Consider the following 57671-nt stretch of genomic DNA (forward strand, 5'->3'; position numbering starts at 1 on the left):
CCGTTCCCTACTGAGCTTCATGACGAAATTGGTCATCAAATTCGTGAAGTTGGTCGTGAGTATGGAACGACAACTGGTCGTCCACGCCGCGTAGGTTGGTTTGATAGCGTTGTTGTAAGACATGCGCGTCGTGTTAGTGGTTTAACAGATTTATCATTAAACTCTATCGACGTTCTAACTGGTATTCCAACTCTTAAAATTTGTGTTGCTTACAAATACAATGGCGAAGTTATCGATGAAGTTCCAGCAAACTTAAACATTTTAGCGAAATGTGAGCCTGTATACGAAGAGCTTCCAGGTTGGACAGAAGATATTACTGGTGTAAGATCATTAGACGAGCTTCCTGAGAATGCAAGAAAATACGTAGAACGTGTTTCTGAGTTAACAGGAATTCAATTATCTATGTTCTCAGTTGGACCAGATCGTAACCAAACGAATATCGTTCGTAACGTATACGAAGCTTAATTGATATTTTTAAGAAAAAACTCATGTCCGCATGAGTTTTTTCTTATTTTTTATAAAAAAATAAAAAAAGGTATTGCAAAAAATAAATAAAACATGTTATGATACATCTTGTCGTCACGAAAATATGACGTTGGTGAGTATGAGCCATTAGCTCAGTTGGTAGAGCATCTGACTTTTAATCAGAGGGTCGAAGGTTCGAGTCCTTCATGGCTCACCATTTTATTTTTCGTGGCCCGTTGGTCAAGTGGTTAAGACACCGCCCTTTCACGGCGGTAACACGGGTTCGAATCCCGTACGGGTCATGTTTTTTTATTTTCATTTTTGGTCCCGTGGTGTAGTGGTTAACATGCCTGCCTGTCACGCAGGAGATCGCCGGTTCGACCCCGGTCGGGACCGCCACTTTTGTTTATACCACCATTAGTGGTTTTATATATAGTTTTGGCTCGGTAGCTCAGTCGGTAGAGCAGAGGACTGAAAATCCTCGTGTCGGCGGTTCGATTCCGTCCCGAGCCACTCTCAGGATATTAAGTGGGCCCACTTAATATCCTTTTTATTTGTGTAATTTTACAAAATTGAGTAGTTATTTTAAAATAGAATGAGGAGCCTCTAGCAGTTGAAGCTAGAGGTTTTTCTATAGATCGTATAGGATTCCGTGTAAAAGTGGATCATACATGAGTCTGTGAGAATAGAGGAGAAAGTACTTAAGCAAAAGATGCGGTCATATAGGGACATACTATGTAGACATCAATGTGTTTAGGGATATTGACCATATTTTTACCCCGCTATTTAATGGGCAGTAAGGCCTCCACCTTAAAATTCAGCGAAAGCAAAGAAGTTAGGTGGAGGGAGGGCTGCCCGTAAAAGCCCAATTGGTGAGGGCTGATTAAAGTTTCACTTTATAAGGAGGAAATAAACGATGATGGGAAAGAAAATTTTAGTAGTTGATGATGAAAAGCCGATTGCAGATATTTTGAAGTTCAACCTAGAAAAAGAAGGTTTTGAAATTGTAATGGCGCATGATGGTGATGAAGCAATTGAAAAAGCAACTGAAGAACAACCAGATATGGTTTTATTAGATATTATGCTACCAGGTAAGGATGGCTTAGAGGTTTGCCGTGAAATACGTAAAAGCTCAGAAATGCCGATTATTATGCTTACAGCGAAGGACTCTGAAATCGATAAAGTATTAGGACTTGAGCTTGGGGCAGATGATTATGTAACGAAGCCATTTAGTACGAGGGAATTACTCGCTCGCGTGAAGGCGAATTTACGTCGCCATCAGCAAGGTGGTGCGGCAGAAAAAGAAGAAAATACGGAAATGGTTATTGGACCAATTGTTATCAATCCAAATGCGTATAGTGTAACGAAACGTGAGGAAAATATTGAGCTTACACACCGTGAATTTGAGCTATTACATTATTTAGCAAAACATTTAGGACAAGTTATGACACGTGAACATCTATTGCAAACAGTTTGGGGTTATGACTATTTTGGAGATGTACGTACAGTGGATGTAACAGTACGTCGTCTACGTGAAAAAATTGAAGATAATCCAAGTCATCCTACATTAATTGTCACTAGACGTGGAGTAGGGTATTACTTGCGTGACCCAGAGCAGGAATAGTATATGAAGAAAGTCGGTTTTTTTCAATCTATTCATTTAAAATTTGTACTCATATATATGCTATTAATATTGATAGCTATGCAAGTTATTGGGGTATATTTCGTAAGAGAGTTAGAAAAGAGTCTTGTACAAGGTTTTAGAGATTCTTTAACGCAACAAACGAACTTATTATCGTATAACTTGAAACAAGAGTTTAAAAAAAGTTATACAAAAGCAGAGACAGAATCAACAGGTGAAACGATTAAAACTTCCATTCGAAAATTTGCCTCTGATCGAAAGAAGGATATTCAAGAGGTAAGTGTATTTGATGCGAATAGAAAGCTGCTCGCTATTTCAGATGAGTCAAAGCAAAACAAGGTAAATAGAACGTCAACTGATATAGCTGTTCAGCGGGTATTGGTACAAAAAAAACCAGAAGTGAAAATTGAGAAGGATGGTCGTACAGGTCACCGTGTACAAGTTATGATTACTCCTATTATGGATGATAACAACAAAGATGCACTTGGTGCTATTTACGTTGTTGCATCCATGGAAGATGTTTATAAGCAGATGAAGGATATTAATCAAATCTTTGCGACCGGAACCGTTATTGCATTACTCGTAACAGCTGTACTTGGAATTTTATTAGCTCAAACGATTACGAGACCAATCTCTGATATGCGAAGACAAGCAATTGAAATGGCAAAGGGAAACTATTCAAGAAAAGTAAAAGTGCACAGCCATGATGAAATTGGACAATTAGCATTATCTTTCAATAATTTATCAAAAAAATTACAACAAGCTCGTTCTTCAACAGAAAGTGAAAGACGTAAATTGTCATCCGTATTATCACATATGACAGATGGAGTAATTGCTACTGACCGAAAAGGGGACATTATTTTATTAAATGATCCTGCGGAAAAGATGCTAAATGTTTCGCGTGAAACGGCGCTCGATCAATCTGTTTTAGAAGTATTGGGAATACAAGAAGAATTTACGCTCGATCATTTATACGAAGAGCCGGATTCTGTTTTATTAGATTTTAGTACGAGAAATGAGCCATATATTTTACGCGCTAGTTTCTCTGTTATTCAAAAAGAGACAGGGAAAGCAAATGGTTTAATTGCCGTATTATATGATGTGACTGAGCAGGAGCGTATAGAAAGAGAACGTCGCGAGTTTGTAGCAAACGTCTCTCATGAATTAAGAACGCCATTAACGACAATGCGCAGCTACTTAGAGGCACTTACAGACGGTGCGTGGCAAGATCCAAATATTGCACCACAATTTTTAACAGTTACACAAGAAGAAACCGAAAGAATGATTAGACTTGTAAATGCGTTATTGCAACTATCTAAACTCGATAGTACAGAACATCGTTTAATGAAAGAGTGGGTCGACTTTACTGACTTCTTTAATAACATTATTGATCGTTTTGAAATGTCTAAAGAGCAAAACGTAAGCTTCAAACGATCTTTCTCTAAAAAATCTCGATTTATTGATATGGATACGGATAAAATTACGCAAGTATTGTATAACATTATTTCGAATGCATTAAAGTATTCGCCAGAAGGTGGAACAGTAACATATCGTTTACGTGATCGCGGAGAATTATTAGAGATTAGTGTAAGTGACCAAGGAATGGGTATTCCGAAAGAAAACGTTGATAAAATCTTTGAACGTTTTTATCGCGTAGATAAAGCACGTTCAAGACAAATGGGCGGTACAGGACTTGGATTAGCGATTGCGAAAGAAATGATTGAGGCACATGGTGGCTCGATTTGGGCAAAGAGTGAGGAAGGAAAAGGGACAACGATTTATTTCACATTGCCTATGGCAGCAGATGAAGAGGACGAATGGGAATGAGTATGGAGAATGTTAAAACGATAGTTTTAATTAATTTAGTTGTAATTAGTCTATTTCTTACTTTTAACTTATGGACATATGTGCCAGATTCCACATCTATGCAAAACGCAAAATTTGTACAGGGGAATGAGGGAAATACTCAAACTAAAATCGCTGATGTTGTCCGCCCTACTTCTATCATTGTGCATAAAGATAAAAATCATTACGGGAGCAAAAGAGAGGGAGATATAGAATCAATCTATAGAACTTTGGAAGCAGGGGAATTACATGAGTTCAAAGAGATATCGATTGCTAAGGCTGACTTCCTTTCTTATGTTCATGGTGAAGGGAAAATTGAACTTATTTTCCCTACCAACATCCCATTTGATGCAGTTAAATCTATGTTTAGTATGAAAGAAAAAAGTATAGCTAAGCCTAAACACTTTAATCGAATTATTCTTGATCCTTCTAGAAGTAGGGATCAAGAAATTAAAATTAATTTTGTTTCTGATGGTGATAATTCTAGAATATATGAAGCAAAATTAAGTGGTGTGTATTTAAAAGATATTGTAAATGCACAAAATCAATTTATAGTATCAGCGAAACCTTATTTTGACTATCAAATTAATGATATGAAAAAGTTATTTTTACCAGATGGAACGACAGAATTAAGTAATATAACATATATTTCATCTAATTTAGCGGTTGATACATTTAAGAATGCTCTTTTTAGTGACCCACGTTATTTAAGCCCTATTATCGAGAGATCGAAAGAAATATTTACAGATGGTATTAGGTCTATGGAGATTGAAAACGATCAGCATATGCTAAAGTATAAAAATTCTTCTGTTTTAAGTGAGAAAAAGCCAGATAATTTAATGCTTTTACAAAAAAGTTTTGATTTTGTAAATGGTCACAGTGGGAGTTTGGATTCATATCGTTTGGACTATATGAATAAAGGACAGACAGTATTCCGCTTACAGGAAGATGGATATCCCGTATTCAATACAGATGGATTAGCTGAATTGAGACAAGTATGGGGATCAGAAGAAGTAATGGAATATGAAAGACCGTTGCTTTCTTTAAATACGAAAGGTATAGAACAGAAGGTTACTCTTCCGTCAGGTCATGTTGTAATAGCATCCTTAGAAAATAATGCCGCGGTAGATAAAAGATCTATTAAAGATATTGGGATTGGATACAAATTATCACTAGATGGGCAAGTAGCGCGACTACAGCCAATTTGGTATGTAAAGTTTGTTGAAGATGAAGCTGGCAAACAAAAAATATATGAGTGGAATGAGGGAGGACTAAATGGATTGGGATCGGATTAAAACCATATTTATTGTGACCTTTTTTGTTTTGGACCTCTTTCTCATTTTTCAATTCATTCAAAAGCAAGATAGTAATCAATTGGAGCTTATTGCAGAAACAAAGATAGATCAAGAATTAAAAGCAAACAAAATTACTATGGGTAATTTTCCTAAAGAACCGAAAAAAGAGTCATTTATTAGGGCTGAAAACAAGACATTTAAAGAAGAAGACGTACAGTCTTTAAAAAATCAAACGGCGCATATACAAAATATGTACAAGATAGAAAGTAAGCTAAAAGAGCCCTTTTTAAATACAAAATCTTTATCCAAAGATAAGTATAATGATTTTTTGAAGAACTATGTATTAGATGGACAAAAGTATGAGTTTGGGGCGATGAAAGACTCTAAAATTTACTTCTTCCAAAAATATAAAGATAAGCCTATTTTCTATAACGATCAGGCAATGATTGTTGTGGAATTAAATGAAAAAAATGAACTTGTGTCGTACACGCAGACGATGCTAACAGGTTTAAAAGAAATGGGCGAAAGTGAAAAAACGAAACAGCAAGAAATTATTACTGCCCAAACCGCTTTAGAAAATCTGTATTTAAAAAATAAAATTCATGGGAATACACATGTAAAAGAAGCGCAAATTGGTTATGCCAACCTTACCGCATCTACTTCTAATAACCAAGTACTTGCTCCAACGTGGAACTTAAAGACGGAGCAGAAGCAGGACTTCTTTGTAAATGCAATTGAAGGACAAGTTATGGAATTAGGGGAAAAGGAAAATCAAGTGGTTGATGAACATACTGGAGTGAGAAAGAATGGGATTGCATTTTAGCGTACTTGCAAGTGGAAGTACAGGGAATATGCTATATGTAGGAACAGATGAAAAGAAGTTACTTGTCGATGCAGGTTTAAGTGGTAAAGCAACTGAGGCTTTATTTAAACAGGCAGAATTAAATATAAACGATGTATCGGGTATTCTTGTAACACATGAACATAGTGATCATATTAAAGGATTAGGTGTATTGGCACGTAAATATGATTTACCTGTTTATGCAAATGAGAAAACATGGAATGCAATGGAACACTTAATAGGAAATATCCCAACTGAGCAAAAGTTTATTTTCTCAGTTGGGGATGTAAAAACATTCGGTGATATTGAGGTCGAGTCATTTGGAGTTTCACATGACGCGGCAGAGCCGATGTTCTATGCTTTTCATAACAATAATAGAAAGTTAGCTCTTATTACAGATACAGGATACGTGAGTGACCGTATGAAAGGTGTTATTAAGGGGGCTAATGCTTTCGTGTTTGAAAGCAATCATGACGTGGAAATGCTTCGTATGGGACGCTATCCATGGAGTATTAAGCGACGTATTTTAAGTGACGTAGGGCACGTTTGTAATGAAGATGCTGCATTGGCTATGGCGGATGTAATTACAGATGAGACAAAGCATATTTATTTAGCCCATTTAAGTTTAGATAATAACATGAAAGAACTGGCGCGAATGTCAGTATCGCAAGTATTAGAGGAAAAGGGATTTGGAGTGGGAGAAGCTTTTGAAATCCACGATACAGATCCAAAAATGCCTACAAAAATTCAATACGTATAATTCTCCATTTTAGTAAACAATAAAGGTGAATATAGTTGTTTTCAGGAAGATGGGTGAACAAATATGTCCTTTATTGATGGAGAAAATTATCGTATGAAACGTGCAAGGAAAAAGAAGCATAAAGGTATTGTTATTTCTAGCATAGCAGGAACAATTGTAGGAGCTTCGTTATTTGCATTTGGAGCTCCTTTATTTTCAAATGATACGGACGCGTTTCCGCAGGCTGAAGCAAGTGGAAGTAATATGGCGGAAGCTCAAGGCATTAAACAGATTAGTTTTGTGGATGCTGTTGATCGTGCGTCTGAAGCTGTTGTTGGAGTTATTAATATTCAACGAGATAATTTTTCAGAGGCAGATTCAGAAGCAGGTACGGGATCAGGTGTAATTTATAAGAAGACAGATGGTCAAGCTTATATTGTAACGAATAATCATGTTGTTGCTGGAGCAAATCGTATTGAAGTAAGTTTAAGTGACGGTAAGAAGGTTCCAGGAAAGGTATTAGGAACCGATGTAGTCACAGATTTGGCTGTACTAGAGATAGATGCAAAGCATGTGAAAAAAGTAATTGAGATTGGCGATTCTAATACTGTTCGTAGAGGAGAACCAGTCATTGCGATTGGAAACCCACTCGGGCTCCAATTTTCTGGAACTGTCACACAAGGTATTATTTCAGCTAATGAGCGTATTGTCCCTGTAGATTTAGATCAAGATGGACATTATGATTGGCAAGTAGAAGTGTTGCAAACAGACGCAGCAATTAATCCGGGTAATAGTGGTGGTGCGCTTGTAAATGCAGCGGGTCAATTAATTGGTATTAACTCAATGAAAATTGCGGCAAAAGAAGTAGAAGGAATTGGGCTAGCTATTCCTGTTACTAGAGCTGTTCCAATTATGAATGAATTAGAGAAGTACGGAAAAGTAAGAAGACCGTATGTTGGAATTGAACTGAGATCATTAAATGAAATTCCAAACTACTATTGGTCAAAAACATTGCATTTACCAGGCAATGTAACAGAGGGAGTTTGCATTTTAGATGTGAAAAGTCCTTCGCCAGGTACAGATGCTGGTTTGCGAGAACACGATGTGATTGTAGCAGTAGATGGGAAACCAGTTCGCGATATTATCGGATTCCGTACGGCCTTATATGATAAAAAAATTAATGATAAAATGACTCTTACGTTTTATCGTGGTACAAAACGAGCAACAACAACGGTTAAACTAGGCATTCAAAAGTATTAAAAACAGGAGGGCCTACCTCCTGTTTTCTATTGTAGAAAAGTGAGGTGAAGAATATGAACTTACCTTGTTGTTTAGAACATGTTGAATTAGCTTTAGATATTATTGTGGATGAGTGTGAAGTTCCGCCGGTTATTAACAATGTGGATAACTCAGAAAAAGAGAAAAAAACATGTGAATTTTGTCAAAATGAGGCGACATATGTTGTATCGAACACAGATTCTCACACAATATGTGGGTAACAATTGTGGATATGTGGATAAGTTATGTGGATAACATGTTTGTAAGGTGGGGAATACGTGTGAATATCTCGATTATTTCAATTGGGAAATTAAAAGAAAAATATTTAAAACAAGGTATAGCAGAATACTTAAAACGATTATCTGCATACGCAAAAGTAGAAGTAATTGAATTGCCAGATGAAAAGGCACCAGAAAATTTAAGTGAAGCAGAAATGTTAATTGTAAAAGAAAAAGAAGGAATACGTATACTGGATAAAATTTCTGATGATACGCATGTCATTGCGTTAGCGATAGAAGGAAAACAAAAATCATCAGAAGAATTTGCAGTAAGCTTAGATCGTCTTGCTACATATGGGAAGAGTAAAGTTGCATTCGTAATTGGTGGATCACTTGGATTAAGTTCAGAAGTAATGAAGCGTTCAAACGAATCACTTTCTTTTTCAAAGATGACATTACCGCACCAATTAATGCGATTAGTATTGCTTGAGCAAGTGTATAGGGCATTTCGTATTAATCGTGGTGAACCGTATCATAAATAGTAATAGTACATTCAAACGGCTACATATGTGGCCGTTTTCTATATTTCACAATATGTAATGGGGGAACTGTAGTATGAAGCCAAAACAACTACTAAGTTTATATATAGAAAATTTTTTAGTCGATGAACTACAAAGATTGGGCTTTCGTTATGCAAAGAGTGTACCTAAATTTTCTCGTAAACAAGGTGATTTTGAACTAACCTTTAGCTTTTCGCTCAGTACATGGAACTCGGAAAATTATTGTGAATTTTGGACTATGTGGGGTGTTACGTCAAAAAAGTATACAAAATGGTATAAGGAACAGTGGGGAGATAAACCAGTCAATGATGCAATAGCCGGAGATGCAGAGTGGAATATTCCGGGATGGGAAAGAAAGGTGCAGCACTGGAAGCTTACGAATTCAGAATGTGATAAGGCGGAATTTAGTGCATTCGTAGGGAATGTAATGAATATTGGGATTACCTATTATTCGCAAATTGATGATTGGAATACTGCAGCAGAGTATGATATAAGAAGTCCGATTATTTTTTATGAAAAAGTATGTGATTTTTATATGATGTCAGGGCAAGAAGAGAAAGCGAAAGAAATCCTTGAGAGAGGTATTCAAGAGATTGAAGATAGAAAACATGATAGTTATATGCAACTTCCGGAAATTAAAAAGAGGTTAAAGAAGTATTTTATGTAGTAAACTTTTATTTCCTAAAATAAGTATGTTTCTATTTCTAAAAAAGTATGCTGTAATATGAAGAGGAAAAAGTATAAGTAGTCATAGAAGTGAGGAGTTAAAGGTGAAGAAGTTTAAGAAATTTTACTTGGAGATTACGAGTGTATGTAATCTTGCGTGCAGCTTTTGTCCGCCGACGGAAAGACAGAAGCAATTCATTTCTGTGGAGGATTTTGCAAAAAGGTTAGACCAAATTAAACCACACACAGACTACATTTATTTGCACGTGAAGGGTGAGCCGTTGCTGCATCCAAAAATAGATCAATTGTTAGATTTAAGCCATGAAAAAGGGTTTAAAGTTAATATTACAACGAACGGAACGTTAATTAATAAGAGAAGGCATAGATTGTTAAATAAGCCTGCTTTAAGACAAATGAATTTTTCACTGCATAGTTTTGATGGGCACCCAGGTTCACAAGACAAAGAGGGGTATGTAAGAAGTATACTTTCCTTCATTAGAGAGGCGACAAGTCAATCAGATTTAATTGTTTCACTAAGATTATGGAATTTAACGCAGGATAATAAAACGAATGCTGAAATTCAGAAGAATAGAGAGTTATTATCCATCATTGAAAATGAGTTTAATCTATCTTATCAAATTGAAGAGAAGCTTACACCAGGAAAAGGTATAAAAATTGCGGAACGTGTCTTTATTAATCAAGACTATGAATTCCAGTGGCCAGCATTGCATGAAGAAGAGGATGATGGAAAAGGATTCTGTCACGGGCTTCGAAATCAAGCTGGTATTTTAGCGAACGGAACGGTTATTCCTTGTTGTTTAGATGGTGAGGGAATCATTAACCTTGGGAATATTAATAATGACTCATTTTCTAACATTATAGAAGGTGAAAGAGCGACAAACATTGTTGATGGATTTTCTAGAAGAGTTGCAGTTGAAGAGTTATGTAGAAAATGTGGATACCGTAAAAGATTTGGAAAGTAAATATGAAATAAGCCCTCATAAAGCGAGGGCTTATTTTTTATTCTTGATAAGAGCGCTCTAATTCATCAATTAGGGAACCAACGTAAGAAACAGCTCTGCGGATTGCATCTGGTTTTGACATATCAACTCCGGCATGTTTCATTAATTCAAGTGGTTTCATCGTACCACCAGCGCGAAGTACATCTAACCAGCGATCAACGGCAGGTTGTCCTTCTTCTTTAATCATTTGAGCTACTGCAGTAGATGCAGTGAGGCCTGCGGAATACGTGTAAGAATATAAGCCCATATAATAATGAGGTTGACGCATCCAAGTTAAGCCAGCACCTTCATCAATTTTTACGGAATCTCCCCAGAATGTTGAAAGTACATTTGTTTTTATTTCAGTTAAAGTTGTAGCTGTAAGTGCTCCACCTTCTTCTGCTAGGCTGTATACTCTTCTTTGATATTCTCCCTCAAGTAAGTGAGTAACAAAGTTGTGATAATATGTGCCAAGTAGTTGCAGGATTACCCATCTGCGCATTCTCTTATCGTCATTCGTCGCTAATAAATGCTGGGCTAATAGTAATTCATTCATTGTAGATGGTGCTTCAACGAAGTACATAGATGGACGTACATTCATAATACGCTGGTTTTTATTTGCTAAATAAAAATGACCAGCGTGCCCAAATTCATGAGCTAATGTGAAGCAGCCGCGCATCGTATTTTGCCATGTAATTAAAATGTATGGATGAGAACCGTATGGACTTGAACAAAATGCTCCAGTTGATTTGCCTACGTTATCTGCAAGGTCGACCCATCTTTCTTTGAATCCTTTTTCGATAATGGCACTATATTCATCGCCAAGTACTTGTAAAGATTCTTGAATGAGTTTTCCTGCTTCTTCGTAAGTAATTGCTGGATTAAATTCGGGATCTAAAGGTGCATGTAAGTCGCAGAACAGCATTTGATCGAGTCCTAATACTTTCTTTTTTAAATTTGCAAAACGGCGCATATGAGGCGCCAATTCTTTATAAATAATATCGAGTTGATTGTTATACATTTCAAGTGGAACTTTTTGAGGTTCTAAAAGCATATGAGTAACAGATTCAAATTTGCGTAAACAAGAGAGTGTTACTTGTTTTTTTACCTCGGTAGCATATGTTGTTGCCACGGTATTTTTATATCGCTTCAAAGTGGACACAAATGATGAGTATGCCTTTCTGCGTATGTCTACGCTTGGAGAAAACTCATATTTACTTTCAAATAATGCAAATGAGACAGGAAGTTCATTTCCTTGTTCGTCTTGTATGGAGTTAAAATCCATATCGGCTAATTTAGTCATACCGTAAATTTTGTATGGAGAACTATGTACTTCGCCGAGTGCAGCAAGTGCTTCTTCAGTTTCAGGAGAGAGCGTGTGCTGCCTTTTTTGTAATATGTCTAGTAATGATTTACGGAAAGGTTCAAGTTTTGTTTCTTGAGTTAAATATTTTTCAATTGTTCCTTCTTCTAATGAGAGAATTTCATTATGAATAAAGGATAGCGCCGTATGTACTTTCGTCCATAAAGCGGCAATTTTGGAAGAGTTCGCTTGAATAACTGGATTTGTACGGTCGGTAGATTCTTTTAAATTTGCGTAGGAGTATAATTTTGTTAACTTCATTAAAAGCTCTTCTTCTAAAAGTAGGCAATGTAATAAGGTCGTGGGACTAGTGTGTAATTGACCTTTAAACGCATCAAGTTTTTTTATATCATCTGTTAATACACGTAATGCAGTTTCCCACTCTTTATCAGATTCGTATAAATCAGAGAGGTCCCATGTTAATTCAGTAGGAACGTCTGCACGAATATGACGTTTCTCAATAGTTTTTTTCATTTGCTATATCCCCCTTATTATAAGTATTTAAAAACATGATACTAGAAAATTCAGTAAAATGAAAATATTTTACATTTCTATATATGAAAAAGAAGGACAAGCATAAAACTGCTTGTCCTTCGAGTTAAATTTAAAAATTAATATACTTTATCACCGTTGAAAATAGAGTTTTTCACGACTACATAATCCACAGTACGAATGGAGTCTAATTTTGTTCCACCAGCGTAAGAGATAGAAGATTGAAGATCTTGTTCCATTTCGATTAAAGTGTCTTCTAAAGAACCTTTATGCTCAACGAACATTTTCTTACCTTCAACGTTTTTCTTCTCACCTTTTTGGAATTCAGAAGCTGAACCGAAGTACTCTTTATAAAGTTTGCCGTCTTTTTCGATTGTTTCCCCTGGAGACTCTTCATGACCAGCGAATAGAGAACCGATCATAACCATAGTCGCCCCAAATCGAATAGATTTAGCTACGTCACCATGTGTACGAATACCACCGTCAGCGATAATTGGTTTACTTGCAGCTTTTGCACACCAGCGAAGTGCAGCTAGCTGCCAACCACCAGTTCCAAAGCCTGTTTTAATTTTAGTAATACAAACTTTACCAGGTCCAATACCAACTTTTGTTGCGTCAGCACCAGCGTTTTCTAATTCTCTTACCGCTTCTGGAGTTCCAACGTTTCCAGCGATAACGAAGCTTTCTGGTAAATGCTTTTTAATATGTTGAATCATGTTGATTACAGCATTAGAATGTCCATGCGCGATATCAATCGTGATGTATTCAGGTGTAAGGTGTTCAGCAGCTAACTGTTGTACGAATTCATACTCGTCCGCTTTTACACCAACGCTAATAGAAGCGATTAATCCACGTGATTGCATATCTCTAATGAATGAGATTCGTTTCTCTGGTTGGAAACGATGCATGATATAGAAGTAATTATTTTCAGCTAAATAAGTTGCAATTCTTTCATCAATAATCGTTTGCATATTTGCAGGTACGACAGGTAATTTAAATTTATGTTTACCTAAAGTGACAGTTGTATCACATTCAGAGCGGCTGTTCACAATACATTTTGCAGGAATTAATTGAATATCTTCATAGTCGAATACGTTTTCCATCATTTACACCCCTAAAATACGAATATTTTATTTTTATTAATCAAAAATGTTCGTCCATATGATAATTTACATTGTTTTCATTAAAAAGTCAAAGGATTTCTTAACGTTTTTTTTAAAAGTAGATTTTATATCTAAAAAACAACGTTAAAAACGAATTTAAAATGTTTTTTTGTTTGTATTGTTCGTTTATAAAAAAGGTTGAAAAATTAAGATAATTATATAAGGGCGTATGTATTCTTTTTATTTTTTTGGAGTGGATGTAGGATTCTATGAAAAGGTTAATGCTAACAATACGAGCAAAAGATGTTATCAAGTAGTTGAACAATATATGAAATGATAAGGTTTATTTCTATATAAAAAGATGAATCTGGCATAATCCATCTTTTTATGTGAGGTTTCAAGTATAATAAGTAGGGCGATAGTAACGTATACAAAAGATAAAAAAGAAAATAATACAGAATAAAATGAGGTTAATATATGAGTAAAAAAGGGTTTTTTGAGTATAAATTAAGTAAAGAAATTGTAAGGGCACTTACTGGGTTAGGGTATGATCATCCAACAGAAGTACAAGGTGAGGTTATTCCAGTCGCATTACAAAAGAAGGATCTTGTTGTGAAGTCCCAGACGGGAAGTGGAAAAACAGCTTCATTTGGTATTCCACTTTGTGAAATGGTGGAGTGGGAAGAGAATAAACCACAAGCATTAGTTTTAACACCAACGAGAGAGCTTGCGGTACAGGTGAAAGAAGATATTACAAATATAGGGCGATTCAAAAGAATTAAAGCCGCCGCAATTTATGGTAAATCCCCATTTGCACGTCAAAAATTAGAGTTAAAGCAAAAGACGCATATTGTAGTAGGGACTCCAGGGCGTGTATTGGATCATATTGAAAAAGGGACCCTTTCTTTAGAGCGATTAAAATATTTAGTGATTGATGAAGCGGATGAAATGCTAAACATGGGCTTTATCGATCAAGTAGAGGCAATTATTGATGAATTACCTACAAAAAGAATGACAATGTTATTTTCAGCAACTTTACCGGAAGATGTTGAAAGGTTATCACGTACATATATGAATGCACCAACTCATATTGAAATTAAAGCGGCTGGGATTACGACGGATAAAATTGAACATACTCTTTTTGAGGCGATAGAAGACGAGAAGCTTTCACTACTTAAAGATGTAACAACGATTGAGAATCCTGATAGCTGTATTATTTTCTGCCGTACACAAGAAAATGTAGATCATGTATATAGACAATTAAAACGAGCTAACTATCCTTGTGACAAAATACATGGTGGTATGGTACAAGAAGATCGTTTTGAAGTCATGGATGATTTTAGAAAAGGAAAATTCCGTTATTTAGTAGCAACAGACGTAGCTGCGAGAGGAATTGATATTGATAATATTACACATGTTATTAATTATGATATTCCACTTGAAAAAGAAAGCTATGTACATCGTACTGGAAGAACGGGACGAGCTGGAAATAGTGGAAAAGCTATTACATTTATAACACCATATGAAAATAGATTTTTAGAAGAGATTGAGGAGTATATTGGCTTTGAAATTCCAAAGGCAATTGGACCTTCAAAAGAAGAAGTTATGAAAGGGAAAGCTGCATTTGAAGAAAAGATACATGCTAAACCAATTATAAAGAAAGATAAAAATGCAGACATCAACAAAGGCATTATGAAGCTGTACTTTAATGGCGGGAAGAAAAAGAAAATTAGGGCGGTAGATTTCGTCGGTACAATTGCTAAAATTAAAGGTGTTACAGCAGAAGATATAGGCATTATTACGATACAAGATAATGTTTCTTACGTTGAAATATTAAATGGAAAAGGACCACTTGTCTTGAAAGTCATGAAGACTACAACGATTAAAGGGAAACAACTAAAAGTTCATGAAGCAATTAAGTAAATAAAAACTATCCACTTTAATAGGTGGATAGTTTTTTATTTATGATTCTTTTAAATCATCCACTAGTTGCTCTGCTAAACGCCTATACATATTACTCATGGTCACGAAGGATGTTAGTAGTAGAAATTTTTCTAGCTTTGTGTCTTCTAAGGAAGAAATCTCATTTACTTCTGTAACACGGTTATTTACGTCTTGTTTAAAGCTTTCGACATTGCTTTCAGTAAGAGCAAGATAATTTTTGTATAACGTATTTAATTCGAATGAATCATCATTTAATAAGGAGTCATTTATAGTTTCTAATGAACTTTTTATGTCGTTAATGGAAAGAGCACCTTTTAATTGATAAATTAGGCTAATTAAAATCATATGCTCTTTTGAATACTTTTTATTTTTGATAGGGATGAATAGTTTCCCTTTTGCGTAATTATTAATCATCGTTTTTGTTAATACTTTTTCATCATCAGTTCTCGTTGTATCTGCATAAGTATTCTCAAATAGTTGGACAACTTGATCTACATATAAGTCAACATTTGGAATATCCTCAAGTTTAATATTTTTTTCTAAATGCAATGTCTCAAGTAATTCATTTATATTTTCCACGTAGAATCCCTCACTTTTATAACTTAGTGGAACTTAATGTCTAATACATCCTTAAATATGGTATTACGAAACAAATAAATTGTAAATGTTGACCTTAAAAAGAAATGTGTATATAATTACATGTAGTTATCGAAACTACATGTAATTATATGAGGGGTGTTATTATGAATGCTTATGTAAGGGAACCAGTTAATGCATTTACTCACTTAGGTGGAGCGATATTATCATTTATTGCCTTATTAGCTATGCTTGTGAAAGTTTCTATCAAGATGCCATCATTTGCTGCAATTACAGCTGTTATTTTGTTTGGGATTGGAATGATGGTCCTTTATACGGCATCAGCTGTATATCATAGTGTTGTGGCCAATGAACGTGTTATTTACTTCTTTAGGAAGTTAGATCATTCTATGATTTTTATATTAATTGCAGGTACATATGCACCCTTTTGCTTAATTACATTAAATTCAGCAAGTGGTTTGCTATTATTTTGTTTAGTCTATGCAACTGCGATTTGTGGCATTGTGTTTAAAATGTTTTGGTTTAATTGTCCAAGATGGTTATCGACAGCAATTTATATTACGATGGGTTGGTTAATTGTTTTATTCTTTGCACCGTTAGCTAAGAATTTAAGTACAGGAGGCATTGTTTTCTTAGTACTTGGGGGCATTTTTTATACAATTGGTGGATTTATTTATGGAACAAAGCCAAAATGGCTAGAGTTTAAATATATGGGACATCATGAAATTTTTCACGTTTTTGTATTATTAGGTAGTCTTGCACATTTTCTAAGTGTATATTGTTACGTAATTTAATAAGAAAAACGCCACATGACAAAAATCATGTGGCATTTTTCTTATTACTTGATTGAAATCGTATATGTTATAAAATTATTATGGGATAAAATGTAAGTTTATGTGTTCGCATATTAAACATAGGATAAGAAATATGTGATATACTTTGAGAAGTTTATAATGAATGAAATATGGAGGACTATAATTATGGCAATACTTGTAACAGGTGGAGCAGGGTATATTGGTAGTCATACATGTGTAGAATTACTAAATAGCGGTTACGAAATTATAGTAGTTGATAATCTTTCGAATAGCTCGGTAGAATCTATAAATCGAGTGAAAGAAATAACAGGAAAACAATTTAAGTTTTATAAAGAAGATGTTTTAAATCAAGAAGCACTTGACGCAATTTTTGAAGAAAATGCAATCGAAGCAGTTATTCACTTTGCAGGATTTAAAGCTGTAGGGGAATCAGTAGCAATTCCATTAACATATTATCATAACAACATTACGAGCACTTTAGTGCTATGTGAAGTAATGCAGAAACATAATGTAAAGAAGATGATTTTTAGTTCATCCGCAACTGTATATGGTATCCCGGAAACGTCACCGATTACAGAGGAGTTTCCATTAAGTGCAACAAATCCATATGGTCAAACGAAATTAATGATTGAGCAAATTATGCGTGATGTAGCATTTGCAGATAGAGAATGGAGTATCGCGTTACTTCGCTATTTCAACCCATTTGGTGCACATGAAAGTGGACGTATTGGAGAGGATCCAAATGGAATTCCAAATAACTTAATGCCATATGTCACACAAGTGGCAGTAGGTAAGCTAAAAGAATTAAGTGTATTTGGAAATGACTACCCAACGAAAGATGGAACAGGCATCCGTGACTACATACATGTTGTAGACTTAGCAAAAGGTCACGTAAAAGCGCTAGAGAAAGTACTGAATACAACAGGAGTAGATGCTTATAATCTGGGCACAGGTACAGGGTATAGTGTACTTGAGATGGTTGAAGCATTTGAAAGGGTTTCAGGAAAAAAAGTTCCTTATAAAATTACAGAGCGTCGTCCTGGTGATGTGGCAATATGTTTTGCAGATGCATCAAAGGCAAAACGTGAACTAGGATGGGAAGCAAAACGTGGATTAGAAGAAATGTGTGCAGATTCTTGGAGATGGCAATCAAATAATAAAAATGGCTATTTGGAAGTTTAATATGTAGATACAAAAAATGCCCTTTGCATGAGCAAAGGGCATTTTTGTATTTATTTCCCGTTAAGTTTATTAGCTAATTTGGTAAAAAAGGTTCGCTGTTTTATAGGAATATTTGACTGGCAAAATGTATAATAATCAATATCTTTAATGTAAGTAAAGAGCCTAGAAATAGCATATAGGAATGTAATAGAAGATCCAACTGCGAAACTAATGCCGTAACCATTGAATCCAAATGGAAGCAGGATAAGGCTTAATAACAAGTTTGCAAAAAAGAAAATAGCTGATGTTCGAAATGCCCCTTTACGATCCTCAAAGTATAGGAGTAGTAATGTAATAACGAGTACCATTCCATTTGCATAAGCACCAACTATAGTTAGTTGCAGAATAGAGTAATTAAGTGTTGTCTTTCCAGATTGCGAACTAAACATCCATATTATAAAAATAATAAGTAAGGAAAAAATACCTTGATTACGAAGTATACGTTCCATTTCCTGCTTTAAGACAAAGTTCATGGAATCTTTCAATTGTAAAAGCGTATGTAATGTTCCGCCATTGTTTACCGAACCGAAGAACTTTTTATATCTTTCATAAAACCTGGTTTCAATGGATACTACAAAGAAAATATAGGTTGGGATAATACTTAAATACGCCCAGAAAACAGAAGTATCATAAATTTGATGATAAATAAATGTGTCTTCAATATTTCCCCGACCGTCTCCAAACCAAATAACAAAATTACATACCCAAATACCCACATTGTAAAAGAGGCTTGACCAAAATAATTCTGGATATTTATCTAAATAAGACAGAAAGGTAAATTGTTCAGTAGCATCACTATTTGGAAACATTCGTACAATAACGATACTTAACCATACTAGTGTAATGAAAGTGCCGAGTGTAAAAGAAATTAAAAGCAATAGGGCAGATCCATGTTCTAACCCAAGTGTAGGGTGCCAGTAAGCTACTAGGATAATTCCTAATAGGGAAAAAATGGATCCGATTAAAAATGCCAGTGCAATTGATTGATAATCTTTAGCTGCTGTTAAATAAATGGACTGAATCCAGATGATATTTAAAGCTAAAAATAAAAATAGCATCACGATTTTATAATATAAAGCTAATGGTGTGAAAAATGCAAACAAAAGCCATAACATAATAGCTAAAAAAAGTGTGATCTTCGTCATTCCTAAAAATGAAGAAAATACTTTATCAGCTTTTTGTTCGTATAAAAGGTCAGCTACATATCTAGTTACAATGAGCTGCAATGCTCCGTAAATAATTTGAGAAAAAATAAAGCAATATGAAATTGAAATAGTGAAAAGGCGCTGTTCTTCAATTGAAATAGAATGAAATAAACTCAAAATGAATCGAATAGTTGTTACTGCTAAAATAACGACTAACCAAGGACCAGCTGTAACAAATAACGAAAATCCATAAGCTTTTACCCTTGAAGAATAGTAGTCTTCCTGAAATAATTTTTGTAATCGAAATCCTATACCTGCCATGTTTTCGCCCCCCTTTCTAAATAAAGCTTACGATAACTATCAACAACACCTGATAATTGATAATATGCTTCAATACGATTACGCCCATTGTTTCCGAATTGTTGAATGGATTCAGGGTGGCGATAATACCATTCTAAGTGGGTGGCAACTTGTTCAGGAGATACAGGTGGTACAACAAAGCCACATTGGCCGTAAGGATCTTCATCTTGTCCATAAATTAACTCCTTACAAGAACCAACGTCTGTAACAACCCATGGTAATCCCGATGCCATTCCTTCTAACATAGCTAGTGGTTGTCCTTCAGATATGCTAGTTAATACGAGAATATCCGTTTGTTTTAAGTAATCTTTAATGTTTACTCTGCCAGTCATTATTACATGTTCTTTTAATCCAAGTTGCTGAATTAAATCACGACATTCTTGGGCATACTCTGGTTCTTCTGTATCAGGACCTAATAAGTAGAAGATAAAAGGAATATCTTTTTCTAATAATAATTTAGCTGCATAAATCATTGTTTTTACGTCTTTAATTGGCACAACTCGTATAATAGCAGAAATAATGAGTTTATCTGAATTATGTTTTGGCTTACGTAGCCCTTTATAGTCAGATAAAGTAACACCATTTGGAACAATTTTTAGTTTATGGGCCGGGGCTCCTAGTTCTTTTTGATATGCACTATTCCGTCCGAATAACGTAATCACATCAGCAGCTTGTTCATATGCTTGGTGAGATAAATGATGGAAGAAAGAAACCCATCTTTTTTTGTATTCGATTGGTATCCAAGTTGATTGGAGTATTTCCTCTTCACGTTCCCGAGAATAAATACCATGCTCTGTTAGAATAAATGGTATGTCAGATTTGGCACTAATTGCAGCTCCAAGAAGCCCACCATAGCCTGTAGATACAGAATGGATAAGATCTAATTCAGGGAAATCAATTTGTAAAATTTGAATGATTGGTGTGAACATAGATCTCCACATCCAAAAGTAATTTAAGAAAGAACCACTACTTTCTTCATATAAATAGCTTTCTTTCACTATTTCATAAAATTCACGACTTTCGAAGAAGGAATGTAGTGTTCCTAGCTTTTGCTTGTTCCCTAATATTTGTAATGCCTCTGTGTTGTTAGCTTGGAATGTAAACCATTTTTGAAGTGTTTGTACTTCATCAGTCGTTAAATTGGTTTTTATATGTTTTGAGTCACTTTCTGATTGTAAGGGAATCATAATGATATCTTTTACATTGTTAGGAATTTCATATTGATATTCCTCTTCTGTTTTTATTTGCGGTACGATCGCAAATATGGTGAATTCATGTTCTTTAAATTGTTGGATGATCATTTGTACCCAACTTGCTACTCCGCCACTGACAAAAGGATAACTTCCTTCAACGACTAAACCTATTCTCATCTGCTATACCCCTTTAATTGGAATTGTAGCGTTAGCTTGTTTTAATATAACGCTATAAATTTGTGAATCTAGCTTTGTAACTGTGCCGTATGGGAATGAACCGGTTTTCAATTTTTTCCCTTCTTCCACACGTATAATCGTTGCAGTGTGGTTTGGTAATCCTTTATATGCAATATGAACAGCATCATCTTCATAAGAAACAGCTAAATCACCAGTTTGATAAATTTTCATAGAAGCAGTTGCTTCGCTTTGTGTCATACTTTTTATATAAGGATATCTTTCTCGTATTTCTTTAATTGTCGTTTTATAAGCTTTAAATAATTCTTCCCACGTTAAATTACCCGAACGTTTTTCATCAAGGATATCATCTGGATGGACGAAATGTGAGATAACCCCTAAATTTGCGGTAACATCAGCTAAAATAAATTGTTCTTCATCTGGGATAGCGTAGCCACTCGTAATACGCGGGAAGTGATATATATTTTTGTTGTGCTCGTCTGGTCCAAATTCTTGAATTAAACTGCCGTTACTTTTACTTCCCACATATAGAGAAGCAACTGTTTCCATAGTTGGAACCGCGTCGTTTAATGCACTTAATCCAGTTGTATTTATAATATTGGATGGTGGTACATAGGTTTTTAGTTTTTCGTTTGGAAAGAAGTTATACACGAGTTTTTGTAAAGCATCTAAGGATCTCTCCATGTCCTCTTTTGAATTCCATGGAACATATTCAAGTGCTTTATCTACTGGGTCTGGTGGTAATAATAAAGGTTGATGGTTATAGCCATGAATACCGATTTCTCCACCGTGACTTAATAATTCTCTCCCAAATAATAAATAGGTATTTCTATTTTTACCTGTGAAATTTTCAAAAGGTGGCGTTACTTTATTTTGGTATGTCCCAATTGCAACCCCTGTATATTTAATATCAAGTTCTTCAGAGATATCCTTCATATTTTTCCACCAATGTTTTTTATAAAATTCTTCAACAGAAATTTTTTCTGTTGTTAAGTTTTTTAGTTCTCCACTTGGAATTGGAGATGGGAAGTCATCGATATACATAATCTCCGCTCCAAGTTGTACTGTAACGAAAGTCGGGAAAATAGTACCCAGTGATTGAACGAACATACCTCTACCTAATTTATCGTTCAATGCTGTTGTGTTCCAATATAAGACTTTTCCTTCACCGTAGTCATTGGTCCAAAGGATGGGAGTATCTTCTGCAGTAATCCAAGTATTAGTTGTATTCTCATCTAGCGTAATATTCATTGAGCTATGAGTGAACAATGGAGAAGAACTTGAGAGATCAGGATAACCAGGGAATAAAACTTCTTCAAAGGTTAATCCTTTCACATCTTTGAAGCCTTCTTTTTTTGTAATACCAAATAATGTGTTCCAAGAAGGATCTGAATCAAGTCGGTTTGCGATAATAATCCTTCCACCCATTTGTACAAAATTTTGAATATCAGCTTGTGGAAGTTGCGCCATTATTTCACCTGTAATAATAATTCCTGTATAGGGAGAGGGAGTAAGTCCCTTAATTTCATTAGCTGTAATATCTTTATAGTGTAGGTGTGCGTAATCCATTGCCTTTTTCGTATTAAATTCGACTTGTTGCCCTAATGTATTATCCGTTTTTAAAACGTATAATTGCATTTTTTGTCCATTTTGGGCTGCATCTTTTGCTTTGAGTGTTTTAACAGTATTTGTTTCTTTAGTTTTAGGAACAGAAAACTTTTGATAGAAATTTTCTGTTCGATATATAAGGATAGATATAATTAAGAGAAATAAAATGATACTAACAATTCCGATATATATATTAATCCCCTTTTTCAATGTGTGCGCCTCCAAACTGCCTTACAAATAATTGATATTTACGCGGTAGTATATGAACCCTTTTTGCAGCTGCTAGATTATTGATTAAGTTATAGAGCTCGTCCCATAACTTTTGCTCATAATATATTTCAAGTAACCCAACATAACCGTAATATGATTCAGGATAGAAATGAATAAGATTTAAAAATTGTTCTTCAGACTTTGCATATTGTTTTGTATGTAGAAACAGATTTCCAAGGTGGAAAGGATAAAGAGGTTCGGTAGGGAATAGTTCTACACTTTGTGTAATAAAATTCATAAATTCGGCGATTATTTTTTCCTTTTGCTGATTAGAAAGAAGACCACTGTCTATATATCTTAAATAGTTAGAAACCAACTCTTTTGCAATTTCCTTTTGTGGATTTTGTAGAAATTGCTTATTTAAGTATTCGATCTGTTTTTCGTACCGTTCATTTAGTAAATTAATAGTAGTTGCTGCGTAATGTACAGTTTCAGGATCTTTATGGTGAATGGCTTCTTTCAATAAGCCTCCTTCATTGGAAATAGGGGAGGAGCTTAACTGTACAATGAGTTGTTTATGTAATTCAGGCTTATCTAGTTCTAATCCAGAAGAAAATGAAATTAGGTCCATATCTTGTTTTGCTGATGCCAAAATATCTTCATAATGATCAACTTGAAAGGAAACATACTCAGAGTATTGCTGTAACCACTCGGTTTTGGAGCGTCTTATATTCAGTAATAACATGATTGCTGATACAATAAGTCCGACAAGCGGGAAAAGGAGAGAGATAATCAAGCAAAACTCAATAATTCCTTTCTTATCTTCAGTAATCAAACCTTTCGTAAATCGAAATAAAAGAAAAACCAAAATAGCATAAATAAAGTAAAGAAGGAGTAAAATCATTAGCATACCACTCCTTTAGAAGAAAGAGCGTTTTGTATACGAGTTTTGACTGGTAATAAAAACTTTTCTTCAGTGCCAGGTAATAGAATCATAACTTTTTGCTTGGTTGTGCTATAACCGAATATATCGATATCACGCAAATGATCTTTTAAAATAGAATTTATTATTTCTAAGGAATCTTGTGGAACAGTAAATTCAAAATAGGAATATGGATAAGATAATGTTTCGTAACGTTTCTTTTCTATTTTTAGTAAATGTTCAAATTCATCTTCATAATAAATGCTCGTTTTAGGGAATGTACGATCCTCTTGACTTGATAGCCAAAGATTAGAAGCGTTTTGTAAACGATCACCCATCCAGCGTAAATACCATGTGAAAAGTTCGAATTGCTCAGAAGTTACTTTTGAAAATTCAATTTCGTCTAATATAATGACGTATTGTACATCATCTTGGAATAGGACGGGACCAACTAAAAGTGGAGCGTCTTGAAAATCCTCTTCTGTACGGAAAAAAGGTCGATTATGCGCTAGAGCATTTTTGATGACTAGCGAAGCATTTTTAACAAAAATGGATTGAGGTAAGGTGTTTTTACCAGTTTCTGCTCTTAATTTAATACGAAGTGATTGTTTATTGTTATCAACGTGGTAGATACCAATTTTTTTTGCTCCGAAATACATTTTTAATACATTTATTCCCTCATCGAGTACAATTTCAGGATGTGTATGATTTAAAGCTTTAAACATATGATACATTTTAGATAAGTGATTATTTGATTCAAGTACGCGAGAACGTAGTGTAATACGTGTTTCATCCAATTGTTTCACAACATATTTTAATTCTTTATTTTCGGCTTTTAGCTCATTATTTATCATATGTACATCTTCATACCGTTCTTTTTGTGCAGTACTCATTAGTCCACAACATAAACTAATAACAAGTAAGAAAATCCAATTAATCCAGTAATCTAATGAATAAAAGTACAGTAATATATCATCTTCTTTATATATACCGCTTACAAAAATATAAATCATTGCTTCTAGAAAGGTGAAAAGGGCGATAGATATGCCATACCGGCTAGAAATAATTAATGTAATAAATAAGAGTAAGAAGTATTCATACGTTGGTGTTAGAAAATCAGTTAGTATTGAGAGAAAAAATAGAGCAATAAAGAGAATCGTAGGTTCAATCATTTTTTGTAATAAATTAGATTGTCTATAGTGCATAAAAAATCCCTTCTTTCGTTTGCGAATTTAATTTTGAGGAATAGTACACTGAAATAAAATACATAATTTAAAAGAATTATTTTAAAATATATAATATACGAAGCCCAAATCATTTTATCAACAGAGATGTAGTAAATTCAAGTGAAATAAATTCTAATTTTTGTTAATGTATTGTATTTATTGGAATTTATATTAAATATCGAGCTTGAAAAAATGTAAAATGTTATTGTATTACTATACTTGTATTAATATTTAAAACGATAAAAAATTACAGTTTTATAGGGGGGGAATATTATTATGGAGTGGAAACGTTCCATATGCTTTTTAGCTATATTTTCTTTTATTTTTTCCTCAAGTACATCCGCCCAAGCAAATGTCGTGGAACCAGTTTTAAAAGATGTACGAAGTTATAAAATTTATTATGGTGAAGCAAATGAGCAAGTAATTGAGGGACTTTCAAAGTATGACATGGTCATTATAGAGCCATATGCATTTACGAAAGAGCAAGTTCAGCAATTAAAAAAATCCGGAACAGTAGTCCTTGGGTATGTTAGTGTTTTAGAATTAGAATCGTGGCATAAATCGCAAGTAGTTGAATCAGACTATTATTATCGAGACGGTAAGAAAATGAAGATTGAGCAGTGGGATACATATATTATGAATTTAGCTGATGAACATTACCGGCGGATTGTTGTAAATAAAGTGAAACAGCAAGTTATTGGAAAAGGAATAGACGGTGTGTTTTTAGATACCGCTGGTGATATTGATGACTATTTTTATGATCAGCCAGTTACACAAGGGAAATTTCGCGAAGCATATGTAAATTTATTAAAAGAAATAAAAGGTGTTGATTCCGATTTGCTTCTTATACAGAATTGGGGATTTGACACAATCAAAAATACATCCTTGAATTTTATACATGGTGTATTGTGGGAGGACTTCAATAAACAAGCTATTACGAAAGATGAATGGAGTCAAAATTGGATGCGCTATTTTAAACAACAAAGTAATAAGATTGTAACGTTTACCGTTACTCCAAATACCGTATCTAAAAAATATAGTTCTATAAATGGGTTTATTCCTACAATTAATCCGAATGATATTTATGATAAATAGCAATTATTAGGGATGAGAAACTATCAATATTCACTATGAAAGTTTAGGTCAGTATACGATTATCTTATAAAGATGAATGTATTACTGACTAGCTCATTTTATAATATTCCATGTTAGAAATTAGTAGAGTAAGATAGAAAAAATGCATTATCCTATTAATTTTTATAGAAATGAAAAACGTAATGTTTAAAATAACATCAATACTTGTGTCATGGTTAGAGTACGTTTATAATCAAGGAATCTTATTAATGTTCTGATAGGGTTATTTATGATTGAAAGCGTTTTAAATTTGGTGTTCTTCAAGGTAGGAAGTCTGACTTATTTAAATTAAAAATTATGTATGTAGTTTTAAATAGGAAGAAAAATAATAAAGAATCACTTTATATTGTGGGGAGGTTAAAAGTGTGAAAGGGAAAGACTTTCACACGAATACATATGGGTTACGTAGGATTATTACTTTCGGGTGCAGCTTTATTTTTAAATAGTCTTGTTATATTAGGAAAAGCAGAGATGAAAAGTGCAGGTGTTTTTAATTTATTTGTGGGTGCACTACAAATTATTATTCCGTTCTATTTAATCATGATTTCTGATCAAAGCAATTGGACGGTATATTCATATGCAGCTACTTTCTTATTCGGATTAACCTATTTATATGTAGGTGTTACTTTTATAAAAGGGATGGATAGTAGCGGTCTAGGTTGGTTTTGTATTTGGGTAGCAATTATTGCTTTATTCTATATGGTTGTTTCATTTGTTCAATTCCACGATGTTGTGAATGCGCTAACGTGGTTTATGTGGGCATTACTTTGGTATTTATTCTTTGTATTAAATACACAAAAAAAGAACATCAATCAATATCTTGGAAGGATTGCCTTCGTACAATCATGGGTAACATTGACGTTACCTTCACTCTTTTATTTTATGGGAGTATGGGGAGAGGGGTTCGTATATGAATTATGGGTTTATGTATCTGTAATTTCTATTTTATACTTCTGTTATTGTATTTATAAATATCGAGTACGTTAATATATTTTTTGGAGAAAAGCATGGAATCGTTAAACGAGTTCCATGCTTTTTATATGTTAGCATTTATAATAGAGAGGTAGTATTTTACAATTTATCGAAATGGGGATGATAAAGTTGAAAAAAGTATTGGTGCTAGGGGGAACTAGATTTTTTGGTAAACATTTAGTAGAAGCACTTTTGCAAGATGGGCACGATGTAACGATTGCGACGAGAGGAATTACGGAAGATTCTTTTGGAAGTAGAGTAAAAAGACTTATTGTAGATAGAGAAGATGAAAAACAACTAGCAGAGCGTCTAGCAGATAAAAGTTATGATATTGTATACGATAATTTATGCTATAGCTCGAATGCAGCGAAGATAATATGTGAAGTGTTACGAGGGAAAACGAAGAAATACGTTATGACATCTTCAATGGCTGTCTATGAACCAGCACTAAGTTTATCAGAAGAGGACTTCAATCCGTACGAGTATGAAATTGCGTATGGAGATAGGAATGACTTCAATTATGGTGAAGGAAAGAGATTAGCCGAAGCAGTTGTATTTCAACAAGCAACATTTCCAGTTGTTGCAGTTCGTTTTCCAGTTGTTATTGGAGAAAATGATTATACGAAAAGGTTACAATTTTACGTTGAACATATTGTGAGAGAAGAACCTGTCGCAGTGAATCATCTAGATGGAAAATTGTCGTTTATACATGAGGAAGAAGCCGGGGGATTTTTAGCTTGGTGCGGGATGAAAGACATAGAAGGGCCAATTAATGCTTGTAGCAACGGGGTAGTTTCTACTCGGGAAATTATTCATTTTATAGAAGAAAATACGGGGATAAAATCACGCATTCAAGAAGTAGGAGATCATGTAGCACCTTATAATGAAGTGACTAATTGTACATTACATAATGGAAAAGCTAATGAATTAGGATTCCCGTTCCGAGGGTTGAAAATAGAAATAGAACAAGTATTACGTTATTACATACATGCAATGAAATAATCATAAATCCCCCGGTGGCAATCCGGGGGATTCTGGAGGATTTCGACAATACTAATTCTACATTACCAAACTTACCTTATACGCACGACTAATGTGTTTGTGACTGAATTGCTTGTAAATACTTTTCATTTACCTGGTCCCAGTTCACTGTATGCCACCAATTGGTAACAAATTCTGGACGCCGATTTTGATACTTTAAATAATAGGCGTGTTCCCATACATCGATGACGAGTAATGGAGTCTTCCCTTCTTGCAGAGGTGTGTCTTGATTAGGTGTACTCATAACAGTAAGTTCTTCACCATCAAGGACAAGCCACCCATAGCCACTTCCAAAACGGCTAATTGCTGCTTTAGACAGTTGATCTTTTAAGTTGTCAAAGGTATTGAAATAATAATCAATTACTTTTGCAACGTCTCCATTAGGCTCGCCGCCACCCCGTGGGCTCATTACTTCCCAAAACAGACTATGACAATAATGTCCACCACCGTTATTTCTGACAGCTGTAACAATTTCCTTTGGTAAAGTTTCTAAATTACATAGTAACTCTTCTAAAGATTTATTATGTAATTCCGTATAGTTTTCTAAAGCAGCATTCAAGTTATTTACGTATGTCGCATGGTGTTTTCCGTGATGAATAGAAAGTGTGTCGCTATCGATATATGGCTCTAGTTCATCATAGTCATATGAAAGCTTTGGCAATTGAAATGAAGACATAATATTACCTCCTTTCCTTTTAAAAGTTGGTCTAGGTAAAAATAATTTACCTGAGTCAAAAATACACCTATTTTTTATGTAAGTCAATAGTAATCTCTTTAATTTTCTGAAAAATATTACAATAAAAGTAACAATTCGACTTTCGTTTGTGACTCTTATTCTTTTTGCTTATACTGTAAAGTAGAACGTTTTGTTGGAATAGAAGGAGATCGTTTATGAGTAAAACGAAACAATTAATAGAGGAAGCGAGTCAATTTATTACGATTTGCTATAAAGAACTTAATAAAGAACAATTCATAGAAGAACGTATGAAGGAAATTCAAGTTGAAATAGAAAAGACGGGGACGTATGAACATACATTTGAAGAACTTGTCCATGGATCGCGAATGGCATGGCGCAATAGTAATCGATGTATCGGAAGACTATTTTGGAGTAAGATGCACATATTAGATGCACGTGAAGTAAATGACGAGGAAGGTGTATATAATGCATTAATTCATCATATTAAATATGCAACGAACGACGGAAAAGTGAAACCGACCATTACAATTTTTAAGCAATATCAAGGTGAAGAAAATAATATACGAATTTATAATCACCAATTGATTCGGTATGCAGGATATAAAACAGAAATGGGAGTGATTGGTGACTCTCATTCCGCTGTGTTTACAAATTTTTGTCAAGAACTTGGCTGGCAAGGAGAAGGTACGAATTTCGATGTATTGCCACTTGTGTTTTCTATAGATGGAAAAGCGCCTATATATAAAAAAATTCCGAAAGAAGAAGTAAAAGAGGTACCAATTGAACACCCAGAATACCCAATTTCGTTACTTGGAGCAAAATGGTACGGGGTTCCAATGATTTCAGATATGCGCTTAGAAATTGGCGGTATTTCCTATACAGCAGCTCCGTTTAATGGATGGTATATGGGAACAGAGATTGGGGCACGTAACTTAGCGGATCATGATCGCTATAATTTACTTCCAGCAGTTGCGGAAATGATGGATTTGGATACATCGAGAAACGGTACGTTATGGAAAGATAAGGCACTAATTGAGTTGAATATTGCTGTATTATATTCCTTCAAAAAACAAGGAGTTAGTATTGTAGATCATCATACAGCTGCACAACAATTTCAACAATTTGAGAAGCAAGAAGCATCATGTGGACGGGTTGTCACTGGCAATTGGGTGTGGCTCATTCCGCCGTTGTCGCCAGCTACCACTCATATTTATCATAAACCGTATTCGAATGAAATTTTGAAGCCGAATTTTTTTCATAAATAGTTTGTAGTATAGGGCATTTTCTGTAAAAATATAAATTTTTTTAATTACTGTTACGTAGCAAATGGAAGCCTTTACCCTCGGTTATTTTTGGAAGGAGCTTTTTGAACCAAGGAGTTCCTTATGTTATAATCAAATTTCTGTTTCGAAGACCTTATAGAAATATAAGGTCTTTTATTTTGCTTTTTTATGTAAGAGGAATAGAAATTTTCTTTTAAATAAGGGATTTAGCATATTTTTAGGGACAACATAAGTGTGTAGGAAATAGATAAATTATTATACTTATATAATCATTGTGTTTTGGGTGTAAACAATAAAACATAATAAAGTTGTTTTTTTAGATTGCTGAGGAGGGAGGAAGTGTAAATGAGGATGAAGAGTCGAAAAACGGATTGGCCTGTATTTCTTATTAGTGGTGGTTCGCTTTTATTATTTGTAATTGCGGTTTTCTTAAATAAAAATTATGTAGAGGGAGTCATTAATAGCAGTTTTGCAGCTTCAATTAAATATTTTGGTGCCTTCTGGCAAGTTTTATTAATTGGTACATTTATTGTTGCAATGTGTATGGCATTCTCGAAATATGGAAGAGTTAAACTTGGGGGATTAGAAAAACCTGAGATTAGTACGGCAAAGTGGCTTGCTATTATTATGTCGACATTACTTGCCGGAGGTGGCGTTTTTTGGGCAGCTGCAGAGCCAATGTACCACTTGATGACGGTGCCGCCGATACATGAAGGTATATCTGCTGGAACGAAAGAAGCAGTAATGCCTGCTTTAGCACAAAGTTATATGCATTGGGGTTTCTTGGCTTGGACGATTTTAGGTACAATCAGTGCGGTAGTTATGATGTATGGGCATTATCATAAAGGTATGCCGTTAAAACCTCGAACGCTTTTATATCCTATTTTTGGTGAGAAATTGCGAAAGAGTTTGCTTGGAACAATGATTGATGCATTTGCCATTATTGCGGTAGCTGCAGGGACGATTGGACCGATCGGATTTTTAGGCTTACAAGCAAGTTATGGCCTACAAGCATTGTTTAATATTCCTGATGTTTTTACTACTCAATTAGCAATTATTATTTGTGTAGTTGCGGTTTCTACTATATCTGCAGTAACAGGAATTAATAAAGGGATTCAAATTATAAGCGATTTAAATGTTAAATTAGCGATTTTATTAATGGTATTTGTATTATTATGTGGACCAGGTGGATTTATTATTGATTCGTTTGTATCTTCGTTTGGATTTTATATAAATGAATTTATTCCAATGAGCACATACCGCGGTGATACAGGTTGGTTAGGGTCGTGGACAATCTTTTTCTGGGGATGGTTTATTGGATATGGACCGATGATGGCAATTTTAGTGAGCCGTATTTCAAGAGGAAGAACGATTCGAGAAATCATCGTTGCAATTGGAATTATTGCACCTATTATTACAACATTTTGGTTTACAATTCTGGGAGGATCAGGTGTGTTTTATGAATTAATGAAGCCTGGTTCTATTTCTAGTGCATTAAGTGAATCGGGTATGCCAGCTGCTATGATTGCAATTACAGAGCAACTGCCACTCTCTCATATTATTGGGCCGGCATTTCTTTTATTAACAATTTTATTTGTAGTGACAACAGGAGATTCAATGGCTTATTCGATTTCGATGGCAGTGACTGGAGATGGAGATCCTAGAATTAGCTTACGAATTTTTTGGTCGCTTATTATGGGAGCAGTTGCTGCAATTCTGTTATACATGGGTGAGGGAAGTATTAACGCCTTACAATCATTCATCGTAGTAACAGCTGTCCCGGTATCTATTCTATTGTTCCCAATGCTATGGCTAGCGCCTAAAGTTGCAGGGGAACTAGCATTAAAACAAGGCATTGTAAAAGAAGAAGATAAAACTAGCTTCTTGTTCCAAAAAGCTAGTAGATCAAAATAAATAATTGTATTCATATAAAAAGAGGAAGCATTTCAAATGAAATGCTTCCTCTTTATTATTTATTTAACTAAGATCATACTCTGTGCAGTTTCAAGCTATTCTAATACTTTATCTTTCGTCTCTGGGACACATAGTAGCATTGTAATTAAACCGATTGGATAGATAATGAAGATAAGAGATAATGCGCCCATTAAATTACCACCTGCAGCAAGTAATCCGATAATAACAGGTCCAAAGCCAGCTAAACCACGTCCTGTACCGAAAATAAAGTTTTCTGCTGTAGAGCGAGCTTCAGCAGGATAGTTTTCAGCTAAAATTGCTCCGAATCCTCCCATCATGCCATTTGCGAAGAATCCAAGCAATGCGCTGCCCCATAACAATAATGTTGGATTTGTGAATAAGAAGAAGTAAATGAGACAGTATATAGTACCACCGACATAATAGATTGTAAAAGTTTTACGGCGACCAATTTTATCAGCTAGAATTCCAAAAATTGCAATTCCAATTAACATACCGATCGTAGAGATGAACATCCAACCACTAGCTTTTGCTAATGTATAGTTATATTTATTCGCTAAAATAGTTGGCATCCATGTAAAGATACCATAATATCCGAAGTTCTGGATGAATGACATAATAATAAGGCCAATAGTTGTTACTGTTACTTTTTTATTTGCAAATAGCTTTCGAAGTGGGAACTTTTTCATTTGTTTTAGTTGTTCAGCCTCAGTAGTTGTTAAACTGCCTTCAACCTCTTTTTGTAACAATTCTTTTTTGTATCGTTGTTTTTGTTCCCATATTTTCGGTTCACTTAAACTTTTTCGTACATAAACAGCTAATAAAGCGGGAATAAGTCCAAATAGGAAAACAGCTCTCCATCCAAAATGCGGGACGATAAATGCTGGAAGGAGTGAAGCTACTAGTACGCCAAATTGCCATCCAAGTGCAACAACAGATGTCGCCTTAGCACGCATTTCTTTAGACCATGTTTCAGTTACGATGGCCATTCCAATCCCGAATTCACCACCAACTCCCATCCCCACTAAAAAGCGAAGAATTAATAATTGCCAATAATCTGTTGCGAAATAAATAAGTGCTGTTGCGAGTGAAAATAGTAAGATTGTGAAGGCCATCGTACGGATACGCCCAAATAAATCAGCAATAAATCCAAATAAATAAGACCCAATTAGCATTCCTATTGTGGTAGCTAAAGTTAAGTTTCCACCTTCAACAGGGCTTAAATGAAATTCTTTTAAAATGTAGACGAGTACGAAAGATAAGAGCAACATATCTAAGCCTTCTGCTGCATATCCTAACGCAGACCCAAATAATGTTTTATATCTTTTCTCTTTCGTTTCCTCTGTTGTTGATTGTACATCAGTAGTGACGTTCATCATTACTCCCCCTTATTTTCTTCTACAGTCGCTATGGAAGAATAACAAAAGGCCTTCTCACCTGATATGATGAGAAGGCCAAAAAAGCATACGTATTCCTAAAATAGGCCATACGTATAGTATATTCCGACTTCCTTCTCAACCTCACGGGGTTGGGTTAAAGGACTGTATTATATTACTTTATTTTTAGCACTCTTCTATTAGATTGTCAAATAGAGCGGGAATTGTTATGTGTAAAATATTACAAAAGATATTTCATTCTTCTTGACGCCCACTTCATTATTTTCCGATAATAAAACTAACTCATATAAAAAGGAATGAATCACAGATGCTAAATTTAGTACTTATGATGATTGAACGTGTCGGGCTTATTGTTATTTTAGGGTTTTTACTTTCTCATATTAAAACGTTCAGGCGCCTTCTTCATAAGCAAGATGGGTATGTAGATAAGCTTAAGCTTATTTGTATTTTTTCGGTGTTTACAATTGTAAGCAATTACACAGGAATTGAAATAGCAGGAAATACGATTATGAATGAAAATTGGCTACAGGGTGTTTCTTCATCGAGCACAATCGCGAATACACGTATTATGGGTGTTGGAATTAGTGGATTGCTTGGTGGCCCTATCGTCGGAATTGGAGTAGGATCAATTGCTGGTATTCACCGTTATATGCTTGGCGGGACGACTGCACTAAGCTGTGCAATCTCTTCAATTTTAGCGGGGGTTATAACAGGTTATATTGGATACATTTTTAAAAAGTATAATCGTACAATTACGCCTAAATTTTCAGCGGTTTTAAGTGTGTTTATCGTTTCTTTAGAAATGATTATGATCTTATTAATTGTAGAAGATGGAATGAGTATTGTGAAAACAATTGCGATACCAATGATCCTTGTAAATAGTTTTGGAAGTTTTATTTTACTTTCTATGATACAAGCTATATTGCGTCAGGAAGAGAACGCAAAGGCACTTCAGACTCATAAGGTATTACGTATTGCAGATAAAACGTTACCGTATTTTCGCCAAGGCTTAACAGAAGAATCATGTAAGCATGTGGCACAAATTATTCACCGTTTTACAGGAACAGATGCGGTATCCTTAACAGATACAGAGAAAATATTAGCTCATGTTGGATTAGCATCAGATCACCATATTCCTTCACATAGTTTAATAACTGGTTTGTCGAAAGAAGTGTTACAAACAGGGAAAATAATGAAAGCAAAATCACGTGAGGTCATTAATTGTCAACATGAAGGATGCCCTTTGCAAGCGGCGATTGTTATTCCGCTAACTTCACATGGAAATACGATAGGGACATTAAAACTGTATTTCAAAAATCCTAACCAGTTAAGTCGTGTGGAAGAGGAATTAGCAGAAGGATTAGCAAAAATATTCTCTACACAACTTGAATTAGGGGAAGCCGAGTTGCAAAGTAAATTATTGCAAGATGCGGAAATAAAGGCATTACAAGCACAAATTAACCCGCACTTTTTATTTAATGCGATTAATACAGTATCAGCTTTATGCCGAACAGATGTAGAGAAGGCAAGGAAGTTATTGTTACAACTTAGCGTGTATTTCCGTTGTAATTTGCAAGGCGCACGTCAGTTATTGATTCCACTAGAACAAGAATTAAACCATGTACAGGCATACCTATCGCTAGAACAAGCAAGGTTCCCAAATAAGTATGAAGTAAAGATGTATATTGAGGATGAGCTAAAGACAACTTTAGTACCACCATTTGTTCTTCAACTATTGGTTGAAAATGCGTTGCGACACGCTTTCCCGAAGAAGCAACCAGTATGTGAAGTGGAAGTGCATGTTTTTGAAAAAGAGGGTATGGTTCATTTTGAAGTAAAAGATAATGGGCAAGGAATTGAGGAAGAACGTTTAGAACAATTAGGAAAGATGGTAGTTTCGTCCAAGAAAGGGACTGGAACAGCTTTATATAATATTAATGAACGTCTTATTGGGTTATTTGGAAAAGAAACGATGCTTCATATCGAAAGTGAATTAAATGAGGGGACAGAGATTACTTTTGTTATTCCAAAAAAAGTAGGGGAGGAAGAGCAGATTGTTAAAAGTACTAGTAGTTGATGATGAAATGTTAGCACGCGATGAACTAAAGTATTTATTAGAAAGAACGAAGGAAGTTGAGATAATTGGTGAGGCTGATTGTGTAGAGGATGCATTAGAAGAGCTAATGAAAAACAAACCAGATATTGTTTTCCTAGACATTCAGTTATCTGATGATAACGGATTTGAAATTGCGAATATATTAAAGAAGATGAAAAATCCACCTGCCATTGTATTTGCGACTGCCTATGATCAATACGCGTTGCAAGCATTTGAAGTAGATGCGTTAGACTATATTTTAAAGCCATTTGATGAAGAACGTATTGTACAAACATTAAAGAAGTATAAAAAACAAAAGCAGTCGCAAATAGAAACGAAGCAAGAAATAAAAGGGGCAGATGTAACGGCAGAGATGCATAAATTAGCATTACCAATTGAAGAATCAATCGTACTTGTAAATATTGAAGATATTATATATGTAGGGCTTGTGGATGGAAAAGTGACAGTAAAAACAATGAGGGACACATATATAACACACGATACACTTGTGATTTTGGAAAAGAAGTTGCCGCAAGCAAGTTTTATGCGTGTACATCGTAGCTTTATTGCAAATATTAATCATATTACTGAAATCCAGCCGTGGTTCAATTCTACTTATAATTTAATTATGAAAGAAGGATCAAAAGTACCTGTTAGTCGTACATATGCAAAAGAACTCAAGAAGCTGCTTCGCATTTAAGAAGCAGCTTTTGTATTTCAGCCTTTTATATGTGTAACTGATTCTGTATATTTGACGTTCTGTTATGTAAACGCTTACTAAGGCGAGTATATCCTATACAATAAAGGTACCAAATCGAAAGAGGTGGCCAAAATGAGTACGAAAAAAGTATATAGTTTCTTATCACAAGCATTCATATTCTCAGCTATTATGTTAGTTTCTAATATTATTGCAACACATTTACCAATTCCGATGCCTTCATCGGTAATCGGGTTAGTCATTTTATTTAGTCTATTATGTTTAAAGGTTATTAAATTGGAACAAGTTGAATCACTTGGAACAGCTTTAACAGGTATTATCGGATTCCTTTTCGTCCCATCAGGTATTTCGGTTATTAATTCTCTTGGTGTAATGGGACAATATTTTGTACAAATTTTAACTGTAATTGTTGTCGCGACAGTTATTTTACTCGCTGTAACAGGATTATTTGCACAATTTATTTTAGGAAAAGATGAAAAAGAAACAGAAGATACAAAAGAATTGAAAGTAGTAAATAAAGGACGCAAGCACGGAAAAGTTGCGTAACTATTTTTGGTATATATTGTTAGGAGGGAATGAACATGGCAAGCACAATGACTCCATATTTCGGAATCGTCGTTTCATTAATCGCATACGGAATCGGAACATTATTATTCAAGCATTCAAAAGGGTTCTTCTTATTCACACCATTATTCGTAGCGATGGTATTAGGGATTGTCTTTTTAAAAGTAGGTAACTTTACTTTCGAAGAATATAATACTGGTGGAAAAATGATTAGCTTTTTCTTAGAGCCAGCAACAATTGCGTTTGCAATTCCATTATATAAACAAGTGGATAAGTTGAAAAAATATTGGTGGCAAATTTTATCAGCTATCGTGGTTGGATCTATTTGTTCAGTAATTGTCGTGTTCATTGTTGCAAAAGCAATTGGCCTAGATACAGCAGTAATGAATTCAATGTTACCACAAGCGGCAACAACAGCAATTGCGTTACCAATCTCTGAAAGTATTGGTGGTATACCAGCAATTACATCGTTTGCAGTAATCTTTAACGCAGTTATCGTATACGCATTAGGAGCGTTATTCTTAAAAACATTTAGAGTGAAACATCCAATTGCAAAAGGTTTAGCACTGGGAACAGCAGGTCATGCATTAGGAGTGGCAGTAGGAATTGAAATGGGTGAAGTAGAGGCAGCTATGGCAAGTATTGCTGTAACAGTAGTTGGAGTTGTAACGGTAGTTGTCATACCGATGTTCATGCCATTCATTGGATAGTAAAACTTACTTAAAAAATGAGAAAAGCAAGCTATTTGTAGGACAGATTTCTACTGATAGCTTGCTTTTTATGTTACAGTAGTGGTAAGACCTATTTTGAAAAAATGTAAGTTTCCTTAAATCTTCATTAATACTGTGTAGAATACGTTTTGAATTAGGTCATTGTATTGTAAAATAAGAAGTAAGCTACTATAGATCTGCTAAGGTAGGCGTATAATGAGCTTATAAAAATCTTAATATGAATGAATAATTAAAAGTAGAAAAGAGAGAAAAATCTACTTATTAACGTTTTACTTTATAGGACAGGAGAGAGTACTCGTCGATTATGCAAATAAAAAACCTGTTTCAAAGCAAAGGATTTCAGAGGTTACTCGTATTAGTAATACTTGCTCTCGTATTATATGGGCTGCAAAGTATGTTGAATTTAATATTAATTACGTTTATTCTTACGTATTTAATGGATCGATTCCAAAAGTTTATTTCTCGCAAATTAGACCACTTTATGCCCATTAATCGAAAGCTCATTATAGCATTTCTATATGTTATGTTAATTGGCGGAATTGCTATTACGCTATTTAAATATTTACCAGTATTAACGATACAAATTTCACAATTGATTTATCAATTTAACGTATTTTTAAGAAACCCACCGGACAGTGAATTAATTAAGTATGCAGTTAATGCTGTTAATCATATGGAACTTTCGAAGTATGTAGGACAAGGTGTTGACATTTTGTATAAATCGATTACGAATGTTGGGAAATTTGGCCTTCAAGTGTTACTTTCTTTAATTTTAAGTTTATTTTTCTTATTGGAGAAAGCTCGTATCGTTGCTTTTACTGCAAAATTTAAAGAGAGCAGACTTGCAATTTTCTATACTGAAATCGAGTACTTCGGTAAGAAATTTGCACGTTCATTCGGAAAAGTAATTGAGGCACAATTTTTAATTGCAGTTGTTAACTGCGTTTTATCCGTTATTGCATTATGGATATTAGGATTCCCACAATTATTAGGTTTAGCGTTAATGATCTTCTTACTTGGTTTAATTCCAGTAGCTGGGGTTATCATTTCGTTATTCCCGCTTTGTATGATTGCTTACAATATCGGCGGTATTATGTACGTTGTTTATATTTTAGTTATCGTAACAGTCATTCATGCGCTTGAAAGTTACGTGTTAAATCCGAAGTTTATGTCGCAAAAAACAAACTTACCAATTTTCTATACGTTTATGGTATTAATCTTCTCGGAACACTTCTTAGGTGTATGGGGATTAATTATCGGTATTCCAATCTTCATTTTCTTATTAGATGTCTTAGATGTGACAAGTGATGAAATGGAGAAGGACGCTGGAAAAAAATAAAGTGAAGAGAAAAAAGCATCGATATTCGATGCTTTTTCTTTTATAACATGATGTTTCTTATGCCATACTGTAAGAAGAAGATAGAATAGGGGTGAAATAATGGCTGTAAATGAAAAGGTAGAATTAGCTACATTTGCTGGAGGGTGCTTCTGGTGTATGGTTTCGCCATTTGAAGAGATGGAAGGCATTATAAAGGTTGTTTCTGGCTATACAGGTGGTCATAAAGAGAATCCAACATATAAAGAAGTATGTTCAGAAACGACGGGACATTATGAGGCAGTACAAATTACATTTGATGCAAATAAAATGCCGTATGAGGAGTTATTAAATATATATTGGAGACAAATTGATCCGACTGATGTAGGTGGGCAATTCCACGATCGCGGACAGTCTTACGAAACAGTGATTTTTTATCATAATGAAGAACAACATAAAAAAGCAGAGGCTTCAAAAGCAGAGCTTGCAAGGAGTGGGCGCTTTTCAAAGCCGATTGCGACAAAAATATTGCCAGCTGCTACGTTTTATCCCGCAGAGGAATATCACCAAGGATATCATAAAAAAAATGAATTCCGCTACGAGTTATACCGTAAAGGCTCAGGGCGAGATGCGTTTATTAAGCAGCATTGGCCAAAGGATAATGCTCATTTAAAGGAAAAACTGAATGAGATGCAATTTTATGTAACACAGGAAAATGGTACAGAACCACCATTTCGAAATGAGTATTGGAATCATAAAGAAGAAGGTCTTTATGTAGATATCGTTTCAGGTGAACCTTTGTTTACTTCTCTAGATAAATTTGATAGTGGATGTGGATGGCCTAGTTTTACGAAGCCAGTTATATCAGCTAGTGTGAAGGAAAAAATGGATGTGAGTCATAATATGACGCGTACAGAAGTGAGAAGTAAGGAAGGAGATTCACATCTCGGGCACGTATTTCCAGATGGTCCAGGACCGAATGGACTTCGCTATTGTATAAATTCAGCAGCTCTTCGATTTATTCCAAAAGAGGAATTAGAAAAAGAAGGCTATGGTGATTTCCTAATCTTGTTTGGAAATAAAAAATAACCTCGCAGTTAGCGAGGTTATTTTTTGGTTATTTTACTTTTTTCTTTTTAAATTTGCTTAATACTTCATAAACGATTGGAACAATAAGAAGTGTTAATAATGTTGAACTTGTTAATCCACCAATTACTGTTACACCAAGTCCTTTAGAAATTAAGCCGCTACCTTCAAATCCTAATGCGAGCGGGATAAGAGCACCGATTGTTGCAATTGCAGTCATTAAAATCGGGCGAAGGCGTGTTGCACCAGCTTCTAATAAAGCTTCACGTGTTGATAGACCTTCATTTTCTTTATGAATAACGCGGTCGATAAGCACGATTGCGTTTGTTACAACGATACCGATTAACATAAGGGCACCGATCATTGCAGAGACACTTAACGTTTCACCAGAGATTAATAAGGCAACAAGAGCTCCAATGATTGTAAATGGTAGCGAGAATAAAATTGCGAATGGTGCAAGAGCACCGCCAAATGTAACGACAAGAACGAAGTATACAATAGCAATCGCAGCTAACATCGCTAAGCCAAGTTGTTTGAATGATTCTTCAATATCTTTTGTAACGCCTCCCATAGAAACATCTACGCCAGAAGGAAGATCCATTTTATCTACTTCTTTTTGAACCGCGGCGGATGCTTTTGAAACGTCATCAGATGTTAGTTTTGCACTTACTTCCGCATAAACACGGCCATCGCGGTGTTTCACTGTATTCGAAGTTTCACCTTCTTTTACAGTCATCACATCTTTTACAGCCACTTCATTACCAAGTGGCGTTGTAATTTTACGATTTGTTAAGTCATCGATTGTTTCATAATTTTGTTTTTCAGCTTCTACATATACATTGATATCTTTACCGTCTTTTTTAATTGTTGTCAGAACAGGGCGATCATGTTGATTAGAAAGTCCCATTCCAATTTGTGCAGCCGTTAGACCCATTTTACTTAACTTTTCCTGATCTGCGACTAAAGTGTATTCTGCGTATGTTTTTGCAATACTAGAGTCTATATCTTTTAAGTCTTTGTTTTTCTTCATTATGTTTTGAATATCTTTTACGACAGGCTTAATGTCTTCCGAGCTATCTCCGTAAACGTATAACTTGATTTCGTTACTACCGCCACTTGCCCCGAAGTCTTGGTTTTTCCATTCGCCTTTCCCAGACATCTTCTGTAAATCTTTAACGACTTGTTCTTTCTCTTTTTCGAAGTTTTTTGTGTCGTTATCATATTGTACGAAGAACATTGCTTGATTTGATTGACCAGGACTCATTGGGTTTTCGCCACCTAATGAGAATTGAATTGTTTTGACGTCTTTATTATCTTGGAAGTGCTTCTCAGCTTTCGTTGCAATTTTTTCAACGTCTTCTAACGTTTGACCTGGTTCAGGGTTGTATGTTGCAATGATCATTTTTTCTTCTTCAGATGGTAAGAAACTTACACCAATGATTGGCACAAGTGCAAGACTACCAACTAATAGAAGGATAGCGATACTTGATGTAATAATTTTGTGATTTAAAGCCCATGCAAGTATGCGTTTATAAATATTTGCTAATTTACTTGGTTTTTCTTCATGATGTACTTCTTTTTCCCTCATACTCTCTTTCTTAAATAAAGAGTGAGCTAGCATCGGTACGATTGTAACTGCTACTAGCAACGATGCTAATAAAGCGAAGACGATAGTTAAGGCGAATGGTAAGAACATTTCACCAATCATACCTTTTACTAGTCCAAGCGGTAAAAATACAGCAATTGTTACAATGGTAGAAGACATAATCGGAATAAACATTTCTTTCGTAGCTTCACGAATTAAATCTTTCCCGCGTAGTTTCTCTCCTGATAACGACATACGTCGGTAAATATTTTCAATAACAACAATGGAGTCATCCACAACGCGCCCGATAGCGACTGTCATTGCTCCGAGCGTCATAATGTTAAGTGTAATATCCATTTGTTTTATGACTAATACAGCAATTAATAAAGAAAGTGGTATGGAAACGACAGAGATTAATGTTGTTCGGATATTTCGTAGGAACAGCATAATAATAACAATCGCAAAAATAGCACCAAAAATGGCTTTGCTCAGCATTGTTTCTACTGATTTCTCAATAGGTGCACCTTGGTCGAATGTTGAAATAATCTCTAGGTCTTTATATTTTTTCTCAAGTTCTGTTACTTTATCTTTCACTGCATTTACAACATCAACTGTGTTGGCGTCAGCAGCTTTGACAATTTGAATTCCAATTGCTTCTTTTCCATTTGTTCGAGAAATAGATTCTGCTTTTCCGACTTCCTTAATATCAGCAATTTCGTCTAATGTAACTGTCGGAATCCCGTTCATAGCAGCTGGATTCATTTGTGGCATTTGTGCACCAGCTCCAGCAGTTTGACTACCTTGACCGCTTGCTGATGAAGGAACAGCAGGGATTTTTAATTCTTTTAATGCTTTCATTGTTGTAATATTTCCATCTACAACAACTGACTTTTCTGTATCTTTAAATGTATATAAACCAAGTGGTAAAGATACGTCCGATCCCTTAATTACATTTTTTACAGTATCTTCACTTAAACCTAATTCTTTCATCTTATCTTTTTTGAAGACAAGTTGTACTTCATCTACTTGTTGACCTGAAATTTGAACAGATGCGACCCCATCAAGTCCTTTTAATCCTGGAACAACATTTTTTTCTACATTTTCAGTTAAGGTAGCTAAAGATTCATTTTTACTTGCTACGCTTAATGAAATAACAGGGAAGGCATTGAAGTTTACACGTGAAACTTTCGGATCTTTTACGCCCTCTGGCAGTTTCACATTTGTGAGAGCTTCTTTTATTTCTGTTTCAGCTTTTTCCATGTTTTTATCAAAATCATATTCTACCTGAATAGAAGATGCATTTTGAAAAGATGATGAACTAACAACGTTTACACCACTTAAATTTTGCAGTTGCTCTTCCATCGGTTTTGAAATTTTATCAGCTACTTCTTCTGGTGTAGCACCAGGATAAACCGTGGTTACTGTTACAACAGGTGTTGTAATATCAGGAATTGTTTCCAGCTTCATATTCAGCCCAGAATAAATACCTGCAATGGTAACGATAATGGTTAGTAGCCAAACTGCGAACTTATTTTTTAACGAAAAATTAATAATTTTGTTCATGTTTGCGCTCCCTTTGTATTATATTGACCAACTGGTCAGTCTAATACATAATATAACTGACTAATTGGTCAGCCGTCAATGAAAAGGGATGGTATAATACATTCATAATAAGATGCGAGATTAAATTTAGGAGAGACATGATATGAAAGACAAAGAGCGTTTAATTATAGAGATGGCTATGAAGTTATTTGCGACTAAGGGTGTAAATGCGACATCGGTGCAGGAAATTGTGACAGCTTGTGGCATATCTAAGGGAGCCTTTTATTTATACTTTAAATCAAAAGAGGAACTTTTATTAGCGACACTTCGATATTACTATGACAAGATTCAAAACAAAATGATGGAAATTGAAAAAGAGTCGTTATTGCCACGTGAAAAATTTGCAAAACAATTGCATTGCCAGTTTAATGATATACAAAAGCATAAAGAATTTATTATTATGCATGCAAGGGAAAACGCGATTCCTTTTAATAAAGAAGTAGAAGAATTTATGATGCGGATGAAGTTAGAGTCTCACGCATTTTATCGGAATAGTTTACTGTCTATTTATGGTGATAAGGTTATGCCATATTTATTAGATTTAGTCATTATGGTAGAAGGCATATGCCGTGGATATTTAGAACTAATTATTTTACAAGCGCCAGAAATAGACTTATCTTACGTCTCTGCTTTTATTTTGAAAAGAGTGGATCATTTAGTAGATGGATTGGTAGAATCTTCAGAAGAACCTGTGTTACATGAAGAAAAGCTTGGAGAATTTCTTTGTAAATCAGAGCTTATTAAGGAGCAGGTTAAGGAACATTTTTTAAAAGAAATTATTGTGTTTAAACGTACTTTAGCGGATCAATTAGAAGATGAGGAATTGCTTGTTACATTAGATGTTTTGGAGGCAGAAATGAGGATGCAAAATCCAAGAATTCCGGTTATCCAAGGGATGTTGTTTAATTTAGAGGCATATCCAACTTTAAAAGAATTTCGTTTGAGGCTTATGGGCTATTACAATATAAAAAGGTAACAATGATAGTTTTCATTGTTACCTTTTTATTATGCATTCACTTTTTCTTTTTGCAGTGCTGTCTCTTCTTCATCAATGTTAATTGTTTCTTTTACGATATAAATCGGACGGTTTTTACTTTCGTCATAAATACGAGCAATATACTGGCCAACGATTCCAAGACCAAGTAATTGAATACCACTAAAGAATGTAATAGCAACCATAATGGACGCCCAACCTGTTTGCGTGCCATGTCCAAAGACTTTCACAGTAATTGTATATAGTAAGACAATTATAGAAATAAGAACTGATAATAAACCTAAAGACATAACGATGCGTAATGGCTTTGTCGAAAATGCAATAATGCCGTCAGATGCAAATTTAATCATTTTCTTTAATGGATATTTTGTTTCACCAGCAAAGCGCTCATCACGTTCATATTCAACATATGTTTGGCGGAAGCCAACCCAAGACATCATACCGCGGATGAAGCGATTTCGCTCAGTCATTTGATTGAAAACATCAGCTATTTTACGGTCGATGATTCGGAAATCACCAGTATCTTTTGGGATATCGATATCAGACATGTAGTTTAAGAATTTATAGAAATACTTAGCTGTTAAAAGTTTGAACCAAGTTTCACCTTTACGTTGCTTACGTTTTGCATAAACAACTTCATATCCTTCTTCCCATTTTGCAATAAGTTCAGGAATAACTTCAGGTGGATCTTGTAAGTCTGCATCTATAATTACAATAGCATCACCTTTTGCGGCAGCAATACCAGCTGTAACAGCTACTTGGTGACCAAAGTTACGTGCGAAATTAACAATTTTTGTACGGTAATCATTTGCTGCAATCTCAGATAAGATTTCCATTGTGCGATCTGTACTACCGTCGTTTACAAAGACAAATTCGTAATTAATGTTATTTTGAAGCATAACGGACTTTAAACGGTTATAACATTCTTGTGCTACTTCTTCCTCGAAGTACATAGGAACTACAACCGAAATTAATTTTTGCATGTTGCATCCTCCGTATTTTTAATAAGTTGTTCAAATTTAATTAGTCACCTTTTTAGTTTGGTTGAATGTCCAAATTTTATTAAGTACAAAATTTATAACCATTCCGAAACCAATTGCGAAGATCTGTGCAATTAATGCATTAAAGGTAAGTTTATTTACTAATATAAATAAACATAATGTATTAAAAGCATATACAATTAAATTTACAGTTAGAAATTTAAAGAACATTGACGAGCCTTTATTATTAGGTTTAAACACCCAATTTTTATTCCAATAGTAGCTATTGGCAACACCAATTGAATAGGCAATGGTATTCGCAATAAGGTAGTTCATACCGAATTTTAATAATATCCAAAAGCTAATAATTGTAATGAGTGTATTAAAGATCCCTACTAAGCCAAACTTTAAGAGTTTTTCCATAATAATATCCTCATGTTTATAATAATATATAAGTAAAACAAAAAATATAGAAGTGTTATTCATATACAACAAATAAAAATTATACCATATTTTCAAGTTTTAAATGAAATTAATCATAAAAAAATTGCCCTCAAAATGTAAATTATAAGTAAAATTGAGGGCAATTATAAATATTTTGAAAGGTATTTTCTTATTTTCTTTTTATGAGAATTTCTTTTTCGATATTAGACTATAAAAAATATATATTCCGTAGCCTTGAATTATTGTAAAGCTAGGGATAATGAAGTATCGGTACCTTGTTTGGTATTCGATTAAGAAATGAATAGCTACATAACCGATTATTAGTAATAAAAATAGAGTGTAATGTGTTTTATTTTGTTTAGTTAGGATGAGATAAAGGAGTGATAATGTGCTAAATATCATAGCCGCAGTATACATATACTTTTCATATTTTGTAAGATCCTCTTTTAATGACACCATATCCTTATCTGTCTTTTCCAATGTTACTAGGCTCCATAATGGTGCGGAGTCATAATCTGCCCACATGAGTACAAATTTATCCCCAAATAAAGATAAAACCTTCTGTGGATCAGATAGTCGCTCTTGAATTAGCTTTTTTTGGGCCGCAGTTCGTTCTTCGCCAAGTTTAAGGGACATAATATATTCCGCATCTGTACCAGAATAGCTACCTTTTGTTTCATGATTAAATCCTACTGTGAATTTCCAAAGCGGATCGCGATTAGAGAGAGGGTATTGTGTGATTCCGGAATATATAAATGAATAACTTACAATTTGATGTAAAAGGAAAAATACAATCAAAATGCCACCAAGTTTTTTTACAGAAATAAAAATTTCTTTTCTTGATTTTCCTAATATACCTTGTAAAAAGACATATATAGTTATTGCAATTAAGATTATAGCACCAAGTGGACGCATGATGTCTCCTAAAGCTAGGATAGCCCCTATAAAAATCCACGTATACTTATTGCTTAGGCCTTTTGTAATTAATAAATAGAAGCCTAGATAAAATAAAAATACAGCAAGGTGTTGATTTGTTAGTACAGAACTCAATACAATACTCGGGATATAAAATGCATATAGTAATCCAGCTATTCGTCCAGACCACTCATTAAATATATAAGAAGTTATTTTATAAATTAGTAATGTTGTTCCTGTACAATAGATTATATTTAAAAATTTTAAGAGAAACGTCCCTTCACCAAATAACTTAATAATAAAGGCTTGGTACATTGTAAATCCAAGTTGGTAAACCCATGAAGTATAATAAGTATTTTGTGCGAAACTAAAGTCTCCTTTAGCAGCTTGTATAGCGCTATGGTACATCATTGCAAAGTCTGTTTCTACAGGGGTTTGAATATTGAGTACCCAAATTAATCGAATAGAAAAAGCCAAAATGATTAGTGAGATAGAAAATGCCAATTTTGACATATATTTATTAGAAATATAGCCAAAAAGTAAAAATACAAGACCTATTAGAATAAGGACTGGTACTAAAACTAAGAGGCTAGTATCATCATGTTCTTTAATCACTGCTACCGAATGCCATGTGATAGCACCAGAAATGATTAGACATAGTACTAATAAAATTTTCACAAAAAACGTATTAAGTTTGAGAGAGAATGTACTTTCCATTATATTTGAAAACTCCTTATCAAAATTTATTACTGATTCAACTTAACTGCCCTTTGTACGTTAAGTTACAGTATAAAGGGCAGGTTAGATAATTAAGAGTTTTGTTGTGCCCATTCTTCTATGTTCCAAACCTTTGTAATCCAATCTTCATAAAAGTCCGGTTCGTGACATACAAGAAGGATTGTTCCTTTATATGCTTTCATAGCCTTCTTAAGTTCTGCTTTTGCTGTAACATCAAGATGGTTTGTCGGCTCATCAAATAGTAGCCAGTTACTTTCTTCACCCATTAGTTTACATAAACGAACTTTTGCTTGTTCTCCACCACTTAATTGACTTAACGGGCGAGAAATATGTTCATTTTTTAATCCGCATTTTGCTAACATCGCACGAATTTGATGCTGGTCTAAGCCAGGGAATGTATTCCATACATCATCAATTGGTGTTATATTGTCAGCTTTAACCTCTTGCTCAAAGTATGCAGGCTCTAAGAAGTCCCCAAGACTCGTTTTACCGCTTAAAGGTTTAATTTTACCTAAGATTGTTTTTAGTAACGTTGATTTACCAACACCATTACATCCAACGATAGCAATTTTTTCACCGCGTTCAATTGTCATTGATAGCTTTGGTAGTAGCGGATGTGTATATCCAATTTCTACATTTTCACCTTCAAAGACGAAGCGACTACTTGCACGACTTTCTTTAAATGAGAATTCAGGTTTAATTGCTGTTTCCGGGCGATCAATAAGTTCCATGCGATCAAGTTGTTTTTGACGACTCTTTGCACGACCTGTTGTTGAATAACGGGCTTTGTTCTTTGCAATGAAATCTTCTTGCTTTTTGATAAACTCGCGCTGCTTTTCATAAGCGTTTATATGTTGATTTTTATTGATCTCTGCTAGTTCTAGGAATTTTTCATATGTCGCTGTATAGCGTGTCATTTTTGTGAATTCCAGATGGAAAATAACATCAACACATTTGTTCATAAATTCCGTATCATGAGAAATTAATAAGAATGCATGTGGGTATTCTTTTAAATAATTTGTTAACCAATGAATATGTTCAACGTCTAAATAGTTAGTAGGCTCATCAAGTAATAACACTTCTGGTTGTTCAAGTAATAGCTTTGCAAGCAATACTTTTGTACGTTGTCCACCGCTTAGTGCTGAAACATCACGATCTAAACCAATTGCATCAATTCCAAGACCACGTGCAGCCTCTTCAATTTTCATATCTAGTAAATAGAAACCACCTGCTTCAAGTGCATCTTGTATTTCTGCCATTTGCTCAAGAAGTTCTTCTAGCTCTTCTGGTGTAGCAGTTCCCATTTTTTCTGTAACTTCATTTAAAGCTTTTTCCTTTTCGAATAACGGTAAAAATGCATCCGCCAGTACGTCACGAATTGTACGTCCAGGCGTTAAAACAGTATGCTGATCTAAGTAGCCGTAATGTGTGCCCGGTGTCCATTCTACACGACCTTGGTCATGAATAAGTTGACCAGTAATAATATTCATAAATGTTGATTTACCAACGCCGTTTGCACCAACTAATCCAACGTGTTCACCTGCTAGTAATCGCATAGATACATCTTTAAATAATGTACGATCGCCAAATGTATGTCCTAATTTTTCAACTGTTAATAAGCTCATAGTATCCTCCGTCCAACTTGAAATAGTACCTTGAATCATGATACTAAATTCTTTCATATAATGCCATCATTTCAAAATGTATATATTTTCAAAACAAGCTAATGTACGAATGTTTATTGCTCATTTCCCAGACTTTTATGGTCCAAATGCAGAAAACACACTTGTCCATCATACATTAAAAGGAATACTTGCAAATAAAATGTCTAGCTTTGTTGAAGATAAAAAGATTGCCCGTGAATATATTTTTACACCAGCTGGTGCAAAAGCAATAGTTGAATTAGCTTCACATGACGAGGCCTATGGACAAAATTGGAACATATCAGGTTATGGTGCCATTACAGGTGAGGAATTGATTTAACACATACGGGAATTAACGGGATATACCAAACGAATAATAACTGTAAAAAGAGGAATGATCCAGTTCATTGGTCTGTTTGATAAGCAGATGAAAGAATTTGTGGAAATACTATATTTGACGGTAAAACCAGTTGTATTAAGTGGAGAGAAGTACGAGAAATATATTGGGGTTGTACCTAGAAATTCTTATTATGAAGGGGAATTGTATATAAGTAAAAAAACAAGCTTCTATTTACAATTTAGAAGCTTGCCTTGTTATTGTTTATCTACCTAGCTTTTTATTTACAAACCCTAAAATTAATCTACGTATTTGTGGATCAATTGCAAGGCCAATAATGCCATACAATATACCAGTAAGTACTAAAGCTACTAGTGGTGGTAAGCTAATTAGTACGGTGCGGTATATTGCATAACTAATTATAAATGCTAGTGTATTGAATATTATTCCTTTGAATAGCAATGAAAATCCTTTACGAACGAATAATGAAAATCCGATTAATAATGTAATCTCAGTAAGGATAGCAGCTACAGCAGCTCCCATCATTCCAAATTGGCTACCTAATATGATGTAACTTATGATAGCGACAGCTAATCCAATTGCCATAGTTGTTGCACGTTTCCATTGTTGACCAGCTGTTGTTAAATTATCAGCAAGCGGATAGTTGATAGATTGTAAAATGACCATAAAGGCTAAAATTGCAAGGGCATCACCAGCTGGTGCATATTTTTCACCTAATAGAGTTACAATCCAAAAACTTGGATCGGCAATAAACGGGATAGAAATTCCCATCCCTAAGAAAGACATAAGCTTTAATTCGAATTGAGATAGCTTTCTATGTTCATCAATATTATTTTCGTTTCCAAAAGCAAACAATTTTGGATAAAAGGCTGCTGCAATTACACCAGGTATTTGGTAAAGTACAGCAGGTATTTTATAGGCGGCCCCAAAGAATCCAACTTGTGCTTTCGTTGAAACTTTTTCTAAGATAATAGGACCTAACTGCGGTAAAAGCATAATGATAACGCCATTGACTGTGAAAATAAGTAATTGATCTAAAATGCCTTTATTCCAACCCTTATGAATTGTTGTATAGCGGATTGTCATTATAAAGGCAATGACTCCTGTTACAAGGCTAGATATTCCGTACATAGCAGCAACCATCATAAGTGACCATTTAAATGACATCCCTAGCAGAAGAGCGGCTGCGGCCGTCACACCTTGTAGTACAGAAATAATCGCCGTGAATTGCATACGCTCTGTTACTTGGAAATAGGCCATCCCGACCCCTTGTAAAGTAGCTCCAAACATAGTTGGTAGTACGACCCAATATACCATGGCACGTAAGTAAGCATCAGTGTAGAAGAACTGAGCGAAAATGGCGAAGAGCACAGAAATTACGATAGCTAATACTAAACGAATTCGTAAATAACTGCTTATTAATACGCTAATGTTAGCGTTGCTTCTTGTTCCTTCACGCATAAACGTATGTGTCAAACCTGCATCCGTAAAATAGCAAATGACAGCGGAAACTGCTAATGCAACTGTAAACATCCCGTACTCATCTGGTGAAACATATCTTGCAAAGAGAATTGTTGCAATAGCCAGTACAAAACGAACAGTAATGTTTCCTACAAAGAGGTAGGATGCATTTTTTAGAATTTTATTTGTTTTCATGAGAAAAGACCTTTCTATTCTTTAGGACCCGGTTAGCTTGTCCTATTTGTAATTTTAATTTGTTCACAGAAAGAGAGTATCGTTATATTTTCAGTTTAAGAAAACAGAAATTTAATTCGTACAAACCAAAGCATTGCATATAGTTTTTTACTACGCTTTCCATTCTTTGAATAGATTTTACGGCAATATTTCTTTATATCTTTTTTGATTAATTGAACTTGTGATTTATCTAATTGAGAGTTTTCTTTAATATATATACAAGAGTTATTGATGACTGTATAAGGAAATAAATAAGTCTCAAGAATCTCAATAAGTGACTGAGGGTCTTTTGTAATGAAATCTTGAGATTTATTATGTATCCAGTCTTTCATACGATTGAATACTTCCAGCTCTTTTGCCGTTTTTAATTCATAATCTTTATATTTAGAAGAAAGATTTCCTTCTGATAAGATTCTGTAATATGTTAAGTATTCATCGACATAACATACATTTGTCACACTCATAAGTTTAAATAAAAACTCCAAGTCTTCGCCCCAACTACATCCTGGTGTAAAACGAATGTTATGATCTATTACGATAGATCTTTTGAAAATCCAAGTACTTGTTTGAGCAACAACTTGATGCGTTAGGAATGCTTTTGTCATATCACCTTTAATAAAGTTTGTTGTATGTTCAACCTTCTCGCCTGTTTCTTCGTAGAAATTCATATAACCACAATAGCACGCGTCCATTTCGTTTTTATGCATACTTTCGACTTGCTTCTCAATTTTAGTTGGATGCCATAAGTCATCGCTATCAAGGAAAGCGACATATTCTCCGCTAGCATTTTCCATACCTGTATTACGGGCTACTGAAACGCCTTGGTTTTTTTGATGAACGTATTTTACTTGCCCTGGGTATTTTTCAGCAAGATTTTTTACGATAGAAGGTGACTGATCTTTACTCCCATCATCTACAATTACAATTTCGATGTTTTTATATGTTTGATCTAATATTGATTGCATCGTTTCTTCAATATATTTTTCCGTGTTATACAGAGGTATGACAACAGAAACAAGTTGTTTTTGTTCCATCATAGAATTTTTATCTCCTCAAGTTTTTTATGTCTTGCACCATATATACAAGCCTTTTGAAAGGAAGAAGATTACAAGAACATCTGTATAATTTTAACGCATATAAACTTTGTAAATCAACTTTCTATTAAAAAGGTGGTGGCTTATGGTTAATTCTCGTATTTCAAACGGCTTTAATATGTTTATTGCATATAAATTCTTATTTATACTATTTTTACTTAGTTAGTAAGTAGGATATATTTATCGTAACGATTGTGAAGGGGAATAAATGATTATTGAGAATAAAAAACCTCTTAATTTTTGAAATAAATTAAGAGGTTTTTTTATATTGGCTTTGAACTATTAGGTTAGTCTTTGTCTGGCTCAGTCGCATGTAATTTTTGCTTTAGTAACGCATAATCTTGCGTTAATGTTACAAGTTGATGATGTTGTTTAGAAATTTTTCTTGTTAGGTCAAAAATTAAGATGAAACAGAATAATAATCCAAATAAAAATAAAATGGAAGGGGGATATTCTACTTTTAATAGTTTTCCAATCCAGTTTATAATTTTATCGGTAGAACTTAAAATAGCCATTGCAATACAAACAAAAATCCACAAAACAGCATATTTCGTTTCTAAAGTTCCGCGACGAATAGAATTAATAATTAATAATAATAATAATAAAATAAAGATGAATGAAAAGGTAATTATAGGCATTTATTATCAACCTTTCACGATTTTTTGCATCAATATAGCAAGGCTTACCTTAATCATGTAATATGCAGATTTAAAAGGTGTGATAGAAGATTGTCCACCTTGTCGCTCTTGCATATTTACAGATATTTCATTAATGCGAAGTTTTTTCTTTTTTAAATGAATAAGAACTTCTGGTTCTGGATAATCTTTTGGATAATTGTGTGCAAAAATTGTAATTACTTCTCGATTGATAGCACGATATCCAGAAGTTGGATCCATAAATGTTTGTTTTGTTAGTACTTTCAATAGGGCAGTAAAATAAAAAATACCGATTCTTCTGGAAATACTACCTTTATATGCTGTTTTTTCTGTAAAACGTGACCCTAGTACCATATCGCATTCATCTTCAGCGATAGGCTTTATAATTTTATATAAATCATCTGGGTTATGTTGTCCATCAGCATCGAACTGAATCGCAATATCATATCCATTCTCATATGCGTATTTATATCCAGTTTGTACAGCTGAGCCAATACCTAGATTATAGGGTAAATTCACAAGGTGAACAGGAAATTCTTTTACGATTTGAGCTGTTTTATCGTGTGATCCATCATTAATAACGCAAATGCTTAATCCAGTAAAATGCTGTTTTAGTTTTAATAATCTTGTTAATGTATCTGCAATTGCTTCTTCCTCGTTATACGCTGGAATAATAATTAACGTTTTTGGTATTGAAATTGGTACTTCAATAGTCATTACCGCACCATCCCTTATATACTTAATCATATTATGGTTATTTTTAAACGAACTTTATTTAATATACCATTAACAGTATAACAAAATAAAGGAAAAGCTGGTGCATGATTTAAGAGAACAGATTGAGAATAAAAGGATAAGAGAGAATATTTTGTATAAAAAATACATGCAAGGAAGAAAGAACCTATGCATGTATATGGAAGAGTATCGTATTAAATATTCCAAGGTTTATTTAAAGTTAAAACCTCAGCCATTTCTTTACTTTTTAAACGTCCTTTTTTTCTATTTTCCGCGCGTTCTGAACCGGTTGTGTGTAACCAATGTTCTTCCTCAGTTTCAGGAAGTACTTGTGGTACGGACGAAGGTTTTCCATCTTTTATTGCCACAAATGTAATGAAGCAAGTGGCGGCAATTCTACGCTCGCCTGCTAATAAATTTTCAGCGATTACTTTTACGAAAACTTCCATTGAAGATTTCCCTGTATAACATACAAATGCTTCATAACAAACAGAATCAGCTTGGTGAATTGGAGTTAAAAAATCAACTGAATCAATAGATGCTGTTACGCAATGTTTACGACTATGTCTTGCAGCCGCAATTGAAGCAATACTATCAATTTCTGCTAATAATTTCCCTCCAAAAAGTGTTTGGTGATTATTTAAATCGTTAGGAAAAACACGTGTTGTTTTAATTGCTTTTGATTCTCGCATGAATTTCTTTTCCATATATTCAGCCCCTATAGTCTGTTTTCAATCAGAATAATATGTGTAAGTGGATTACTCATATTAGATATTTAATAAAGTAAAGCGTATTCCAAAAGAGGATTATTTAAACTTCTGTATTTGTATTCATGTAACTGAAAGAAAATTTATTTTATCTAAAATGTAGTGTAAAAGAGGATTCGCTTACATTGCAAGTAAAAAGTAATGACTATGTATTTGTCATAGAAATTCCCTATCAGCCGTGTACCCATTCATGATAGAATCGTTTTGTTATGAATGGAAATAGAGGTGCAATGGACATATGAATCATATACAAACAAATTTTTCATCTTTCTTCAATAAAATTACGATTGGTGCGATGCTCGCATTTTTTGTTTATAGTTGTTGGACAGCATTTGAGACAAGTAAGCAATTTTTTGGAGGAAGTACAACAAGTGTAACAATCATATTGGCAATTTTCGTCATACTCATTTTGTTAGTGGCATCAATTCTACAATATCGTTTTACAGACAAACAATTTCTTATTTTTCTTATAAGTATATCTATAGTTGTGAGGCTTAGTATGCTGTTATTTGTAGACACTCCAATAATTGGTGATATGAAAGTGATGTATGAGTCTGCAAAGGAGATTGCAATTGGTAATAATATAGGGACTGTAACTCATTTGCCGTTTATTATATATGAGTCAGTAATTATTCGTATATTTGGTGATACATTATTTGCTTTACAACTATTTAATGTGTTATTTTGCGCAGGAACTGCATTTTTTATTTATCGTATTGCGGCAATGGTTTTTGGAGAAGAATGCGGTCGTATTGCTTCCACATTTTATGCTCTGTATATTCCAAATATATTCATGAGTTCCGTATTAACTCCTGAGTCACTTGCAATATTTTTATTTTATTTTGCTTGCTACATACTTTTATATAAAGGATTAGATCATCCTTATATGTGGGTGTTTTCAGCGATTTTATTTGCATGTAGTAATATGATTTTCCCAATGGGATTATTTCTTCCTATTTTTATCACGATATATGTATTATTAATTGAAGTGTTTCAATCAGCAACGAAACAAAAAGTGTTACTAAAGACGATAGGGATACTTATTCTGTTTTATAGTGCTCATTTTAGTGTGAATTATGGAATTAAGACAATGGGACTGTCACAATATACGATTACGAATGAGACGTATGTTCAATCTATCTTAATTGGAAAAACGCAACGTGAGGAAAAAGTATCGAAAAATCAAAGTGTAACAGAGCATATTGATCAAAAGTTAAAAGAGATTGAGGGAGAAAGATTTAAACTTTTAGAACCGGTGATAAATCAGTTTTCAGATGAGGGAATAAATTCTATTCTTTTTAAATGTGAAAAACTGATATATATAGCGGTAACATTGTTTATGACTATCGCTCTATTACACTTCCTTATTAAGAAACAACAAAACGAGGGATATATGTTGTTCTTATTATTAATTAGCGGATACGTATTGTTAAAGCTCTTCCAAGTCGATATGGCATATTATAATCTTATTGTGCCAGCATTGTTTATTTTGCAAAGCTTTGGTGTTTATATGAGTTATGTATATTGTCAAAAAATATTCTTTAGAAAATAAAAAGAATCCAATTTGGATTCTTTTTTTGGATGGAAGATGAATACTAAGAGCTAGTAGAGATAAAGAATCTCTACTGACATAATCGCTCTATCGGTTCAGTTCTAGTTGTAAACTATCAGCTGTTAGAGCCATTTTTGAGGAATCGTCTTGAATTCCTTTCATTACTTGTGAAATGGTTTCTAACTCATTTTCAATTTTTTTATTCTGTTCTTTTGAGTTAGACATGTCTTTTACGATTTCTTGGAAGTATTGATCCGTTGCAGACATACTATCAGTTCCTTCAGATACGAGAGAGCTAATTTGTTTCACGGAAGAAGAGACACGAACAATCTGTTCATTTGTTTTTTCAACGAGCTTTGTAACGTTAAATATAGATTCTTTCGTTTGCTCTGATAACTTTCTAATTTCTCCAGCTACAACAGAAAAGCCTTTGCCAAATTCCCCAGCGCGCGCAGATTCAATTGCAGCGTTTAGTGCGAGTAAATTTGTTTGCTCGGCAATTGATTTTACAATATCTATAATTTCGTTAATTTTGTTAGAAATATCGAGAAGTTCATGTGTATCTGTAATAATCGTTTCCATGTTCGTTTGAATGTATTCCATTCGTTTATTTTGCTCATTTAATTGTTCTTTACCTTTATTTGCTTTTTCTTCTGATGTTGTAGCTAATGACGTACCTGTTTTAGCGATTTCTACAATCGTTTCAGATTTAGCGGTTAACTGCTGAATAGAAGCGCTTGTTTTTTCAGATACAGATGCTAGTTCTGTTGCAATATGCGTAATGGTCATAGCTGTTATTTCTTTTTCTTTTTCAAGTTCTTTTTGCATTCTTTCATATTCAGATTCATAAGACGCAATAACGAGTTCTTGTTCAAGAGTAAGTAATTTATTTATTACGTTTATAGAATAAGAAAAATCGTCAATTGTTGTAATTTTCGTTTTTAAAATCTTCATGATAGAGCGGAATAATTCTTGATAAGCGGCAGTATACCATTTTCTATGTAACCCAATTTGTACATGTCTTTTTGCAATTCTAACACGTTGTTCAATAAAGTCTTCATGCATATCTCCGCTAAATAATTCTTTTATATGTGTTTTTAAAGTTTGCTTTAGTTTTGGAATAGAGCTATAACGTTCGATAATCGTAATTAAATTAGGCTGTTGTGTAATATTGGAATAGAATTTTTCAGTAATCCAATCAATTTCTTCATAAATAAAAGGTTGTAGTACCTTTACGATTTGTAAATCTTCTTTTGAAATATGTAGCATATCCATTTGAATTTTTAGTTCAGAATTAGTAGGAACGTTAAAAGTGATTTGTTGATTCTTACTTAATTCAAGTATACTTACGTTTGTTGTATTGTTATGTTTTTTAAAAACCCCAAGCATCGTTCTTCCCCCTGTTTGTAAAGCGTTTTCATTTTTTGGTTCTAATATAATTATATATATTTATATGCAATTACTCTATATTAGTGTGTAGAATAGTATATAAATTAAGAGAATTCCATATAGAATTCTCTTAATGACCTTTATTAATTTTAGCATGTGTTTTAAAGAAAACTGGGAAATGTACATTATATATGACAGTGACAACACGAATAATGAATGTTACTAATAAACAAACATAGAAAGCCAATACGTGTGCCCCCATTGCATATGTGATTAGGAAACTAATTGCCCCTAAAATAGAAGCGATGGCGTAAATTTCTTTTCGGAATACGTAGGGGATATCTTGAGCGCAAATGTCACGCAAAATACCGCCTCCAATACCTGTAATGACTCCCATTGAAACAACTAAAAATGAGGCGTCAACATGATGTGACATTGCCGCATTTGCACCAATAGCTGTAAAAACGCCTAAGCCAACAGCATCAGAAAGCATAATAACAACTTGAAGTTTATTGATACGCTCAAAAAACATACAAGTAAATAATGCTGATAATACGCTTACGAAAAAGTAAATGGGTTTAACAAATGCGACGGGAGGCAGGTTACCGATCATAA

General features: G+C 34.2%; 49 protein-coding genes, 4 tRNA genes and 3 pseudogenes (1 of these 56 running past the window's edge). 33 read left to right on the forward strand and 23 right to left on the reverse strand.

Annotated features, from left to right (window positions below; translation table 11 throughout):
• The 15 genes from MR079_RS06695 to MR079_RS06765 all read left to right on the forward strand — a co-directional run.
• Window positions 1-465, forward strand: a 465-nt coding sequence (locus MR079_RS06695; RefSeq protein ID WP_242293742.1) for an adenylosuccinate synthetase, incomplete at its 5' end; no start/stop codon positions are given.
• A 141-nt stretch (window positions 466-606) separates the two neighbouring features.
• A tRNA-Lys gene (locus MR079_RS06700) sits at window positions 607-682 on the forward strand.
• A gap of 13 nt (window positions 683-695) precedes the next feature.
• A tRNA-Glu gene (locus MR079_RS06705) sits at window positions 696-767 on the forward strand.
• 21 nt (window positions 768-788) lie between these two features.
• Window positions 789-864, forward strand: a tRNA-Asp gene (locus MR079_RS06710).
• A 41-nt stretch (window positions 865-905) separates the two neighbouring features.
• Window positions 906-978, forward strand: a tRNA-Phe gene (locus tag MR079_RS06715).
• Between the two features lie 403 nt (window positions 979-1381).
• Window positions 1382-2089: a cell wall metabolism DNA-binding response regulator WalR gene (walR, locus tag MR079_RS06720; protein ID WP_000971872.1), complete on the forward strand. Its 708-nt coding sequence runs from the start codon at window positions 1382-1384 to the stop codon at window positions 2087-2089.
• Window positions 2090-2092: 3 nt separating this feature from the next.
• Window positions 2093-3934 (forward strand): cell wall metabolism sensor histidine kinase WalK, encoded by a 1842-nt coding sequence (walK, locus tag MR079_RS06725; RefSeq protein ID WP_000755380.1) that lies wholly within the window; start codon window positions 2093-2095, stop codon window positions 3932-3934.
• Window positions 3931-5247, forward strand: coding sequence for a YycH family regulatory protein (locus tag MR079_RS06730; protein ID WP_029141246.1), 1317 nt, complete (start codon window positions 3931-3933; stop codon window positions 5245-5247). The genes walK and MR079_RS06730 overlap by 4 nt, the downstream gene beginning before the upstream one ends.
• Window positions 5228-6070, forward strand: coding sequence for a two-component system regulatory protein YycI (locus tag MR079_RS06735; RefSeq protein ID WP_000383736.1), 843 nt, complete (start codon window positions 5228-5230; stop codon window positions 6068-6070). The genes MR079_RS06730 and MR079_RS06735 overlap by 20 nt, the downstream gene beginning before the upstream one ends.
• Window positions 6054-6848, forward strand: a complete 795-nt coding sequence (locus tag MR079_RS06740; protein WP_000522836.1) for an MBL fold metallo-hydrolase — start codon at window positions 6054-6056, stop codon at window positions 6846-6848. The genes MR079_RS06735 and MR079_RS06740 overlap by 17 nt, the downstream gene beginning before the upstream one ends.
• 63 nt (window positions 6849-6911) lie before the next feature.
• Window positions 6912-8087 (forward strand): S1C family serine protease, encoded by a 1176-nt coding sequence (locus MR079_RS06745; protein WP_000008058.1) that lies wholly within the window; start codon window positions 6912-6914, stop codon window positions 8085-8087.
• 53 nt (window positions 8088-8140) lie between these two features.
• The gene (locus MR079_RS06750) at window positions 8141-8326 is read left to right on the forward strand and encodes a CxxH/CxxC protein (RefSeq protein ID WP_001052835.1); all 186 of its coding nucleotides are present in this window, start codon (window positions 8141-8143) and stop codon (window positions 8324-8326) included.
• Between the two features lie 59 nt (window positions 8327-8385).
• Window positions 8386-8865, forward strand: a complete 480-nt coding sequence (rlmH, locus tag MR079_RS06755; protein ID WP_001027003.1) for a 23S rRNA (pseudouridine(1915)-N(3))-methyltransferase RlmH — start codon at window positions 8386-8388, stop codon at window positions 8863-8865.
• Between the two features lie 73 nt (window positions 8866-8938).
• Window positions 8939-9550, forward strand: coding sequence for a hypothetical protein (locus MR079_RS06760; protein WP_242293743.1), 612 nt, complete (start codon window positions 8939-8941; stop codon window positions 9548-9550).
• A gap of 103 nt (window positions 9551-9653) precedes the next feature.
• On the forward strand, window positions 9654-10532 hold the full coding sequence (locus MR079_RS06765) for a radical SAM/SPASM domain-containing protein (RefSeq protein WP_000713636.1): 879 nt from the start codon (window positions 9654-9656) through the stop codon (window positions 10530-10532).
• A gap of 37 nt (window positions 10533-10569) precedes the next feature.
• Here the strand turns inward: MR079_RS06765 and pepF are convergent, their stop codons facing one another.
• A complete protein-coding gene (gene pepF, locus MR079_RS06770; protein WP_242293744.1) occupies window positions 10570-12387 on the reverse strand; it encodes an oligoendopeptidase F in 1818 nt (605 codons plus the stop codon).
• Window positions 12388-12524: 137 nt separating this feature from the next.
• On the reverse strand, window positions 12525-13508 hold the full coding sequence (guaC, locus tag MR079_RS06775) for a GMP reductase (protein WP_000432432.1): 984 nt from the start codon (window positions 13506-13508) through the stop codon (window positions 12525-12527).
• Between the two features lie 477 nt (window positions 13509-13985).
• Between guaC and dbpA the strand changes: the two genes are divergently transcribed.
• The gene (gene dbpA / locus MR079_RS06780) at window positions 13986-15431 is read left to right on the forward strand and encodes an ATP-dependent RNA helicase DbpA (RefSeq protein ID WP_242293745.1); all 1446 of its coding nucleotides are present in this window, start codon (window positions 13986-13988) and stop codon (window positions 15429-15431) included.
• A gap of 39 nt (window positions 15432-15470) precedes the next feature.
• On the opposite strand, the gene MR079_RS06785 is transcribed toward dbpA, so the two are convergent.
• Window positions 15471-16031 (reverse strand): DUF1836 domain-containing protein, encoded by a 561-nt coding sequence (locus MR079_RS06785; protein WP_000427879.1) that lies wholly within the window; start codon window positions 16029-16031, stop codon window positions 15471-15473.
• A 164-nt stretch (window positions 16032-16195) separates the two neighbouring features.
• On the opposite strand from MR079_RS06785, the gene trhA reads away from it, so the two are divergent.
• Both trhA and galE read left to right on the forward strand, forming a co-directional pair.
• Entirely contained in the window at window positions 16196-16843 is a 648-nt protein-coding gene (gene trhA / locus MR079_RS06790) for a PAQR family membrane homeostasis protein TrhA (RefSeq protein ID WP_242293746.1), read from the forward strand.
• A 186-nt stretch (window positions 16844-17029) separates the two neighbouring features.
• Window positions 17030-18046 carry a UDP-glucose 4-epimerase GalE gene (gene galE / locus MR079_RS06795; protein ID WP_000996533.1) on the forward strand — a complete coding sequence of 339 codons (1017 nt, stop codon included), beginning with the start codon at window positions 17030-17032 and terminating at the stop codon, window positions 18044-18046.
• A 50-nt stretch (window positions 18047-18096) separates the two neighbouring features.
• Here galE and pelG read toward each other — a convergent pair whose 3' ends face one another.
• From pelG to MR079_RS06820, 5 genes are read right to left on the reverse strand one after another with little or no spacing between them, the layout of a single operon-like run.
• Complete coding sequence (gene pelG / locus MR079_RS06800) at window positions 18097-19551, reverse strand: exopolysaccharide Pel transporter PelG (RefSeq protein ID WP_000907294.1); 1455 nt, start codon at window positions 19549-19551, stop codon at window positions 18097-18099.
• Window positions 19539-20960, reverse strand: coding sequence for a GT4 family glycosyltransferase PelF (pelF, locus tag MR079_RS06805; RefSeq protein WP_242293747.1), 1422 nt, complete (start codon window positions 20958-20960; stop codon window positions 19539-19541). Before pelF ends, pelG begins: the two co-directional genes overlap by 13 nt.
• A 3-nt stretch (window positions 20961-20963) precedes the next feature.
• A complete protein-coding gene (locus MR079_RS06810; RefSeq protein WP_139868613.1) occupies window positions 20964-22796 on the reverse strand; it encodes a DUF2194 domain-containing protein in 1833 nt (610 codons plus the stop codon).
• Complete coding sequence (locus MR079_RS06815; RefSeq protein WP_098922098.1) at window positions 22780-23700, reverse strand: tetratricopeptide repeat protein; 921 nt, start codon at window positions 23698-23700, stop codon at window positions 22780-22782. Before MR079_RS06815 ends, MR079_RS06810 begins: the two co-directional genes overlap by 17 nt.
• Window positions 23700-24923: a GAF domain-containing protein gene (locus tag MR079_RS06820; RefSeq protein WP_139868611.1), complete on the reverse strand. Its 1224-nt coding sequence runs from the start codon at window positions 24921-24923 to the stop codon at window positions 23700-23702. The genes MR079_RS06815 and MR079_RS06820 overlap by 1 nt, the downstream gene beginning before the upstream one ends.
• A 297-nt stretch (window positions 24924-25220) precedes the next feature.
• Between MR079_RS06820 and MR079_RS06825 the strand changes: the two genes are divergently transcribed.
• From MR079_RS06825 to MR079_RS06835, 3 genes are all read left to right on the forward strand, one after another.
• On the forward strand, window positions 25221-26039 hold the full coding sequence (locus MR079_RS06825) for an endo alpha-1,4 polygalactosaminidase (protein WP_139868609.1): 819 nt from the start codon (window positions 25221-25223) through the stop codon (window positions 26037-26039).
• Between the two features lie 435 nt (window positions 26040-26474).
• A complete protein-coding gene (locus MR079_RS06830) occupies window positions 26475-27065 on the forward strand; it encodes an AmiS/UreI family transporter (protein WP_000542569.1) in 591 nt (196 codons plus the stop codon).
• Window positions 27066-27170: 105 nt separating this feature from the next.
• Window positions 27171-28052, forward strand: a complete 882-nt coding sequence (locus MR079_RS06835; RefSeq protein WP_242293748.1) for an NAD-dependent epimerase/dehydratase family protein — start codon at window positions 27171-27173, stop codon at window positions 28050-28052.
• Window positions 28053-28140: 88 nt separating this feature from the next.
• Here MR079_RS06835 and sodA read toward each other — a convergent pair whose 3' ends face one another.
• Window positions 28141-28767, reverse strand: a complete 627-nt coding sequence (gene sodA / locus MR079_RS06840) for a superoxide dismutase [Mn] (protein ID WP_139868604.1) — start codon at window positions 28765-28767, stop codon at window positions 28141-28143.
• A 215-nt stretch (window positions 28768-28982) separates the two neighbouring features.
• Between sodA and MR079_RS06845 the strand changes: the two genes are divergently transcribed.
• Both MR079_RS06845 and MR079_RS06850 read left to right on the forward strand, forming a co-directional pair.
• Window positions 28983-30053 (forward strand): nitric oxide synthase oxygenase, encoded by a 1071-nt coding sequence (locus MR079_RS06845; RefSeq protein WP_242293749.1) that lies wholly within the window; start codon window positions 28983-28985, stop codon window positions 30051-30053.
• 363 nt (window positions 30054-30416) lie between these two features.
• On the forward strand, window positions 30417-31985 hold the full coding sequence (locus MR079_RS06850) for a BCCT family transporter (RefSeq protein ID WP_242293750.1): 1569 nt from the start codon (window positions 30417-30419) through the stop codon (window positions 31983-31985).
• A 95-nt stretch (window positions 31986-32080) separates the two neighbouring features.
• Here MR079_RS06850 and MR079_RS06855 read toward each other — a convergent pair whose 3' ends face one another.
• Window positions 32081-33379 (reverse strand): MFS transporter, encoded by a 1299-nt coding sequence (locus MR079_RS06855; protein WP_242293751.1) that lies wholly within the window; start codon window positions 33377-33379, stop codon window positions 32081-32083.
• 328 nt (window positions 33380-33707) lie between these two features.
• Between MR079_RS06855 and lytS the strand changes: the two genes are divergently transcribed.
• The 7 genes and pseudogenes from lytS (at window position 33708) to msrB (ending at window position 39912) form a co-directional block, all read left to right on the forward strand.
• On the forward strand, window positions 33708-35477 hold the full coding sequence (lytS, locus tag MR079_RS06860) for a two-component system sensor histidine kinase LytS (protein ID WP_139868596.1): 1770 nt from the start codon (window positions 33708-33710) through the stop codon (window positions 35475-35477).
• Entirely contained in the window at window positions 35455-36195 is a 741-nt protein-coding gene (locus MR079_RS06865; protein ID WP_000921835.1) for a LytR/AlgR family response regulator transcription factor, read from the forward strand. Before lytS ends, MR079_RS06865 begins: the two co-directional genes overlap by 23 nt.
• Window positions 36196-36327: 132 nt before the next feature.
• Window positions 36328-36759, forward strand: coding sequence for an antiholin-like murein hydrolase modulator LrgA (lrgA, locus tag MR079_RS06870; RefSeq protein WP_242293752.1), 432 nt, complete (start codon window positions 36328-36330; stop codon window positions 36757-36759).
• A gap of 35 nt (window positions 36760-36794) precedes the next feature.
• Window positions 36795-37487 carry an antiholin-like protein LrgB gene (lrgB, locus tag MR079_RS06875; protein ID WP_000168869.1) on the forward strand — a complete coding sequence of 231 codons (693 nt, stop codon included), beginning with the start codon at window positions 36795-36797 and terminating at the stop codon, window positions 37485-37487.
• A 325-nt stretch (window positions 37488-37812) separates the two neighbouring features.
• Window positions 37813-38847, forward strand: coding sequence for an AI-2E family transporter (locus MR079_RS06880; RefSeq protein ID WP_001166015.1), 1035 nt, complete (start codon window positions 37813-37815; stop codon window positions 38845-38847).
• A 99-nt stretch (window positions 38848-38946) separates the two neighbouring features.
• Window positions 38947-39414: pseudogene (gene msrA / locus MR079_RS29330) on the forward strand (peptide-methionine (S)-S-oxide reductase MsrA); the annotation flags it as partial.
• Window positions 39415-39459: 45 nt separating this feature from the next.
• Window positions 39460-39912, forward strand: coding sequence for a peptide-methionine (R)-S-oxide reductase MsrB (gene msrB, locus MR079_RS29335; RefSeq protein ID WP_313897259.1), 453 nt, complete (start codon window positions 39460-39462; stop codon window positions 39910-39912).
• A 28-nt stretch (window positions 39913-39940) separates the two neighbouring features.
• Here the strand turns inward: msrB and MR079_RS06895 are convergent, their stop codons facing one another.
• Window positions 39941-43057 carry an efflux RND transporter permease subunit gene (locus tag MR079_RS06895; protein WP_139868592.1) on the reverse strand — a complete coding sequence of 1039 codons (3117 nt, stop codon included), beginning with the start codon at window positions 43055-43057 and terminating at the stop codon, window positions 39941-39943.
• A 142-nt stretch (window positions 43058-43199) separates the two neighbouring features.
• Here MR079_RS06895 and MR079_RS06900 point away from each other — a divergent pair, with 142 nt between their 5' ends.
• Window positions 43200-44072, forward strand: coding sequence for a TetR/AcrR family transcriptional regulator (locus MR079_RS06900; protein ID WP_139868590.1), 873 nt, complete (start codon window positions 43200-43202; stop codon window positions 44070-44072).
• Window positions 44073-44101: 29 nt separating this feature from the next.
• Here the strand turns inward: MR079_RS06900 and MR079_RS06905 are convergent, their stop codons facing one another.
• The 4 genes from MR079_RS06905 to MR079_RS06920 form a co-directional block, all read right to left on the reverse strand.
• On the reverse strand, window positions 44102-45073 hold the full coding sequence (locus tag MR079_RS06905; RefSeq protein ID WP_001170717.1) for a glycosyltransferase family 2 protein: 972 nt from the start codon (window positions 45071-45073) through the stop codon (window positions 44102-44104).
• Window positions 45074-45109: 36 nt separating this feature from the next.
• On the reverse strand, window positions 45110-45493 hold the full coding sequence (locus tag MR079_RS06910; RefSeq protein ID WP_000413286.1) for a GtrA family protein: 384 nt from the start codon (window positions 45491-45493) through the stop codon (window positions 45110-45112).
• Between the two features lie 201 nt (window positions 45494-45694).
• On the reverse strand, window positions 45695-47146 hold the full coding sequence (locus MR079_RS06915; protein WP_139868588.1) for an ArnT family glycosyltransferase: 1452 nt from the start codon (window positions 47144-47146) through the stop codon (window positions 45695-45697).
• A gap of 92 nt (window positions 47147-47238) precedes the next feature.
• Entirely contained in the window at window positions 47239-48792 is a 1554-nt protein-coding gene (locus MR079_RS06920) for an ABC-F family ATP-binding cassette domain-containing protein (RefSeq protein ID WP_014481802.1), read from the reverse strand.
• Window positions 48793-48880: 88 nt separating this feature from the next.
• Between MR079_RS06920 and MR079_RS06925 the strand changes: the two are divergent.
• Window positions 48881-49423, forward strand: a pseudogene (locus MR079_RS06925) (Rossmann-fold NAD(P)-binding domain-containing protein); the annotation flags it as partial.
• Here MR079_RS06925 and MR079_RS06930 read toward each other — a convergent pair.
• The 5 genes from MR079_RS06930 to MR079_RS06950 all read right to left on the reverse strand — a co-directional run bounded on the left by MR079_RS06930 (window position 49412) and on the right by MR079_RS06950 (window position 54055).
• Window positions 49412-50824 carry an oligosaccharide flippase family protein gene (locus MR079_RS06930; protein ID WP_087995286.1) on the reverse strand — a complete coding sequence of 471 codons (1413 nt, stop codon included), beginning with the start codon at window positions 50822-50824 and terminating at the stop codon, window positions 49412-49414. The pseudogene MR079_RS06925 and the gene MR079_RS06930 overlap by 12 nt on opposite strands.
• Window positions 50825-50919: 95 nt before the next feature.
• Window positions 50920-51900: a glycosyltransferase family 2 protein gene (locus tag MR079_RS06935; protein ID WP_000970533.1), complete on the reverse strand. Its 981-nt coding sequence runs from the start codon at window positions 51898-51900 to the stop codon at window positions 50920-50922.
• Between the two features lie 344 nt (window positions 51901-52244).
• Window positions 52245-52595, reverse strand: coding sequence for a DUF2304 domain-containing protein (locus MR079_RS06940; RefSeq protein WP_001121772.1), 351 nt, complete (start codon window positions 52593-52595; stop codon window positions 52245-52247).
• A 6-nt stretch (window positions 52596-52601) separates the two neighbouring features.
• A complete protein-coding gene (locus tag MR079_RS06945) occupies window positions 52602-53330 on the reverse strand; it encodes a glycosyltransferase family 2 protein (protein WP_000151538.1) in 729 nt (242 codons plus the stop codon).
• 212 nt (window positions 53331-53542) lie between these two features.
• Complete coding sequence (locus MR079_RS06950) at window positions 53543-54055, reverse strand: acyl-CoA thioesterase (RefSeq protein ID WP_000412121.1); 513 nt, start codon at window positions 54053-54055, stop codon at window positions 53543-53545.
• A gap of 298 nt (window positions 54056-54353) precedes the next feature.
• Between MR079_RS06950 and MR079_RS06955 the strand changes: the two genes are divergently transcribed.
• A complete protein-coding gene (locus MR079_RS06955; protein WP_242293753.1) occupies window positions 54354-55667 on the forward strand; it encodes an ArnT family glycosyltransferase in 1314 nt (437 codons plus the stop codon).
• Between the two features lie 87 nt (window positions 55668-55754).
• Here MR079_RS06955 and MR079_RS29440 read toward each other — a convergent pair whose 3' ends face one another.
• The 3 genes and pseudogenes from MR079_RS29440 to MR079_RS06965 form a co-directional block, all read right to left on the reverse strand.
• On the reverse strand, window positions 55755-56495 hold the full coding sequence (locus MR079_RS29440; RefSeq protein ID WP_370530095.1) for a methyl-accepting chemotaxis protein: 741 nt from the start codon (window positions 56493-56495) through the stop codon (window positions 55755-55757).
• A gap of 63 nt (window positions 56496-56558) precedes the next feature.
• Window positions 56559-57056: pseudogene (locus MR079_RS29445) on the reverse strand (protoglobin family protein); the annotation flags it as partial.
• Between the two features lie 130 nt (window positions 57057-57186).
• Window positions 57187-57671, reverse strand: the 3' portion of a protein-coding gene (locus MR079_RS06965) for a trimeric intracellular cation channel family protein (protein ID WP_000924376.1). Its footprint extends 148 nt past the window's final position; the window shows 485 of its 633 coding nt (coding positions 149-633); its start codon lies beyond the right edge, outside the window; the stop codon is at window positions 57187-57189.

It is taken from the genome of Bacillus cereus group sp. BfR-BA-01381 (genome assembly GCF_022663555.1).
Classification (GTDB): Bacteria; Bacillota; Bacilli; order Bacillales; family Bacillaceae_G; genus Bacillus_A; species Bacillus_A pacificus.

Coding starts and splice junctions, on each gene's coding strand:
- sodA (WP_139868604.1), bottom strand. CDS start 28,767: ATGTCTTCATTTCAATTGCCAAAGCTTTCATATGACTATGATGAACTA.
- MR079_RS06830 (WP_000542569.1), top strand. CDS start 26,475: ATGGGTTACGTAGGATTATTACTTTCGGGTGCAGCTTTATTTTTAAAT.
- lrgA (WP_242293752.1), top strand. CDS start 36,328: ATGAGTACGAAAAAAGTATATAGTTTCTTATCACAAGCATTCATATTC.
- lytS (WP_139868596.1), top strand. CDS start 33,708: ATGCTAAATTTAGTACTTATGATGATTGAACGTGTCGGGCTTATTGTT.
- lrgB (WP_000168869.1), top strand. CDS start 36,795: ATGGCAAGCACAATGACTCCATATTTCGGAATCGTCGTTTCATTAATC.
- MR079_RS06845 (WP_242293749.1), top strand. CDS start 28,983: ATGAGTAAAACGAAACAATTAATAGAGGAAGCGAGTCAATTTATTACG.
- MR079_RS06905 (WP_001170717.1), bottom strand. CDS start 45,073: ATGCAAAAATTAATTTCGGTTGTAGTTCCTATGTACTTCGAGGAAGAA.
- MR079_RS06930 (WP_087995286.1), bottom strand. CDS start 50,824: ATGAAAACAAATAAAATTCTAAAAAATGCATCCTACCTCTTTGTAGGA.
- MR079_RS06915 (WP_139868588.1), bottom strand. CDS start 47,146: ATGGAAAGTACATTCTCTCTCAAACTTAATACGTTTTTTGTGAAAATT.
- walR (WP_000971872.1), top strand. CDS start 1,382: ATGATGGGAAAGAAAATTTTAGTAGTTGATGATGAAAAGCCGATTGCA.
- MR079_RS06740 (WP_000522836.1), top strand. CDS start 6,054: ATGGGATTGCATTTTAGCGTACTTGCAAGTGGAAGTACAGGGAATATG.
- MR079_RS06910 (WP_000413286.1), bottom strand. CDS start 45,493: ATGGAAAAACTCTTAAAGTTTGGCTTAGTAGGGATCTTTAATACACTC.
- MR079_RS06835 (WP_242293748.1), top strand. CDS start 27,171: ATGATAAAGTTGAAAAAAGTATTGGTGCTAGGGGGAACTAGATTTTTT.
- pelG (WP_000907294.1), bottom strand. CDS start 19,551: ATGGCAGGTATAGGATTTCGATTACAAAAATTATTTCAGGAAGACTAC.
- walK (WP_000755380.1), top strand. CDS start 2,093: ATGAAGAAAGTCGGTTTTTTTCAATCTATTCATTTAAAATTTGTACTC.
- MR079_RS06815 (WP_098922098.1), bottom strand. CDS start 23,700: ATGATTTTACTCCTTCTTTACTTTATTTATGCTATTTTGGTTTTTCTT.
- MR079_RS06880 (WP_001166015.1), top strand. CDS start 37,813: ATGCAAATAAAAAACCTGTTTCAAAGCAAAGGATTTCAGAGGTTACTC.
- MR079_RS29440 (WP_370530095.1), bottom strand. CDS start 56,495: ATGCAAAAAGAACTTGAAAAAGAAAAAGAAATAACAGCTATGACCATT.
- galE (WP_000996533.1), top strand. CDS start 17,030: ATGGCAATACTTGTAACAGGTGGAGCAGGGTATATTGGTAGTCATACA.
- MR079_RS06825 (WP_139868609.1), top strand. CDS start 25,221: ATGGAGTGGAAACGTTCCATATGCTTTTTAGCTATATTTTCTTTTATT.
- MR079_RS06920 (WP_014481802.1), bottom strand. CDS start 48,792: ATGAGCTTATTAACAGTTGAAAAATTAGGACATACATTTGGCGATCGT.
- trhA (WP_242293746.1), top strand. CDS start 16,196: ATGAATGCTTATGTAAGGGAACCAGTTAATGCATTTACTCACTTAGGT.
- MR079_RS06820 (WP_139868611.1), bottom strand. CDS start 24,923: ATGCACTATAGACAATCTAATTTATTACAAAAAATGATTGAACCTACG.
- guaC (WP_000432432.1), bottom strand. CDS start 13,508: ATGGAAAACGTATTCGACTATGAAGATATTCAATTAATTCCTGCAAAA.
- MR079_RS06895 (WP_139868592.1), bottom strand. CDS start 43,057: ATGAACAAAATTATTAATTTTTCGTTAAAAAATAAGTTCGCAGTTTGG.
- MR079_RS06940 (WP_001121772.1), bottom strand. CDS start 52,595: ATGCCTATAATTACCTTTTCATTCATCTTTATTTTATTATTATTATTA.
- pepF (WP_242293744.1), bottom strand. CDS start 12,387: ATGAAAAAAACTATTGAGAAACGTCATATTCGTGCAGACGTTCCTACT.
- MR079_RS06750 (WP_001052835.1), top strand. CDS start 8,141: ATGAACTTACCTTGTTGTTTAGAACATGTTGAATTAGCTTTAGATATT.
- MR079_RS06850 (WP_242293750.1), top strand. CDS start 30,417: ATGAGGATGAAGAGTCGAAAAACGGATTGGCCTGTATTTCTTATTAGT.
- MR079_RS06760 (WP_242293743.1), top strand. CDS start 8,939: ATGAAGCCAAAACAACTACTAAGTTTATATATAGAAAATTTTTTAGTC.
- MR079_RS06935 (WP_000970533.1), bottom strand. CDS start 51,900: ATGATGGAACAAAAACAACTTGTTTCTGTTGTCATACCTCTGTATAAC.
- MR079_RS06855 (WP_242293751.1), bottom strand. CDS start 33,379: ATGAACGTCACTACTGATGTACAATCAACAACAGAGGAAACGAAAGAG.
- MR079_RS06955 (WP_242293753.1), top strand. CDS start 54,354: ATGAATCATATACAAACAAATTTTTCATCTTTCTTCAATAAAATTACG.
- MR079_RS06745 (WP_000008058.1), top strand. CDS start 6,912: ATGTCCTTTATTGATGGAGAAAATTATCGTATGAAACGTGCAAGGAAA.
- MR079_RS06735 (WP_000383736.1), top strand. CDS start 5,228: ATGGATTGGGATCGGATTAAAACCATATTTATTGTGACCTTTTTTGTT.
- MR079_RS06900 (WP_139868590.1), top strand. CDS start 43,200: ATGAAAGACAAAGAGCGTTTAATTATAGAGATGGCTATGAAGTTATTT.
- MR079_RS06950 (WP_000412121.1), bottom strand. CDS start 54,055: ATGGAAAAGAAATTCATGCGAGAATCAAAAGCAATTAAAACAACACGT.
- dbpA (WP_242293745.1), top strand. CDS start 13,986: ATGAGTAAAAAAGGGTTTTTTGAGTATAAATTAAGTAAAGAAATTGTA.
- MR079_RS06945 (WP_000151538.1), bottom strand. CDS start 53,330: ATGACTATTGAAGTACCAATTTCAATACCAAAAACGTTAATTATTATT.
- MR079_RS06730 (WP_029141246.1), top strand. CDS start 3,931: ATGAGTATGGAGAATGTTAAAACGATAGTTTTAATTAATTTAGTTGTA.
- pelF (WP_242293747.1), bottom strand. CDS start 20,960: ATGAGAATAGGTTTAGTCGTTGAAGGAAGTTATCCTTTTGTCAGTGGC.